Source organism: Actinocrinis puniceicyclus (genome assembly GCF_018283645.1).
Lineage (GTDB): Bacteria > Actinomycetota > Actinomycetes > Streptomycetales > Catenulisporaceae > Actinocrinis > Actinocrinis puniceicyclus.
On record NZ_JAGSXH010000017.1, the window covers coordinates 1 to 57,671 of the forward strand.

The following is a 57,671-nucleotide window of genomic DNA, read 5'->3' on the forward strand; positions in this document are numbered from 1 at the left end:
GCCCTCCCCACCCGATCGGGCCGACCCACACCCTGCAGCCCTTCACCCAACGTTAGCGGCTCTCGGCCGCGGCCGCTTGGAATCGCGCACAATCACCTACACACGGTGATCGCGGCAGCACCCCCCCGCGGTGCTGCCGCGATCAAGGGAACTGATCCGAGCCCACAAGAGCTCTGATCAGGGCACGTCGGGGAGATGATCCGGGTCCTTACTACGCGTCCCGCGGGAACTCATAGGCGAGGTAGGCGAGGCCGTCGCCGACTGTGCGGGAATCGACCAGGCGCATGCGGCCCGAGGTGCTGGTCTCGGCCAACAGCCGCCTGCCGCCGACGCCCACCACCACCGGGTAGACCATCAGCCGCAGCTCGTCGACGAGGTCTTGCTCAACCAGCGCCTTCACCAGCCGTCCGCTGCCGTACACGACGATTTCCCCGGTCACGTCCTGCTTCAGCTTCGCCACCTCCTTCGCCATGTCGCCCTTGAGCAACGTCGTGTTCTCCCAGTCGAGGACTTCGAGGGTCGAGGACACGACGTACTTGGGCAGGCTTCTGAGCCGCTGCGCCCACTCGTCGCCCCGAGTCACCCACCGTTCGGCGAACCACGTGTAGCTGCGCCCGCCCATCAGCAGCGCCTCGCATCGCCGCGCCTCCTCGAACTGCACCTGCGCCCACGCCTGCCGGTCCTTCTCCCCGATCCGGCTGAGCCAGCCGCCGAAGCGGGAGTCGGTGGGGTCCTCGAAGGCTCCGTCGAGCGAGACGTTCTCACTGACGACGATCTTGCCCATGTCTGTTCTCCTGGCATCGGTGTTCTGCGGTCACCGATATCGACACCGCGCCGGGACGAAAGTCGGCGCCGCGCGGCCGCCCAGTTCGGCACGCAGCCGGTGTCTGTACGACGATGGGGACACGACGAGACGATGGAGAACCGGGATGGTGACGGTGACGGCGGCGGTGACGGAGGCTTCGTCCGAACTGATCGCGAGGGCGCGCGCCGGGGACGACGAGGCGTTCCAGGCGCTGACCGAGCCGTACCGCCGCGAGCTGCACGTGTACTGCTACCGCATGCTCGGGTCAGTCCAGGATGCCGAGGACGCGCTGCAGGAGACGATGCTCGCCGCGTGGCAGGGGCTGGCGGCCTTCGAGCAACGTGCCTCGCTGCGGACCTGGCTCTACCGGATCGCCACCAACCGCTGCCTCAACACCCGCCGCACCGCGGCCCGGCGACCCGCCACGCAGTGGAGCGTGCCCGGGGTCGAGCCGCCCGAGCCGACGCGGCTGGGCGAGGTCGCGTGGCTTGAGCCGTATCCGGACAGCCTCCTCGACGAGGCCGCCGACGCGCCGCCGGGCCCGGAGGCGCGCTATGAGCAAAGCGAATCCGTCAGCCTGGCCTTCGTGACCGCGCTGCAACTGCTGCCGCCGCGCCAGGTCGCCGTCCTGGTCCTGCGCGACGTGCTCGGTTTCCCCGCCCGCGAGGTCGCCGCGATGCTGGACGCGACCGTCGAGTCCGTCAACAGTGCTCTGAAGCGGGCGCGCGCGGCGCTGCGCCGCCGGCCGCCGCGCGCGCAACACGAACCGGCGCCCCCTGCCGGCTCGGCTGCCGAGGACGCGATCGTGGCGAAGTTCGTCAACGCCTACGAGTCCGCCGACCTCGACGCCTTGGTGGCCCTGCTCACGGACGACGTGTTCATCTCGATGCCGCCGATGCCGTTCGAGTACGAGGGGCTCTCGGCCGCGCGCGACTTCTGCGCCTTGTTCCTCGGCACGGGCCGCGAGTACGTCCTGGTACCCACGCGCGCGAACGGCCAGCCGGCGTTCGGGCTCTACCTGCGTGCCGACGGCGTCTGCCGGGCGACCAGCCTGCTTGCGATCACGCTCGCCGGGAATCGGGTCTGCGCGCTCTCCCGCTTCGACGGCAGCGTTCTGCCACGGTTCGGGCTGCCTCAATCGCTGCCGGACGGCCCTTGAAGCTGCCCGGACGGGCAGGAGGTGAACCGGCATCCCCGGCCCGGCCCGGCCCGGCACGGCCCGGACCGGAACCTCGCCGGAGCAACTACGAGACACCTGCGCGCGATGCTTGATTAAAGCCGACAACCTTCCGCCACGATGTCTACATGAATTCGGCATCATGTACTCGGCATCGCAACAGCCAGTGCTGTACACGACTCCGCCGCTGACCAGCGAGGATCAAGCCGTTCTCGTCGAGATCCACTAGTGTCCCGCGGTGTGCGCCGGGGCCGGGCCGGTGGATCCGCGCACGACGAGTTCGGGTTCGAACAACAGCTCGTCCGCGGTGACGGCGGCGCCCTCGATCTGACCGACCAGCATCGCGACCGCCGCGCGGCCCATCGCCTCGATCGGCTGGCGCACCGTGCTCAGCGGCGGGTCGGTGCAGCTCATGAGCGAGGAGTCGTCGTACCCGACCACCGAGAGCTGATCCGGAACGCGCCGACCCGCGCGCCGGGCCGCGCGTACCGCACCGAGCGCGATCAGGTCGCTGCCGCAGACTATGCCGGTGATCCCCCGCGCTATCAGCCGGGAGGCCGCCGCTTGACCGCCCTCCAGCGAGAACATGGCCCGCTCGATCCACTCCGGCTGCCACGCCAGGCCGCTGGACGCCGCCGCCACCTCGAACGCGGCCTGCTTGCGCCGCGACGGCATGTGGTCCGCCGGGCCGAGGATCAAGCCGATCCGCTCGTGGCCGAGCGCGGACAGGTGCCCGAACGCCTGCTCGACCGCCACCGCGTCGTCCGTGGAGACACGCGGGAAGTCCAGGTGCTCGGCCGCCGCGTTGACGAGCACGACCGGCAGTCGCAGCTCAAGCAGCTTGAGATAGTGCTGATGCGGCGCGTCCGCCTCGGCGTAATGTCCCCCGGCGAAGACGACCCCTGAGACCTGCTGCTCCAGCAGCATCTCGACGTAGTCGGACTCGGACAGTCCACCGGCGGTGCGCGTACACAGCACCGGGGTGAAACCGCGCTGCGCGAGCGCGCCGCCGACGACCTCGGCCAGCGCCGGGAAGATCGGGTTCTGCAACTCCGGCAGCACGAGCCCGATCAGCCGGGCCCGCTCGCCGCGCAACTGGGTCGGGCGCTCGTAGCCGAGCACGTCCAGCGCCGTGAGGATCGAGGCGCGGGTGCTCTCCGCCACCCCGGGCTTGCCGTTGAGCACCCGGCTGACCGTGGCCTCGCTGACCCCGGCCTTCTTCGCCACTTCCGCAAGCCTCCGCGACATACCGCAAGAATAGCGCACGCCACTGCAAGCGCCTGCAAGAATTCCACGAAAACGTCAGGTTGATGAGCCGCAGTTGCGCCGGAGCGGGCCGCCGCACCCGCCGCTGATCACCCGCCTTGCCTCAACGCCATGGGTTCCATAAGCTGGGCGCAGCTATTGAAAACGATGTTCATCTTCATTGAAGGGCTGTCATGATCCGCACCGGCGCCGGATTCGCCGCGGCTCTCGCGGCGGGCGCCGCCGCGGTGCTCGCCTTGACCGCCGGCTGCGCGACCACCGCTCCGGCGGCCGACGTGGGCGCCGGTTCCGGCTCCGGCCGGACGCTCGAGGTCGCCGCCGCCGAGAACTTCTGGGGTTCGATCGCCGCGCAACTCGGCGGATCGCACGTGGTCGAGACCTCGATCATCGACAGTCCGGCCGCCGACCCGCACGACTACGAGCCAACGCCCGCGGACGCGCGCGCGGTCGCCTTCGCCCGGGTCTTCATCCAGAACGGGATCGGCTACGACTCGGCCTGGGCGCCGAAACTGGTCGCCGCCAACCCGAACTCCGGGCGCACCGTGTTGACCGTCGGCGATCTGCTCGGGCTCAAGCCGGGCGACAATCCGCACCAGTGGTACGTGAAAGCCAGCGTGTACAAGGTGATCGACGCGATCACCGCGGCCTACCAGCAGGCCGATCCGGCGGACTCGGCCTATTTCGCCGCGCGCAGGAGCAGCTTCGAACTGACCGCGCTGGCTCCCTACAACCGGCTGATCAGCGACATCCGAGCGAGGTACGCGGGCACGCCGATCGGCGCCTCCGAGTCGATCGCCGCGGGGCTGGCCGGCACCCTCGGGCTGAACCTGATCACGCCGCAGACCTTCCTGCGCGCGGTCAGCCAGGGCAACGACCCCACCGCGGCCGACAAGAGCCTGATCGACCGCCAGATCACGCAAAAGGCGATCAAGGTGTACATCTACAACTCGCAGAATGCGACGCCGGACGTGGCGGCGCAGATCGCGCAGGCTAAGGCCGCGGGCATCCCGGTGACCGCGATCACCGAGACGCTCACGCCGGCCGGCGAGACCTTCCAGCAGTGGCAGGTGAGCCAACTCGAGGAACTCGCGAACGCGCTCGCGCGGGCCACGGGCCGGTGAGGCGGCCGTGACCAGAAATCAGGCCGGCAGGAGCACGACGATGGACGTGACCGCGATGAACGTGACCGCGATGAGCGTGGACCCGGGCGAGATCGGCGGCGCAGACGACCTCGGTCGCGCGCGCGGCGGTCCGGGAGCGGAACCCGCGCCCGGTCCCATTCCCGCGCCCGGTCCCATTCCCGCGCCCGGTCCCGCGCCCACTCCCACTCCCGGGACCGGGACCGGATGCGGAACCGGACCGGGCGCGCAGCCGGTGGTGGCGCTTCGCGGCGCGGCGGTGTCGGCCGGAGGGCGCACACTGTGGAGCGAGGTGGACCTGTCGGTGCACAGCGGGGAGTTCGTCGCGGTGCTCGGGCCGAACGGAGTCGGCAAATCCACCCTCATCAAGGTATTGCTGGGCACCCTGCCCAGCGCGGCGGGAAGCGTGTCCGTGCTCGGCCGGAAGCCGGGCGGCGCCGGCGAACGGATCGGGTATCTGCCGCAGCGGCGCAGCTTCGACGCCTCGCTGCGCATCCGCGGGATCGACATCGTGCGTCTCGGCCTCGACGGCGACCGCTGGGGTCTGCCGCTGCCCGGCGCGGCCCGGTTCAGCGCCCGGCGGCGTGCGGCCGAGACGCGGGTGCGCGAGGTGATCGACCTGGTCGGCGCGGGCGCGTACGCGTACCGGCCGATCGGCGCGCTGTCCGGCGGTGAGCAGCAGCGGCTGCTGATCGCTCAGGCCCTCGTCCGCCGCCCGGGGCTGCTCCTGCTCGACGAGCCGCTGGACTCGCTCGACCTGCCGAACCAGGCCGCCGTCGCGGCGCTGATCCACCGGATCTGCCGGCAGGCGAACGTCGCGGTGATCATGGTAGCGCACGACGTGAACCCGATCCTGCCCTACCTCGACCGGGTCGTGTACATAGCCGGGGGCCGCGCGGCGTGCGGCACGCCGGAGCAGGTCATCACCACGGAGACGCTGACCCGGCTGTACAGCACTCCGGTCGAGGTGCTGCGTACGTCGGACGGCCGCCTTGTCGTCGTCGGCGGACCGGAGGCGCCCGCGTTGCACACGGACCGGCACGCTCATGCCCATACGTCCGAGCCCGGCCACCGACGCCACCACGGCCACGTATTGGGGCGAGGCCGGGCAGAGCATTCCGGCAGCGAGCGGTCTGGTGGCGAGCGTCATGCCCGGTAATCCCGCCTGGTCGCCGTCGTGGGACCTGGTGCGCGACATCCAGATCATGTGGTCGCTGCCGTCGATGGTCAACGCATACCGCGCCGGCACGATCATCGCGGTGACCGCCGGCGTGGTCGGCTGGTTCATGGTGCTGCGGCGGCAGAGCTTCGCAGGGCACACGATCTCGGTCGCCGGGTTCCCGGGCGCGGCCGCGGCGGTCCTGCTCGGGGTCGCGTCAGGGTACGGATACTTCGGGTTCTGCGTCGCGGCGGCGCTCGTCATCGCCTACGGCACCCGGCCCGGCGCCCGCGACGCGGCGCACGAATCCGCGCTCACCGGGGTCGTGCAGGCGTTCGCCCTCGCCTGCGGGATGCTGTTCGTCTCGCTCTACGGCGGGTTCCTCAACCAGGTGGACACCCTCCTGTTCGGCACCATCCTCGGCATCACGAGCGGCGACGTGCTCGTGCTCGCCGCGGTGGCCGTGGCGGTCCTGGCGGTCCTGGCGGTGATCGGGCGAGCGCTGCTGTTCGCCTCGGTGGATCCCGGCGTCGCGCGGGCGCGCGGCGTGCCGGTGCGGTTGCTCGGCGCGGTGTTCCTGGTGCTGCTCGGCGCGGCGACCGCGGAGGTCTCCCAGATCACCGGCTCACTCCTGGTGTTCGCGCTGCTGGTGATGCCGGCGGCGACAGCGCAGCTGATCACGGCGCGCCCGGCGACGAGCCTGCTGCTGACCGTGCTGATCGGGTTCGCGGTCACCTGGGCCGGTTTCGGATTCGCCTTCTTCACGGCGTACCCGATCGGGTTCTACATCACGACGTTCGCGTTCGGGACGTACGTGCTGGCGTACCTGGTGCGCCTCGCCGGTCCGACGGTCGCGGCCCGGTTCCCGCGGCCGTCCGGCGAATCACAGGGTACTGCGAAGATTGTGGGAGCGTCGTGAGCCTGTTCGACCACCCGTTCATGGTCGGCGCGCTTCTGGCCGGCACCGGTATCGCGCTCTCCTGCGGCCTGGTCGGGTATTTCCTGGTGATGCGGGCGCAGGTCTTCACCGGCGACGCGCTCTCCCACGTCGCCTTCACCGGCGCGCTCGGCGCCCTCGCCTTCGGCGCGAACCTGCGGCTGGGGCTGTTCACGGCGACCGTGCTGGTGGCGTTGCTGCTCGGCGCGCTCGGCCGGCGCGGGCGCGCGGACGACGTGGTGATCGGCAACGTCTTCGCGTGGATCCTCGGCCTCGGGGTGTTCTTCCTGACCGTGTACACGACGAACCGATCGGGCGCCGGCGCGGGCGACGCGACCAGGAGCGTGCTGTTCGGCTCGATCTTCGGGCTCTCCTCCGGGCAGGCGCGCGCGGCGTGGTGGATCGGGCTGGGCGTGTGCGCGGCGCTGGCCGCGATCGGCCGGCCGCTGCTGTTCGCGAGCCTCGACGAGACCGTGGCCGCGGCCCGCGGGGTACCGGTGCGGGTGCTCGGATTCGGTTTCCTGGCGCTGGTCGGGGTGACCACCGCGGAGGCGACACAGGCGGTCGGCGCCCTGCTGCTGCTGGGTCTGCTCGCCGGTCCGGCCGGCGCCGCGCTCGCGCTGACCGACCGGCCGTATCTGGGCATGGCCGTCTCGGCGGCGCTCGCGGTGGGTTCGGTGTGGGCCGGGCTGGCGCTGGCCTATTACGTTCCGACGCTGCCGCCGAGTTTTTCGATCACGGCCGTGGTCACCGCCGTGTATGCGGCGGCTGCCGCACGCGGCCGCCTGCTCGGGACGCGAAATCACGAGGCCGTGCCCGCCGCGTGAGCCTGCCCGCACCGGCGGCTTGAGCGTTCCTCCGGCGAGGCGGGTCCCGTGCCGGGGACGAAGATCAGGCGGTGTGTGTGGACGCGGCGGCGGACACCGCCACCGGTAGTGGCACGGGCAGCGGCACGGAGGGAACCAGGCCGGGCCGCGTGGGCCGCCCCGCGTTTTCCGGACAGTCGATAATGAGCTGATTTACGCTGCGGACTGCCGTTTCTGGAACTCTTGCCGGACCCAGGGCCGCTGCGTAGTCGCGCTCTGACCCGGTTTGCCTGATCTTCCCGCTCTGCGTGCCCCGGGTTGCGCGCAGGCACGGCCTCTGACGATCATTCAGGTTCCTACACCGCTGATCATCGGAGGGTCCGTGCCTGCCACGGCATTCTCGCCTATCGACGCGCCTGCGGGTCAAACCCCGGCGGGCGTACGCCCCGACCTGCTTGAACGCTTCGCTTCCGTACCCGACCCGCGCTCAGCGCGCATGTATTCACCGAAAAGGTACAACTCTTGTAAATCGTCGCAACGCACTTCCTTCAGCCAACCGACATGAAGCGCACCTTCAGTTTCCGGATGTATGGACACACCGTTGCCGAGTTCGCCTCGCACCGCTCGGGTCGTGACGCATTCGAAATCCGCGACCAGAGCGCGCAGGGTCGCCAGCTCACCCGCCCTGGCGAAATGCGTCAGCGGACTCGCGTCGAACACCAGGACCGTTCCCATGCTCAGGCGATGCTCTCGAAATCCGGCTTCAGTGCCTCGAGCGGAGTCTCGTTGGCGACGGGCAGGTCCTCCGCGGTCACCGTGTTGCGCAGCAGCTCGATGGTTCGGTCCGCGCTGATCACGCCCCTGCGATACGCTCGTACCGCCGCCTGGGCGTATCCGGGTGCCAGCGCCACCGGCTTCAGCTCCTCCTCGAACCGGATCCCGATTTCGAAATAGTCGGCGGGGGTCGGGCGCCGTGCCTGGAGCAGGTCGAAATCCGCGCGGGTGATCAGTCCCAGCGTGAGCGCCTGCGAAACCGCCGCCGACCAGCTCACGCGATACTCCGCGGCAAGCACGATGAGCCGGGTGCGGAAATCCTCACACCCCGCCGAAAGCTGCGTCCACCGCGCGCGCAGCGACGGTCCAGGCATCAGCAGGTGGGCCGCGAAAGCGTTGATCAGCGACTCCCGGTCATCGCGCGCCGTTCCCACGCCGAAGTCGGCCGTGTACTCATCGGCGAGCAAGTGATGGCCAAGCTCGTGCGCCAGGTTGAAACGGCGTCGGCCGGGGTCGGCGGTGCCGTTCACCAGGGCCACCCCTATGTCGCCGACCCTCACGTATCCGCCATCGATGACGCTCGGCCCCAGATCGAACGAGAAAGCGAGCAGTCCGACTTTCTCGACCGCACCTTGCAGGTCGAGCAGTGGGCCCGAGTCCACGCCGAGCAGGCCGCGAGCGGCTGCGGCACCAGCCGCCGCTTCGTCGAGATCCGAGACGCCTGAGGGGAGCAGCGAAACCGGCAGGCAGAGTGTGCGCACTTCGTGCAGAAGCTCGACATCCCGGCTCACCCGCTCGAGTTCGTCTTCGAGTCTCAGCACGTCGTGATCCCGCGAAAGCCCGTCCCGACGGCTCGCGATCACCGAGGCCGGCTGGGTCAGGAACCAGTCCACCGACCGGCCGAAGACCTCGGCGACGCGGGCCAGTTCCAGGGCGTCGAGTGGCCGCTGGCCCGCCTCGACGCGGCTGACCGCGCTACGGTGCAGGCCGAGTCGATCGCCCAACTGGAACTGGGTGAAGCCCGCACGCTCCCGAGCCAACGCGACTCTTGCGCCGATCTGTGCCCAGCTCGACAATCGCACACGTTCCATGATTGATCTCCCTGGTTGTGTGCTCACTTCACACATAAGAATTGTACTAGATGTCTGCTCGCGTGCAGCGAGCGGCGCGGATACGTCCGCTTCGCCGGCTACTCACTGCGGCTTCACGACTCACTGCGGCTTCACGACTCGCTGCGGCGCACCGGCGCCGCACAGGCCGCGCTGGGCGGAGCGGCGATCGCCGACTCGATGTCGCCGCAGGCTCTCCACGGCGCCAGGCGGCGGACGGATCCTCTCCTCGCGCGCGTCAGTGCCGCCAGCGGGTACGCTCGACGACGTCCTGCGGGCTCGCGTCGGCGAACAGCGCGATCTCGGCGCGGCGCACCGTGGCGATGGTGTCGATGAACTCGATCCCGAAGGCTTCGGCGAGCACCTCGTCCGCCTCAAAGGCGGCGACCGCGCCCTCCAGCGATGACGGCAGCGCCCTGACGTCGCGCCGGGTGGCCTCGTCCGCTGGCAGGGTGGCCGGGTCGACATCCACCGGCTCCGGCAGCTTCGCCCCGGCGGCCAGGCCCGCGCGACCGGCCGCGAGCAGCCCGGCGATCAGCAGATACGGGTTCGCGGCCGCGTCGAAACACTTGAGTTCCAGATTCGCCGCACGCGCCCCGTCCCCGGTCGAGCCGGTGACGAAACGCAGCGCCGCCTCACGGTTCTCCAAGCCCCAGCAGGCGTACGCCCCGGCCCAATGCGACGGGATCAGGCGCAGGTAGCTGGCGACGGCCGGGGCCCCCAGGGCGAGCAGCGCGGGCAGGTGCGCCAGCAGGCCCCCGGCGAACGCCTCGCCCTGCCCGGTCAGCCCGAACCGGCCGGAACCGCCGGACATCAGGTTCCTGACCCCGTCGCCCCGCGCCGGCTGCGCGCCCTCGCCTTCGCCCTCGCCCGCACCCGCGCTCCACAGGCTCAGGTGCACGTGCCCGCCGTTGCCCACTCCCCCGGCCAGCACCTTCGGCGAGAAGGTCGCGCGCAGGCCGTTGCGGTGGCTGACCGCGCGGATCGTCTCGCGCACCAAGACCAGCGTGTCGGCCGCCCCCACCGGGTCCTGCGCGGCGACGGACACCTCGTACTGGCCGGCCGCGTACTCGGGGTGGATCTGGTCGACGGTCAGGCCCTGCGCGGCGAGCGCGTCCATCACGTCCCTGACATAGTCGGACTGTTCGATCAGCCGCGCCATGCCGTACGCAGGGCCCGCACATGCGGGTTCGAATTCATCGCCGTGGCCGAGCGAGACGCACCATTCGACCTCGAACGCGGCACGCACGGCGTAACCGTCGGCGGCCAGCCGCTCGACCTCCCGCCTGGCCAGGCTGCGCTGGTCGATCGGGTGCACCGAGCCGTCCTGGCGGAACCGGTCGGCCGGGGCCCAGGCCCAGCCGGGCTGCCCCGCCAACGGGGTCAGGCGGTCCAGATCCGGCATCAGCCGCAGGTCGCCGACCGGACCGCCGGCATAACGGGCGACCGCCGCGGAATCGTCGAGCAGGAAGGTGTCGAAGCAGGGTGACACTCCGATGCCCCAGGCCGCCGCGCGCGCCAGCTTCTCCACCGGTACCGCCTTGACCCGGGTGATCCCGCTGTTGTCGACCCAGGTCACGGCCACCCCGTGCACGCCGCGTGCGGCCAGTTCGGCGGCGATCCCCTCGGCCCGCGCGGCGCTCTCCTCGCGCCACGACTGTTCCAAGGTCCCCCAACGGCTCATCGCTGATCCCTTCGCCGAACGCTCGCACGGAAGCCACGGCTGCGCGGGAACCGGTGTGCCTGCCCGACCGCGCGGGCGGCCGGGCGCCCGGAAGAATTGTTGGTTACCGATGGCCTGAACCATTTCCCAATCGATACAACACGCGTCACACTGACCGCAAGTGGACCCGAAGGGAATGAGGAGTCGCATATGCCGACGCAGATCCAACAGCCGGCACCCACAGCCGGCCTGCGGCGCAGCCTCAACGTGTGGCAGGCAGTCGGCCTGTCCGTCGCGCTCATGGCACCGAGCATGGCCTCGAATATCAACCCACAGGCCAGTGTTCCCTCGGTCGGCCGAGCGGTGCCGCTGGCGTTCCTGCTGGCGGCGGTGGGCGTGCTGCTGGTCGCCTACGTGTTCGTACGCCTGTGCCAGTACTTCAACCACTCCGGCTCGGTGTACGCCTTCGTCGGGGCGACCCTCGGGCCGCGCACCGGGGTGGTGGCCGGCTGGGGCCTGCTGGGCACGTACATCTTCTACGGCGTGACCACCTCCTCGGTGGTCGGCATCTTCGGCACGAACTTCCTGCAGAATATCCACGTCTGGTCCAACCCGCCGACCCGCGCCCCTTACATACTCACCGCCGTCGCGCTCGTGCTCTGCTGGCTGCTGACCGCCGTCCCGGTGCGGCGCGGAACGAACGTCCTGCTGGTGGTCGAGGGCGCCACCGTCGCGCTGATCCTGCTCGTGTCCGCGGTGGTGGCCGTCAAGCTGCTCTCGCACAGCGCGCCGGGCGGGCACCAGTTCACCATGAGCGTGTTCACCGTTCCGCACGGCACCGGCGTCTCCGCGGTGTTCCTCGGGATCGTGTTCGGCTTCCTGTCCTTCGCCGGCTTCGAGGCGGCCTCCACCCTCGGCGAGGAGGCGGCCGACCCGCACCGGGACATTCCGCGCGCGATCCTGGGCACCGCGATCTTCGGCGGCATCTTCTTCGTCGTGGTCACCGCGATCGAGTCGATGGGCTTCGGGACCGACGACAAGGGCGTGGCCGCCTTCGGGGCGTCGCAGTCGCTGATCGGCGACCTCGGCACCAGCTACGTCGGTTCCTGGGTCGGCAACGCGATCACCCTCGGCGCGATGATCAGCGCCTTCGGCTGCTGCCTCGCCTGCACCGTCGGCAGCGCGCGGCTGCTGTTCGCGCTGAACCGCGACGGCTTCGGCGAGCGCGGCCTCGGCAGGCTCTCGCGTATCGGCACACCCGCCCGCTCCGGCGGCGTCGTGGTGACGATCATGGCCGCGACGATCGCGATCAGCATCCTCGGGTTCTCGGCCGTCCCGGAGAACACCTTCGCCTGGGGAGGCACCATCGGCACCCTGATCCTGCTGGTGGCGTACATCCTGACCACGGTCGGGGCGATCCGGCTGTTCTTCGTGCAGCGCCGGATGCAGGTGCCGGCCTGGCAGGTGGTGATCCCGCTCGCGGCGATCGTGCTGCTGGGCTACACGCTGTACCGCAACGTGATTCCTTACCCGGCCTGGGGTTCGTCCACGTTCTGGCTGCCGGTGGTCTCGGGTGGCTGGCTGCTGATCGGGATCCTCGCGGTCGTGGCCGCGCCGACGACGGCTCGGCGGATGGGTGAGAAGCTGACCGAGGTGGAAGGCATCGCGGCGGCGAAGGCGTCCGGGACCGCTCAGCCCCTGGTCGACAGCGTCGTGTTGGAGGGTGGAACGGGCTGAGCACCGGGAGCACCGGGAGCACCGGAGGCACCGGAGGCACCGGCACAGGCCACCACGGACGGACGGAGGAACCAGCGCCGTGCCAGTGCATCCTTCGGCGCAGTCACCCGAGGCCGGGCCGGCCGGTCTTGTCGATCACCACTGCCACGGTGTCGTGCGCCGCGACCTGGACCGGACCGGCTTCGAGCTGCTGCTGACCGAGGCCGGTCCGCTCGGGCCGGCCAGCGGCAGCGTGTTCGACTCGCAGATCGGCTTCGCGGTGCGCCGCTGGTGCGCTCCCCTGCTCGATCTGGAGCCGCACGCCGCGCCGGACGACTACCTGGCACGCCGGGCCGAACTCGGGCACGCCGCGGTCACCGCGCGGTTCCTGCGGGCCGCGGGACTGAGCGCCCTGTGCGTCGACACCGGGTTCGAGCCCGAACCGCTGCTCTCGCCACGGCGGCTGGGTGAGGAGGCGGGCGCGGCGGCTTACGAGATCGTCCGGCTGGAGCACGTCGCCGAGCAGACCGCGCCGGGCGCGACGGCCGCGGGCTTCGCCGACGCGGTGCGCGCGCGGCTCGCCGAGCACGCGCGCACCGCGGTCGGCTTCAAGTCGATCGCGGCCTACCGTCACGGCCTCGCTCTGGCGCCCGAGCGCCCGAGCGCGGCGCAGGTGTCGGCGGCCGCCGGACGGTGGCTCGCGCGCGAATCAGGGCGCGGTGACGTGGACGGCCGCGTGCCGCGCCTGAGCGACGAAACCCTGCACAGGTTCCTCGTGTGGTGCGCGGTGGATCTGGCGCTGCCGGTGCAGTTCCACGTCGGTTACGGCGACGCGGACGTCAACCTGGACCGGTGCGATCCGCTTCTGCTCACCCCGCTGCTGCGCGCGATCGAGCCGACCGGGGTGCCGGTGCTGCTGCTGCACAACTATCCCTTCCACCGGCACGCGGGCTTCCTGGCCCAGGTGTTCTCCAACGTCTTCCTCGACGTCGGGCTGGCCACGCACAACCTGGGCCGCGCCTCGCGCACGCTGGTCGCGGAGGCGCTCGAACTCGCGCCGTTCGGCAAGTTCCTGTACTCGTCCGACGCGTTCGGCCTGCCGGAGCTGTACTACCTCGGCGCGGCCCTGTTCCGGCGCGCGCTCGCCGCGTTTCTCGACGCGGGTGTCGAGGACGACGCGTGGAGCGCCGCGGACGCCGCGCGGGTCGCCCGGCTGATCGCCTCGCAGAACGCCCACCGGGTCTACCGGCTGGAGCCGCAGCGGCTCGCGGCGCGCTGATTAGGGCCCTGCGACATGTGTGGCAGTATGCGTACAGCGAGATCGACTCAGTAGGGACGGCACACTGATCGGATCTCGTGAAGCGCCGACCACGCGGCGGCCGGATCGCTACAGTGTGCGCGTGACAGATCTGGGAATCGTTTACGAGCACGATCCGGCCGACCCATACGCCGATTCGCCGGGACGTTTCGGTGCCACCGCGACCGCCGAGGTCGAGCCCGAGCGGATCGGCAAGGTCCACACCACGTACGCGCCGAACCACGACGGGGATCCCGACCCGGGCGAGATCGTGTGGACCTGGGTGCCGTTCGAGGAGCACGACGGGCGCGGCAAGGACCGGCCCGTGCTCATCGTCGCGCGCGAACACACCGGCACCCTGCTCGCGGTGCAGCTGACCAGCAAGCGCCACGACGGCACGAGCGATTTCGTCGACGTCGGCGCGGGGCCGTGGGACCGCGAGGGCCGCGAGTCCTGGGTGAACCTCGACCGGGTCGTGCGGGTGCACGAGCAGGGCATGCGGCGCGAAGCCTGCGCGATGCAGCGCCGCCACTTCGACGCGGTGGTCGAGCGGCTGCGCACGCGCTACGGCTGGAGCTGAGCGGCGCCGAGCCGAACCGGCCTTCGCTGGCGCGAGGTCAACGCGGATAGGCGCGCACGACCTGGCCCTTGAAGTCCGCGAGCAGGTACGCACTGCCGTAGTCGTCGCCGAGATACACCCCGATGCCAGGGCTCTGACCGATCCAGCCGCCCTGGATGACCAGATATTCGGAGGTCGGGTGCGCGATGCCGAGGCGCTTGCGGGCCTCGGCCAGCAGGGTCGGCAGCGCGTTCCAGTTCACGGCGGCCAGGTCGAGCGGCACCTGGTCGGTGACGGTGCCACCCCCGGAGCGCTGGATCACGCCACCGCGGTAGTAGTAGTCGTCGTAGAGGGTCGGGTCGCCGGCGGTGAGGATCTCCGCATCGGCATAGCCCGGGTAGAGCACGAGCTCGATGACCCGGCCGCCGGCTGACTTCTGGTCGAGCAACCGCACCAGCGAGCGGGCCGCGGCCGGAGCCAGCAGGCCGGCGCCCTGGCCGCCGGCAGCGGAACCCCGCGCCACGGCAGCGTTCGACGTGGCGCCCGTGACCGGAACCCGGCCGGGCGCCGTCGCGGTCACGCTCGACCCGGCGCCCCGGCCGTTCCCCGTGGCGGCCGCCGCCGGCGCCCCGTGAAAGCTCCAGACCAGCGCGCCCGAGAGGCCGAGCACCGTGACCGCGGTCAGCGCGGCGACGAACGCGCCGTTGCGGCGAGACCGAGGACCGGTCGGCGCGACATCGACCGGCCACGGCGGCCGGTGGTCCGCCACCGCCGAAGCGGGGCCACCATTCACAGCGCCCTGATATGAAGGCACCGGCCCGTGCGCCGGCGAATCGGGCGAAGGCGGCCCGGACCGCCGGACCGCCGACTCGGCCGGCTGTACCGGCAGTCCCGGTCCCGGCCGTCCCGGCTGGAAGGGCGCGAGGTGCGCCGTGACGAGCGCGGCGCGTTCGGCGGCCCCCAGCAGCTGATCCAGACGGACCGCATCGGGCCGCGCCGCCGGGTCGCGCACCAGCAGCGCCGAAAGCACCGCGGCCAGCGGACCGCCGCCACGCGGCTCGGGCAGCGGCGCGTCGAGCACCGCCGCGATCGTGGCCAGCGTGGTATCGCGCCGCAACGGATTGTGCCCCTCGGCGGCGACATACATCAGCATGCCGAGCGACCACAGATCCGAAGCCGGGTCGCCCTCCACGCCGCGGATACGCTCGGGCGCGAGATACTCCGGCGAACCGATCAGCGTCCCGGTCGTCGTCAGCGCCGCGGACTCCCGCAGCGCGGCGATACCGAAGTCGGTGAGCACCGGCGTGCCGTCCGGGCGCAGCAACACGTTGGCCGGCTTCACGTCGCGATGCTGGATACCCGCCTCGTGAGCCGCGCGCAGCGCCGCCAACACGCCGCGCCCGATGCGTGCCACCTCGCCCGGCGGCAGCGGCCCGCGCCCGAGCCGGTCCTCCAGCGAACCGCCGCGTATCAGCTCCATGACGAGCCACGGACAGCGCTGCTGTGGCGAATCAACGATGTGATAGATCGTCACCACGTTGGGATGGTGCAGCCGGGCCAGTGCGCGCGCCTCACGCAGCACCCGCTCGCGTTGTACGTGCGCCGCGACAGGGTCCTCGTCGCCGAGCGCGTCCGCGTGGGCGGACCGCACCTCCTTGAGCGCCACCTCGCGTTGCAGCACCACGTCGCGGGCGCGCCACACCAACCCCATGCCCCCACCGCCGAGCCGTTCCAGCAGCTCAAAGCGGCCGTCCACGATGTCGCGACCCGGGCCCCCAGCAGTCATGCCGGAACTATACGGGAGCGGCACCTGCGCCGAAGGTGATCAGGGCACGTTCACGGTGAAAGCGGCCTGGTGCAGCGTGCCACCGGTCTCGAACTGGACGAACAGCCGCCAGGTACCGCCCTCCGGGAACAGCGCCTCAGCCGTCAGCGGCCCGTTGCCGCCGGCCACGGCGGCTCGCCCGGTGGACAGCAGGTGCGCGAACGCGGTGTCGCCCAGCCGGAACGCGGTCAGGTGCGCGTATCCGTCCAAGTAGCGCTGGAAGTACTGGACCGGCTTGCCCTTCTGCGTCACGTCGAGCGTCAGCGGGACCACCGCTCCCGCCTTCGGCGCCACCGAAAGCTTGAGCGTGTAGCCGTCGACCACGACGGAGCTCGACGCCGCGGGCAACGTCGCGTTCGCGGCCGCCCCCGGCACGGTCAGCGGCGCGGACAGGGTGTAGACCAGCGGGGTTCCCGCACTCGAGTCCGGCGCGGCGAAGGTCACGTACGTGCGGTACGAACCGGGTTGGAGAGCCGGCAGGGAAACGGTCCAGGTTCCGTCCTGCCGCATCGTCGGATCGAGTTGCCGAAAACCGGTCAGGTCCGTACGGACGAGGTAGAACAGCACCAGCTCGCTCTCATACGGCTGGTAGCGCTTGAGCGCGTGGTCGTCGGGGCCGGTGATGTGGAAGTCGAACGGCGCCGGCGTATGGGCGGGAACCGACGCGGCCGCCGGGAGATAAATGTATCCGTTGTCGCTCGCGGCCAGTCCGGTGCCTTTCGGGGCGGCCTCGGCGATGGGCGCGGCGGTCGGCATGCTCATGTCGCCCATGTCCATGTCCGCAGCGCCGTGCGACGGGCCCGACCCGACGTGGACGGTGCTCGCCGAGCTGGTCGAACCGCAGGCGGCGACGGACAGCACCGCCGCGGCCAGCAGCGCGGCGGCGGTCCCGCGGTAGGCGGCGGATCGCTGTCCGCGCAGGTGTCGCAAAGGCACTGTGTGCGCTCCTCAATCTCATCCTGCGTGTGTCCGCGCCGGCGTTCGCGCGGCTGTGGGCGGCCGCACGGCGCGATGCCGCACGGCCGCCCACGGCCCTTCTCATTGCCCTGGCCCTCCGGCCGATCCAGAACCCTGTTAATCAGGCCCCTGAACCGGCTGGTGGGAACCCGGTCACGGGCTGCTGCACGAAACGGTCGGCACCGCGGGTGTCGAGCTGTAGTTCGCGGTGAAGCCGAACGAGGTGCTCGCCTTCGCCGCCAGTTGACCGTTCCAACTGGCGGATTTCATCGTGGCCAGCGTGCCGGCCTGGGACAGTGTCCCGTTCCAGGCGCTGCTGATGGTCTCGCCGTCCGGCAGGTCCCAGCTCGCCGTCCAGCTGTTGATGGCGGAGGTGTTCGGGTTGGTGATCGTGACCTGGGCCTGGAAACCACCCGGCCAGGTGCTGGTCACCGCGTAGGTCGCGCTGCACGAGGCGGCCGGAGGCGGCGGGGCGCCGGCACCGATGCCGGTGACCTGACCGCTGCCGCCGTCGAACATCACGTCGGAGCACCCGTAGAACGTCTCGGTGCTGTCCGAGCGCGCCCAGATCGAGTAAATGATGTGATACCCGGTCTTACCCGCCGGCAGTGTCGCGTTCCAGTAGTAGTAGCTGGAGACGCTGCCCGCGCTGCCCACGGACGGCGGCAAGGTCGCCGACGAGAACGGCGTGGACTCCAGATCCGCCCACGTCAGCGGCTTGGTGGGATCCCAGCCGTCCTTGGTGACGTAGAGGGAGAAGGTGCCCGGGTGCGCGGCCCACTTGTTGTACTGGATCTGGACCGTCGACCCGGCCGTCAGGTGGGTCACCGGCCAGTCGCTGCGCGCCTGGTCGAAACCGGAGAAATCGTAGTAGTTGCTGTCGCCGCTGCACAGCTTGCCGTCCGGGATCAGCGCGCTGGTCTCGCCGCTGGTGGCGCCGCTGCGGTTGCCGACCGCGAACCAGTTGTACAGCGGGGTGATGCCGCTGCTGGCGACCGCGGCCTGGCAGGCAGGGTTCTGCGGGACGATCTGCCCGGTCGAGGTGATGCCGTCCTCATAGCACAGGTAAGTTCGGCTGCCGGGCATCATCATCGCACCGTGCGCGGATGCCGGGGTCGCGCTCACGACGGTGGCGCCCACCGCCGCGGCGATCGCGCCCCACAGTCCCCATCTCGTTCTTTTCCTCACATGACCCACCCTTCATTGGGCTCGGCGAGGCTAGGTTGTGGCGGAGGCTACCTGCGGGGCGGGGAGCGGTGAACGCCGCGGTGATCAAGGCCGCGCGGCGCGGCGCACCGCGTTGGGGCGCCACCCGGGCGTGCGCACGTCAGCAGGGTCAGGAGGCTGACACAGTTTGGCGCAATCCGGACTAAGCGGATGTAACTTTCCGCCGCCGGAATGTAGCTTTCGCACGTCGCCGCGCGCAGCGGCTCCGCGCGGGGGCGGGCCGGGTCAGCTGCGCGCCTTCGCCACGGCCTTGCCGAAAGCGGCGTCGGCCATGTTCTTGGCCGGCTGCGCCAGTGCGACGATGTAGACCACGACGACCGAATTCCCGCTGCGCGCGGCCACGATGTAGCCCGAGGCGTCGACCCCGGTGGAGACCTTGATGTTCAGCGTGAACGAATAAGAGCCGTCGCCGTACGCGGGCAGCGAGGCGCGCGCGGTGGTGAACGTGCTCGAACCGCTCCCGCCGCCGTGGGTGTAAGTAGTGCACTGAGACAGACTGCCGACCAGCTTCTGCCAGGCCGAGGCGACCTGCGCCGAGGTCCCGGCGGCCAGTTCCTCCACCAGGAACGGCCCGGTCAGCCCGGCGCTCAGGTCCGCCTCGGCGCGTCCGGCCAGCGAGCCGTTCCAGACCGCGGGGTTCCACAGACCGCAACCGCTCTGCATGGGCGGGTTCGTGGCGGTCGCATCGATGCCCCAGCCGGCGGGCAGGTCCGCGGGGGTGAGCAGCTTGGCGGCCAGGCCCGAGGGGCTCGCCCCGGACGGCGGCGCGGAGCCGAGCCCCGGGGACGCGGTCGCGCTCGAGCTCGGCGCCGGCTGCGCCCCGGCGGTGTCGGTCGAGGCATTGGACGACGAGCAGCCGCCCGCGCCGAGAGCGACCAGAGCGGCTGAGCTTACAGTGGCGATACACGTGTGGATGCTCAAGGCGCGCATGCAAGTCCCTCGCGATCAGGTGGCGGATGGCACAGACTAGCGGCCACCGAATCCTCACTACGAGCAAAAGTGCCGAAACGTTACCGAGCGGCGCACGCTTGGTAACCGCCACGGAACCGGCCCGTGCGCGCGACCGGCACCGGGAGCGAGAGCACAAATCCGGCGCCGGGGAAGTCCCATGCTTCACTTTGGCGAATTGATGCCACACTGATCGGTCTGCACCATGGCCCCCGGGTCGTCAGGTGAGACACTGGCACACAGATCAGGCATCCCCCCAGTCTGATCTCGCGCCCGGGGAACGCGATTACGCGGCTCGGGCGCACCCCCCGGCGTCGCCTTCCCCCAGAGACGCCGGGGGCTCTCCTTCCCGGCAGGCCACTTGGCCGCTCGGCGGGCCGTGCGGCCGTCACCGATCCCAGCGCACGTACAAGCTCTCCGGTTTGCGGAACACCAGTCCGCGCACGACGGGAGCGGGCCGGTCCGGGTCCAGCCGCAGCCCGGGCAACTCCCGCAGCAGGGCGCCGAGCGCGGCGCGGGCCTCCAGCCGGGCCGCGTGCGCACCCAGGCAGAAGTGCGGGCCCTGCGCGAAGGCGAGGTGAGACCTGGCGTTCGGGCGGCTCGGATCGAACCGGTCGGGGTCCGCGAACAGCGCCGGATCGCGGTTCGCGCCCGCGAGGGACACGATCACCAGGTCCCCGGCGCGGATTGGCGCGCCGGCCAGTTCGACGTCCCGGGTCGCGTATCGGTCGACCACCGCGGCCGCGGGCTCCAGGCGCAGCGATTCCTCAAGGGCGTCGTCCAGCCGGGCGGGCTCGGCGCGCGCGAGCGCCGGCTGTTCGGGATCGCCGAGCAGATGCAGGGCGGCGTTGGTGATCATCGCCTCCGTGGTCTCGATCCCGCCGAACAGCATGACCGCCGCGTTCGAGACCACCTCGGGAAGTTCGAGCCCTGACCAGTCGTCGCCGCCGCGCGCGGCGGCCACCAGCATCGAGTCCGGCTCGCCGGCCCGGACCGTGGCCCGCACGCTCTCGCCCAGGCGCGCGAACGCCGCCGCGCCGCTCGAGCGCGGCTCGCGGCCCGCCGAGATGTCCGAGACCGCGCCGACGATCGCGTCGTACCAGCCGAGTACCGTCTCCGGCCGGGCGTCGCGCAGGCCGAGCGACTCGGCGACGACCGCGACCGCCAGCGGACCGGCCAGGCCGCGGCGCAACTCGGCGGCGCCGTGCGGGCGCAGCGCGGCCACCCGCCGGGCTGCCTCCCGCTCGATGAACGCGGCCAGCCGCGCATGCGTGTCACGCGGCCGGAACCCGTCGGCGAACGGCGCGCGGTGCCGGGCGTGCCGCGGGCCGTCGAGGGAGAGCATGCTCGGCCCGACCACCCGCGCGGTGGAGAAACGCGGGTCGTCGACCGTGAACGCCTCGGCGTCGCGCATCACGGCGAGCGCCAGGTCCCGGCGGGTCACCAGCCAGCCGCCGAGCGCCGGCAGGAAGGAGACCGGTTCGCTCCCGCGCAGCCGGGCGAGCAGCGGATGCGGATCGCGCTCCAGCTCGGCGATCGTGGCCGCGGCGCCGAGCGGGAACCGCTCGGCGTAGCGGAACCGGTCGGCGGTTTGTGCGGTCACCCGGCCACGCTAGGCGGTGTTGGGGAATGTATCAAGGCAACGATTCGACCGCCGCTTTGTCGGATTCGCCCCTTGAGGCATTCCCCAACACCGCCTAGCAGCGGGCGGCGACAAGGCCGGGCCGGCCGGGTGCGACGCCGCCTGTGCGCCGCGTCCGGCCGGCCCGTCGCCGGACAGTCTGCCCGCTCAGCAGCCGATGCGCGAGGTGCTGAGCACCACGTCGTCGAACCACAGCGTGTCGTTGCCGTTGCTGTAGTTCTCCCAGCCGAGCTTGAGGTCGGTCAGGTTCGGCCGCCAGGTCGCCCCCGAGCCGCTGAGCCACTGCGCGTCGATGTCCTGCGTCGGCACGCCGTCCTCCGTCATACCGGGCACGGGGCTGCCGTTGTACCAGGTGTAGATCTGACCGTTGGTCCGGCTGACCGAGAACTCGAGGCAGGCCCACACGCCGGTCGGCACCACGACGCTCTGCGCGACGCCCGCCGGGCTCTGCGCGGGAAGCGTGGCGTCGTCGGACTGCCGGTTCCACATCAGCGCGCCGTTCTGCGCGCCGAGCCGCAGGTCGGTGTTGCCGGCCGCGGAGTCGTTCATCGCCAGGAACGTGGTGTGGTTGGTCGGCAGCGGCGTGGTGTGCTTGAACCAGAACCGCACGTACCAGGTCGGCGCGGCGGCGGGCATGTCGGTCGTGTCGTCGGCGAACACGTGGTTGCAGTACGTGCCGACGCCGTCGATCTCCAGGGACTTCACGCCGGCGTGCGCCTGCGCGCCGGTGATCGAGGCGGTGCCGCTGCCCGAGCAGTTCTGCGCGCTGATGCTCCACCGCCCGGAGGGAACGGTGCCGGCCTGGTTCTCGAAGCCGTCGCAGAACACTGCCGCGCTCGGGCAGGGGCCGCCGCCCTGGGAGCCGCTGGGGCTGGCCGAGGGGCTGCTCGACGGGCTCGAACTCGGGCTTGAACTCGGGCTTGAACTCGGGCTGGCGCTGGCCGAGGCGCTGGGGCTGGAACTGGCGCTCGGGCTCGCGCTCGCGCTCGGCGAGGAGGAGGATCCGCCCGCGCAGGAAACGCCGTTGAGCGCGAAGTCGGTCGGCGTCGCGTCGCTGCCGGAGAAGGTCCCCTGGAAGCCGAAGGTCGCGGTTCCACCGGTCGCGATCGAGCCGTTGTAGGACTCGTTGACGGCCTTGACCGACTGCCCGCTCTGGGTGATCTGGGCGTTCCAGCCGGAGGTGATCTGCTGGCCGCCGGTGAAGGTCCAGCTCAGCGTCCAGCTGGTGACCGGGGCGCCGGTGTCGGTCAGGGTGACGTTCGCGGTGAACCCGCCGCTCCACTGGTTGACCTGGTACGCGACGCTGCACGGACCGGAGGCGGCGTTCACGCTCGGCGCCACGGCGACCACGCTGGCCGCGATGGCGGCGGTCGCCGCGGCCAGGGCGGCATCACGCAGGCGGCGGGGCCGGCGCAGGAGGTAGGCCATTCGGACTCCAGAGGCTGGTTGCAGAAGCTGTCCCGCGGTTTGGGCGCAGTATTCGGGCGCGGGACGAAGCGGGGCAACCGGCCGCCGCGCGGCGCGCCACGAATGCGGCGATGTCCTGCGCCGGTAGCCGAAATCACCGTGATCGACAAGGAAAGTTACATATCAGACGGCTGAGGGAGCTCCGGCGGGCGGGCTGATTCGGCGGGCTGATTCGGCGGGGTCAGCCGGAACACGAAGTACTCCACCCGCACCCCGTCCCTGACCAGTTCGCGCCGCGCGACCACCTCGGTGCGCAGGCGCTGGCGCTCGACCAGGCCACGCAGATAGCCGAGGTCTCCCGAGGTGCCGAACGCGATCAGCATCCTGCCGCCCGGCGCCAGGCGCCCGGGCGCCTCGGCGAAGAACGCGGTCAGCGCCCGGTAGTCCTCGTCCGTGCTCGCCGCCTCCAGCGGGTCGTGCGGCGCGAACCAGCGGTACGGCGGATCGAACACGATCAGATCGAACTCGCCCTCGACCGCGCTGAACACATCGCTCTCGCGCACCTCGACCCGGTCCGCGACCCCGTTCGCCTTCGTGTTCGCGCGGGCGGCGGCGACGGCCGCCGCGCTGACGTCCACCGCGAGCACCCGGCGCGAGGTGCCGGCCGCGAGGATCGCGTTCACCCCGCTGCCGGTGCCCATGTCCAGCACCCGGTCGCTCTCGCGCACCTCGGCCAGCACCGCCTCGCCGAGCAGGTCGTGCATCCGGGTGATCGGCATCACCCCGGGCGGCACCGTGATCGTGCGGCCGAGGTACGCGAAGCTCTGCGTCTCCCGGCCCTCGGCCTTCATGGCCTGATAAGCGGCCAGGTGCCAGCGCCGGATGCGCTCGGCCTCCTCGGCGGACACAGTCGGGGTGAAACCGTCCACCGGCGCAGCTTAGGGTGGTACCGGACGATGCGCGACGGATTTCCGCCGCGTCGCGCCCCGGACGCGAGCAGGCAAGTGCGGAAGGAACAAGGAACACCGTGTCACAGGCGCACGACGGCCGGCCGGATCGGGGCCGCGAGGACCGGCTGGCGGAGGCGGTCGACGAGCTCTCGCAGACCTGCGACGAACTGGTCGGGCTGTCCACCGCGCTCTCGGCGATCGACCGGCAGGACCGGCTGAGCGACGCGGGCCGTTCCGTGGGGCGGCACGTGCTCGACGTGCTGACCAAGACCCGCCGGGAGCTTTCGAAGCTGCGCTGCGTCGTGGAGGCCCGTGCGCTGGAGAACCTCGTGGTGCTCGCCCGCCTGGAAGTGCGCCGCCTGCACGAGATCACCCGGGGTGCGCGGCTGGAGTACAGCGACTTCAAGACCCTCAGCGCGCAGGGCGCCAGCCGCGAGGCGATCGAGGACCTGATCCACCGGCCGGAGGCGATCACGCATGCCCAGAGCTACGTGGATTACGGGCACCGGGTGATCGAGCCGATGCTGCAACGGCTGCTCGACGAGACCAGCGCCAAGTACGAGGACCTGGCGGTCGCGACGGCCGAGGGCGACGCGATGCCCGACCCATCGCTGCTGTTCGAGCTGCGCGAGTACATCGTCGGACTGCGCGACGCCCAGGAGCCCGACCACCTGAACCAGCTGCTGTGACCGGCCGCGCCCGGTTTTGCGCCCCCGGCACGTTTGGCTCCTCCTGAGCGGGTAGAGCGGGGCGGACCTGGAGACCGACGTAAGGAGAGACCCAGTGCTCGCTCTGACCGATACGGCCGTGGGTGTCATCCACGACCTGACCACCCAGCCCGGGCTGCCCGACGGCACCGGCCTGCGCATCGCCCCGCAGGCCGGCGACAACGGCGTCGGCCCGGCGTTCGCGCTCTCGCTCTCGCAGGCCCCGCAGGCCGCCGACGAGGTCATCGAGACCGCGGACACCCGCGTCTACCTTGAACCCGGTGTCGCTCAGCAACTCGACGACAAGGTGCTCGACGCACACATCGACGAGCAGGGCGAGATCGCGTTCCTCATCTCGCAGCAGCAGCCGCCGCACACGCCGTGGCAGGGTGAGTAACCGCAGAACCTTAGAACCACAGGCGACCGCACGCGGCATTCGCACAACCGTGGACGCGCTGTCGGTCTCCGCAGCCGGGCTCTACTTGGCGCCGGCCGCGGAGACCGACAGCGCGTCCGTGCTCAGCGCCTGCTGGTCCGCCAGTGCGATCGTCAGCTCCCCGGCGGCCGTGGGGTGGAACGGCGCGGCGGCCTTGAGGCCCTGAACGTAAGGCTGGCTGCTGCACAGCTCGTGGCCCGCGAAGCTCGGGCGCACCGTGGTGAACCCGAAGGTCTGCGCGCCGTCCGCGAGTACGGTGTTCAGCGTGGCGAGCCGCGCGGAGAGCACCTTGGTCTTCGCCGGCGTGAACCCGTCGCCGACCAGGCACTTCACATCCGGCCCGAACGGGTCGAAGTACGTGTTGATCAGCACTTTCGGATGCTGTGGCAAGCCGGCGAGATCGTGCAGCATGTCGTAGAAGCCGCGGGCGAAGTCGTTCAGGTTGCTCTGGAAGTACGCCGTGGACGCCTGATCGTCGCAGGCCGCGGCCATCACGCACAGCGCGGCCGTCGCCACCCAGCGCAGATCGTTCGCACCGATGCTCACGACGACCACCGAGGCGTGCGGCGCCTGCTCCAGCACGCCGAACTGCGGCGGCACCGTCACCCCGCCGGTGTCCTGCGGTCCGAGGATGCCGGCCGTCACGGTCGCGCCGCTGCACGCCAGATTCAGCACCTTCCAGCCGTTGACCTGCGCCAGGTCCGCGGCGTATGAATCGGCGCTGCGGCCACAGGCCGTGTCCTGCGCGGAGGGGTGCGCGACCGGCGGGTTGCCGATCGCGGCCGCCGTCGAGTCCCCGATCACCACGGCCTGGACACCGGGCAGGCTCACGCCGACCGGCGCTGGCGCGGTCGGGCCCGCCGCGCTGTCCCCGACCAGGTCGCTGAGCGACTTGACCTGGCGCAGCGTGCCGGGCGTCCCGGCCGCGAAGAGCGCGACGGCGCCGATGTTCGCGGCCACCGCGACCAGCGTCCCGATCGCCACGACCTTGAACATCCTGCGGTGGGTGTAGTGGCGCAGACCCGAGAACGCGAGCAGCAGCAGCACCGCGAACCCGGCCGTGACCAGCGTCTGCCACAGGAAGTACCGCTCCCAGCCGCCGACGAGGCTCGCGGCCAGCCGGTTCTGTGCCCCGGCGCCGCCGTGGTCGGCGGAGGTCTGCACGAACTGGGTCAGCTGGCTGTCGATGGTGATGTGCGTCAACACCAGCTTCGGCCGGATCAACCCGCTGAACTGGAGCGTCGTGGGCACCGACTGGCCGAACAGGTCCAGTTCGCCGGATCCGGCCAGGGACAGGTGCGGCGAGGCCGCACCCACCTTGAGGGTCTGGCCCGCGGCCGAGACGGACTGCGCCGGTGTGACCAACAGGGCCAGCCACGCGGCGATCGCGCCGATGAGGAGGAGGACGCAGAACAAGGCGGCGGCGCGGCGTGCACGCGGCCACAGGCCGACACGCGAGTCGGCGCCCGAGCCGGCGGCGGGCGCACGCCGACCCGATCGCGGCTGAAGGTCGCTCAGGTTCAAGTGGCTTCGTTCCCTGGAGTGCGGTTCGCGGCGGCGGGGTGTGGCGCGGTCCGACGGCATCGCCACCCCGGTTCCACAGTCATCGTGCGCTGTCCGCGGCGCGGGCGGGTGATGCTGAACGATGCACAGTTCCGGTCCTACATCTCACGAAAACGGCACAGGACGCTCATCATCTCATAGGTCCTCATAAATGCGGATGGTCCGATGAACGCCGTTATCGCCCGGACTGCCGAGCGCCGCGGCCGCCGCCCAAGAGGCCACAATGGACCAATGCCGATCTCCTCCGAGGCGTCCGGAACCAACGGTGCGAACCCCGTGCGCTCGTCCTTCGCCCAGGCGGGCACCGTGCGCCGCGGCGAGGGCTCGCCTTATGTCGATCTCGACCGGGCCGCTTGGAGCGCGCTGCGCGAACGCACGCCCCTTCCGCTCACGGCCGACGAGGTCGAGCGGCTGCGCGGACTCGGCGACATGATTGACCTGAACGAGGTACGGGAGATGTACCTGCCGATCTCCCGGCTGCTGAACCTTTACGTCGCCGCGGTGCACGGCCTGCGCGGTGCGCTGGAGACGTTCCTCGGCGCCGGGTCGCAGGCGAAGAACGGGCCGGACGACGGCGGACGCACCCCGTTCGTGATCGGGGTCGCCGGCAGCGTCGCGGTCGGCAAGTCCACCACGGCCCGGCTGCTGCGCGCGCTGCTGGCGCGCTGGCCGGAGCATCCGCGTGTCGAACTGGTGACCACGGACGGCTTCCTGATGCCCAACGCGGAACTGGAGCGGCGCGGCCTGATGGCGCGCAAGGGCTTCCCGGAATCGTACGACCGGCGGGCGCTGACCCGGTTCGTCGCGGACGTCAAGTCGGGGCGCCCGGAGGTGAGCGCACCGGTCTACTCGCACCTGGTGTACGACATCGTGCCCGGGGAGAAGCTGACGGTACGCCGCCCGGACATCCTCATCGTCGAGGGCCTGAACGTGCTTCAGCCCGCCGCGCCGGGCACGGACGGCCGGATCCGCATCGGGCTGTCCGACTACTTCGACTTCAGCATCTACGTCGATGCGCGCACGGACGACATCGAACGCTGGTATCTGGACCGGTTCAAGCAGTTGCGCGCCACGGCGTTCGTGGATCCGGACTCGTACTTCCGGCGCTTCGCGGCTCTTTCCGAGCGCGCGGCGCTGGAGCAGGCCCGCTCCTTCTGGCAGCAGATCAACCTGCCGAACCTGCTGGAGAACGTGCTGCCGACGCGGCGGCGCGCGACGCTGGTGCTGCGCAAGGGCCCGGACCACAGCATCGAGCGGGTCTGGCTGCGCAAGCTGTGACGGCGGTCCGGCGCGCCGGGGCCGCGATGATGCGCGACGCGAACGTCGGCAACGTGCTCGTGGTGGAGCGGGGCACGCCGGTCGGCGTCGTGTCCCTCGGGGATCTCGCGCTCGACCGTGACGAGACCTCCGCGCTCGCCGCGATCAGCGGGCAGCCGCCGACGACCTGACGCCGCCGGCGCTACGTCACGATCCCCGCGGCGGCCTGGTCAGCCCGCGAGAGCGGCGGCCAGGTCGTCGCGCATGGCGAGGTGGCCGGCCGCGCCGGCCAGGTCGAGCACCCGCTGCACCGCCTGCTGCGGAGCCACCACGCGGAACAGGGCGCCGTCCGCCTGCGCGCGCTTGTGCGCCTGGAGCAGCACCCGCAGGCCACTGGAGTCGAGGAACGTCATCTCGGTACCGTCGAGCACGACCAGCGCGTCCGGGGCGAGCAGCGGTTCGATCGTCTCCCACAGCTGGTCCGCGGCGGCCAGGTCCAGTTCGCCGCGCACGGTCACCACGCGTCCGTTCCCCTCGGCGGGCCCGACGCCGACCTCGAAACGCTCCATGGAAGCTCCACTATATCGCTGTAAGAGTTCTGTCTACTCTTCCTTACACCCTATCGCCGATCGGCCCTCGTGCGAAGCGCGGGCGTGTGCGGGAGCCCGGGCGGCGACCCGGGCTCCCGCACACGCTGCCGCCTGCTCGGCCCTACTGGGCCGTCCCCGCCGACCGGACGCCGGGCGAACGCGGGGAGATCGCACTGGAGGCGGCCGCGGTGGCCTGCCGCACCACCGACAGCGGCCGGGCGATCGACTCCAGCGACCGGCGTTCCGCCGCGATGCCGAGCGCGATCTCGATCAGACCTCCGGCGATCATCACCCCGGCGCCGATGAGATAGCCGACGAACAGCAGGTTCCGGTTCGTGCCGTCGCCGATCAGGTGGCCGTAGAGCACCGGGCCGAGCGCCCCGAAGCACTGCGCGATCGCGAAGAACACCGCGATGGCCTGCGCGCGCACCTCCAGCGGGAAGATCTCGCTGACCGTCAGATAGGCCGCGCTCGCTCCGCTTGAGGCGAAGAAGAAGATCACGCACCAGGCGATCGTCTGGGTCGCGGCGGTGAGCATCCCGGCCCGGAAAAGCTGCGCGGTGATGGCCAGCAGGACGCCGGAAAGCAGGTAGGTGCCCGCGATCATCTGCTTGCGCCCGATCGTGTCGAACAGCCGGCCGATGGTGAGCGGACCGGCCAGGTTGCCGACGGCGAAGGCGATCAGGAACCACGGCGCCGCGTTCGCCGCGACCCCGTAGAACTTGGTCAGCACGAGCGTGTAGGTGAAGAAGATCGCGTTGTACAGGAACGACTGGCTGATCATCAGGCCGGCGCCCAGCACCGAGCGCTTCGGGTACTGGGAGAACAGCACCCGCACCAGCGCAAGGTACCCGGTCCGCTCCACGGGCCGGACGTCCATCGCACGGTCCTGCGGGACCGGTTCCAGCCTCCCGCCGCCGACCTCGACCTGTTCCTCGATCTCCCGCAGCGTGGTCTCGGCCTCGGCCTGCCGGCCGTGCATGATCAGCCAGCGCGGGCTCTCCGGCAGGTTGCGCCGCACGAACACCACCACGATCGCGAGCACCGGTCCGAGCAGGAAGCCGAGCCTCCAGCCGATGTTCTCCGGCAGCACGTTGAGCAGCAGCAGCGAGCCGAGCGTGCCGAGGATCGCTCCACCCCAGTACGTGCCGTTGACCGCGATGTCGACGCGGCCGCGGTGCCGCGCCGGGATCATCTCGTCGATCGCCGAGTTGATCGCGGCGTACTCGCCGCCGATGCCGGTACCCGCGACGAACCGGGTCAGATACAGGTAGGCGACCCACACCCCGCCGGCACCCATCGTCACCGCGGTCAGTCCGCTGCCGACCAGGTAAACCCCGAGCGTGACCATGAACAGGTTGCGCCGGCCCAGTTTGTCCGACAGCCTCCCGAAGAACAGTGCGCCGACCACCTCGCCGGCCAGGTAGACCGACGCGATGGCGCCGACCGCGGTGGACGACATGCCGAGCGTCTGCTTCGTACCGAGAACCCCGGCGACCGCGCTGGCCACGGTGATTTCCAGGCCGTCCAGGACCCAGGCCACACCGAGCGCCATCACCAGCCGGGTGTGGAACCGGGACCAGGGCAGCCGGTCGACCCTCGCTGGGATCAGCGTGCGTATTGGCGCATCCGCGATATCAGCGACTGACATTGGAACCTCCAGCCGATCAGTCCCCTCAGGCGCACTGGTAACCGGGACGGCCGCGGACAAACGACTACTCGCGAGCGCTCGTCACCACTGGCCCGCGTGAGAAGCCGCACGGCGGGTATCCGCTGTCACCGGCCGCTTGAGCGACCGGCCGAAGCGCGCAGAACCTGAGAGGGAGCCATGTCGATCGGAGCGAACCTCACCGTGATCGCGACCGGCGCGATCCTTTCCTTCGCCACCCACATCCACAGCTCCGGTTTCAGCGTGGTCGCGATGGGCGCCGTACTGATCGCGGTCGGCGTCGTCGGGCTGTGCCTCCAGATCGCCGCGCTGCGCCGGCGGCAGGAGATGACCGCGACCGAGATCGTCAGCCCGGAACGCGCGGTACTGGTACGGCCGCCATCCGAGCACTGAGCCGAACGCATTTTCCGGCGCAGCGAGGGTACAAGGCGGCAACGGAAGCGCACGATGCGGTCAGTGCGGAGGCGGAGTATGGACGCAAGAGGGCTCTCGCTGCGGGAACAGCGCATTCTCGCGGAGATCGAGTCGGCGCTGCGGCTCGATCGCAGGCTGGACGAGAGGTTGCGCGATCTGCGCGCACCCGCCGGAGCAAGGCTGCTCTCACTCCAGCGCAGACTGCGCGCGGCCGAACTGAGCCTACTGATCCCCACGACGCTGCTGCTCTCGCTCGCCGCGGGACGTACCGGCTCGCTTCCCATCGCGATCGCAGCCTGCTGCGTCGGCGTGCTGAGCATCGCGCTGTTGTGCACGGTCCTGATCGGCCGAGCCGAGCGGCGCCGCGGCCGGCAGTGGCGCGACGCGCCCTCGCGCCTCTCCTTTCCGGAGACCTGACCCAGCCCGCCTGGAAACCGGCCCAGCCCGCCTGGAGGCTCGAGGCGATCCGCCCGCAGAGCTGACGCCGCGGCACGATGCGTCTTCTTATATGAGCCTGCGTATTCGTCGCCTCCGGCAACTTTCAGTCCATTTCACAACCACCACGCACGGTCGTCGCCCGCGGCCTGCGGCGACTTTGAGTCACCACGCGACTACGCAAACCGACCGGTGGCGGCGGGTACCTTCCTGACTCGATCGAACAGGCTTCGAATCGACGAAAGGATCCGGCTGATGTTCTCCGGCAGACGGGCTCGACTGCTCGCACCGGCGCTCGCCGTCTCGACGGCGCTGGCCGCGGCCGCGAGTCTGACCCTCCTGTCCACCGACGCCGCCCAGGCGGCCACCACGACGCTGTGCGGGGCCACCCAGACCGCGTCCGTCGCCGGCGGTCAGTACATGGTCCAGAACAACGAATGGGGCTCCTCCGCCTCGGAATGCATCACCACCGACGGAAACGCGGACTTCACCGTCGCGAACTCCGCCATCTCCACCGGCACCAGCGGCGCCCCCGGCGGCTATCCCTCGATCTACAAGGGCTGCCACTGGGGTCTTTGCACCTCGGGCAGCGGCCTGCCGATCCAGGTCTCGACCATGTCCCCGGGCAAGGTGACCACGAGCTGGAGCACCACACAGCCCGGCAACGGCATCTACGACGTCGCGTACGACATCTGGTACAACCAGTCGTCGTCGACCAGCGGCCAGCCCAACGCCGAAGAGATGATGATCTGGCTCAACCACACCGGCAGCGTGCAGCCTTCCGGATCGGTCGTGGCCAGCAACGTCAGCATCGGCGGCCACACCTACAACGTCTGGCTCGGCCGCGAGAGCACCTGGAACGACGTCTCCTACGTCATGACCAGCCCGACGACGTCGGTCAGCAACCTCGACATCGACCTGCTGGCGGCGGACTCGGTCAGCCGCGGCTACATGACGAACTCGGACTACCTGATCGACCTGGAAGCCGGATTCGAGCTCTGGCAGGGCGGCGCCGGACTGGCGACGAACAGCTACTCGGTGAACATCGGCGGCGGCGGGTACACCCCTGCGCCGACCACCGCGCCGCCCACGACTCAGCCTCCGACGACTCAGCCGCCCTCGACGCCTGCGGGCGGCCGGGGCTGTCGCGCCGCCTACTCGGTGACCGGCACCTGGCCGGGCGGTTTCCAGGGCCAGGTGGTGGTGACCAACACCGGCGGCTCCACCAGCGGCTGGACTCTGAACTGGACCTATCCGGGCGACCAGAAGATAAGCAGCCTCTGGAACGGCACGTACAGCCAGTCCGGCGAGCAGATCACGGTGCGCAACGCCGCCTACAACGGCACGCTCGCCCCCGGCGGCACGACGAGCGTGGGCTTCACCGGGACGTATTCGAGCAGCGACGCGGCTCCGTCCTCGGTGACCTGCACGGCCAGCTGACAGCGGGCCGGACGCGCGGAAACACCGCGAGAGCACGACGGTTCGCCGGCCCGGCGCGGGCCGGCGAACCACTGCACGGGGGTCCTGGACGCGGGTGCGGCCGACGGGTCGGCGGGACGGCCGCACCCGCCCGCGAATCCGCCGGGGTCGCTCAGTCGGTGACGCTTCCGGAGAGCCGCTGGACCTCCGCGGTCAGCTGGCTGGCGGCGGGGCGGGAGATGCGCTCCTTGCCGACCAGCTGGTCCAGCCGCCCGTCGAAGCGGGCGATCTTGTCGCGGATCTCCTGAAGGTGAGCCGGACCGCCGTTGCGCTGCGCCGAGACCACCGAGTTCTCGATGTCGACGATCGAGTTCTGCAGATCGCCGCCGGTGGTCGGGTCGAGCGTGGCCGGGCCGTCCGCGACGAAGACGCGGATCTGGGCCCGCACCGCCTCCAGGTAGCGGATCGGATCCGCGGCCGCGGCCGCCGAGATCGGCGGCGCGCTGCCCCCGGACATCCGCGGCGCGACGGCACCGTTCGAGGGTGCCGGACCGGCCGGCGGCGAGCCGGGAGGCGCGGCCAACCGTGGCGGCTGCGCGGCGGTGGCGCCCGGATGGCCGCTCGGGAGCAGCAACACCAGCGCCGCGGCACCCGAAAGGCCGACGACGGCCCCGACGAGCAGCGGCCGCGCGCTGCGCCGCCGCCTTCCCCTGCCGCCGGCTTCGCCCGGGCCGGGTACGTCCGCGCCGGGTACGTCCGGCTTGGGCGCGGGGGCTGCCCGGGTCCTTCCGTCGAACGCGGCTCCCGCCCGCGCCCGCCGGCTCGGCGCGGCGCCGGCCGACTCGGCCGCCGAGCCGTCCGCCCGCCCCGGGTACGCCGCCTCGGGTGCGACCGGGTCCTGCCCAGGGCGTTGTGCGGGGCGCTGCTCGATGTACTGCTCAGGGTGTTGTGCAGGGTGTTGTGCAGGGTGCTGCGGCTCGTCGAACGCCTCCGCCAGCATCGTGCTCTCGCCCGGGTAGTGCTCGGCCACGGGACGGAACTGCGCGAGCGACCTGCGCGGGGTATGGCCGAGGGGCTCGCCCACCGGGAAACCCGCCGCGGAGGCGATGCCCGACAGCGTCGTGAGCGCCTGCGTCGCATCGGGCCGGAACGCAGGATTCTTCGAAAGACAGGCATGACAGAACTCGACCACGCGCGCGGGCAGGCCGGGCACCTCGATCGGCGGAGGCGGGTCGTACAGCTGCGCCTCGAAGATCTCAGTGATGTCGTTGCTCTGATACGGGGGGCGACCGGTCAGGCACCAGTACAGCACGCAGCCGAGGGCGTAGATGTCCGAAGCCGGTTTCGCCCGCTGCCCGCGCACCTGTTCCGGGGCCATGCACAGCGGTGTGCCGACGGTCAGGTTGCCGGTCAGGTCGCCGTCGCCGGCCGCGCGGGCGATGCCGAAGTCGAGCAGCTTCGCGCCGTCCGGGACCAACATGACGTTGGCTGGTTTCACGTCTCTGTGCACGACTCCCGCGCGATGCGCGGCGCGCAGCGCGTCGGCGACCTGCGCGGCGACGGCGACCGCCTCGGCCCAGGGTAGCGCCGCTTCCTTCAGCCGCCGGGCCAGACTGGTCCCGGCGAGCATCTCGGTCACCAGAACGGGCTGGGTGCTGCCGTCGGCGTTGGGGATCTCCAGGTAGTCCCGGATGGCGCAGATGCGCGGATGCTCAAGCCGGGCCAGCACCCGCGCTTCGCGCCGCAGCCGCTCCCGCTCCGTCGGGTCGTCCACCGCGGCGCCGCGCAACAGCTTGACGGCGACCGGGCGGTCGCGGGCCACGTCGAGCGCCTCCCACACGGTCGCGCTCCCGCCCGCGCCGAGCGGCTGGACCAACTGGTAGCGCTCGGCGAGCAGCGTGCCGGGTATCGCGGGCTCCATGACGCGGATTATTCCGCCGTACCCGGCCGCACGGGTGAAACCAGGAAAGAACTGACGGCACGTTAAGCAGATCGTAAGATCCCGATCCCGTCGCCGCATGGGCACGAGCCTGCGTCGCGCCGGCTCCGGGCCGCGCCGTTCGCCCGCCGGATCCCGCGTTGAGACCAATGCCGCTCGTCCCGGCCATTGAGCCGCCCGGACCTAGAGCTTACCATCGAGTAAGGTGAGGCTTACCTATTGAGGTTCGGGAGGTTCGATGGACGGGCGGCGGCGCGCGACATCGGGGTTCGAGCGCGCGGACACCCCGAGTACCGCTCTGCCCTTCCGGCCGCACCACCTCGCCGCCACCGCCCGCGGCGCTCACGACACCGAACCGGCCGCGGCGCCCGCCCCGGCACGGTTCCGCGAGGTGCTCGGCAATTTCGCCACCGGTGTGACGGTCATCACAGCGCTGGACGGCCCGGCACCCGTCGGGTTCACCTGCCAGGCGTTCACCTCGCTCTCGCTCGATCCGCCGATGGTCTCCTTCTCGGTCTCGCGCGATTCGAGCACCCGGCCCCGGATCCTGGCAGCCGGCCGATTCTGCGTGAACGTGCTGGCCTTCGACCAGCACGGCCTCTGCGCGCGCTTCGCCGCTCGCGGCGCGGACCGCTTCGCCGGCGTCGACTGGTGGCGCTCCCCCGGCGGCTGCCCGGTGCTCGACGGGTCGCTGGCCTGGATCGACTGCACCGTCGAGGCCGGGTACCCGGCGGGCGACCACATGATCGTGGTCGGCAACGTGCGCGCGCTGTCGGTTCAGCGCGAGGCCGCGCCGCTGGTGTATCACCGCGGTGCGTTCGCGAACTGCTTCCCACTCGCCAACACCGGAGCGCTTCCGCGCGTGTGCTGACGGAGTCGCTGGCCAACGCCACTGCATCCGGTCAAGCCGCGCACGCGTCTCTAACGCCGGATGGTTGTGGCCGGGGTTGCGCCCGGCCACCGAGGCAACAAAGAACGACGGCCCGTCCGTGCCGCGGATGGTCATCCGCGGCACGGACGGCGTCCTTCGACTTCGACCGCCCGGTCCCCGAGCACGGCCCCGGCCGCGGCGCCGCCTTGACGACGAACCCGCCCGGTCTTCGAACCCCGCCCGATCACTGAACCCCCACGCACCCGGTCACGTGTTGCGAAGGGACTGTGACGGGCGGTGCGATCGTGATCAAGTTCGGACAGCCGGCTGCTCATCCCGGCGCGGGAACGCAGGGGCCGGCGCGGGTGGTGACCGCGGCAGGTCTGGCGGTCGACGCCTACGTGCACGCCGATCTCGCCTCGGTCTACGACCCGGTGCGCGCGGGCATCAGCCAGGGCGACCTCTTCCGCGTCGAGGCGGCCGCCTCCGCGCTCGCCGCCCTGCTGGTGTTGCTGAGCGCGCGACCGCTTGTCTGGGCCTTCGCGTTCCTCGTCGCGGCGAGCGGTCTCGGCGCGCTGCTGCTGTACCGGTACGTCGACGTCGGCGCGCTGGGCCCGCTGCCGAACATGTACGAGCCGCTGTGGTTCACGAAGAAGACCGCCACGGCCGTCGCCGAAGCCCTCGCGGCGGTCACCGCGCTCGCCGGCCTCGTCGGCAGCTTCGCACGCGCCCGCGCGCCGGCCGGCGCGAGCGCGGGTCAGTACTCCCCGTGACGCTCGGTCAGATGGTAGGCCTGGGCGTGGCGTCCGGCCTCGTGGAAGGCCGCGCGAAGCTGCGTGAAGTCGTCGCGGCGCGCGGCCCGGGTCAGGATCAGATCCGCCTCCGCGTCGCAGCCGCGCGTCGCCAGGTTCGAGGCGAGCACCACCAGGTCGGCCGGCGGCATGCTGGCGCCGAGGTGCTCCAGGTACCGGTCGGTCTGGTCGGATGCGCGCACCCGCCGCAGCGTGCCGAGGATCATGCTCGGGTCCGGCCGGGTGGCCAGCGCGGAGATCAGCAGCTCCCCGGCAGCCTGGGCGCCCTGCCTGCTCTCCGCGAGCAGCGCCATCGCCTCCACCGCCTCGATCGGCGGGGCCTGCGCGGCGAAGCTGTCGAGCAGGCTGGCGGCGTCCTGGTGCCGGCCCGCCTGGGTCAGCGCGAGCACCGCGGCACACACCTGCTGCGGCGCGCCGCGGCCCAGGGCGGCGAACAGCAGGTCGGCTTCCTCGTCCCGCCTTGCCGTGCGCAGCACGCTGACCGCGTCGATGTACTCCTGCGGGGAACGGGCACGCAACTGCGCGTCCAGCAGCGCCGCGGTCGAGCCGGAAACCGCCAGCGCCACCAGCGCCGAGGCCAGCTCCACGAGCGGCCGGCCGGCCAAGACGTCGAGCACGCGCGCGGCGTCCTGCTCGGCCCCGGACTCCCACAGCTCGCGAGCCACCGCCGCGGCGACGCCCACGGGCGCCTGGGTCGCCAGGCGCACCACGCGCTCCGCGTCCTCGACGCGTTCCGCCGAGCGCAGGGCTTGCAGCAGCCCGACGATATGGCCGGGCCTGCCGTTGAGCACCCCGAGGACGAGCTTGTCCGCGTGCGCGGCCTCACGGTGCCGCCGCAACACGTCGATGTAGCCGACGGTCGCCGACGGGGGCCGGCTGAGCGCGGCCGTGGCGTAGGCGTGCACGGCCAGATCCCGCTGCCGCCCGGCTTCCAGGTACGAGGACAGCGCCACGAGTTCGACGTCCGAATAGGCCGGGACGGCATGGCTGAGCAGCCGGTAGGCCAGGGCTGACAGGTCGGCCGACGCGAGATCGGTGGCCAGATAAGCGGTCAGCGACGGGAACGGGCCGACCGCCTTCTCGGCGGCGCCGAGCAGCGTGTCGATCTCGTCCTGCGCGCCGTGCGCGGACATGCGGCGCAGCAGCGCGGCGAAGCGGTCCGGCGGCCAGTTGCCGGCGGCGAGCTGCGCGGCTCGGGCGTAGAGAGCGTACGAGCAGCGTTCCACTCCCCCGGCCTCGAGCTGCTCGGCAAGCGTCAGCACCCTGCCTTCCTGCCAGTGCGTCGTGGCCTCGGCCAGGATCGGGCCCACCTCGTGCGCGGCGCCCAGATCCGGCAGCAGTTCCAGGAGCGGTTCGAGCGCGGCCGCGTCCGGGGCGTGCCCGGTGGCCTCGGCGAACAGCAGGGCGGCCTGCGGTTTGCCGCCGCGGGCGGTCAGCGCCCGCGCCAGCCGCCTGATCTGGTCGACCGGTCGGCGGGCGGCCTGGGCCAGCAGCCGGGCGCACTCCTCCCGGTAGCCGGACTGGACGAGGGAAAGGGCGATCTCGGCGAAATGGTCCGGCGCGCGCATGAGGACGATGGCCTCGGCCTGGTCCGCCTCGGCGGTACGCCCGGCCATGCGCAGGACGACCAGCAGCAGCGCGACGTTCGGGGGCACGCCGCGCGCGGCCACGCCGGCGAGCACTTCATCGGCCACCTGCGGCCAGCCGGAGGTGCGCAGTTGCGCGGTCCAGTCGGCCAGCGCGGCGGGGGCCATCGTCAGCGCCGCGTCCTGGCCTTCGGGAACCTTGGGCAGGTTGTCGTTGTAGGTGCGGTCGGACGCATCGGACTCGGCGGCGGCGCGCTCGCGCTCCGGTCCTTGGCCCGCTCGCTCGGCGGATGCGGCGCCGGGCGCCGTGCCGGTCTGGGCGCCCGCCTGGCCGTCGGCCCGGCCGCCATCGCCGCGCGCGGCGGCGGGCCGCGCGGCCCGCGTGTTGCGCAGCAGCACGATCCGCCGCTCCCCCTGGCCCGGCCACAAGCGCGGCGCGGGAAGCTGGCGGGAGGCCAGGTCACGACCGAGGTGGTGGTGCAGCGCGGCCAGGTCGAGGTCGTCGCCGGAGTCCGGCACACCGCTGCGGGCGGTGCGCACGAGCGCGCCGGTGAGCGCGGTCATGCGCTGGCCCGACGGCCCCCAGGACTTCGCGTCCTTCGCGCTCGCGGCCAGCACGCTCGCGCCCGCCACGGCCTCCAGCGCGGCCGGTCCGGTGGAGTGCGGCGCGGGCACCTCCCCGTCGTAGCAGTAGTCCAGGATGATGATCCGGTCGGCGGCGCGGCCGGTGTCGCGGACCAGCGCCGCCACGTCCGGGTAGCGCAGCGCGCGGTAGAGGCGGGACTCGGACGAACCGGGCAGCGCGAAGTAGAGGTCGGGGTGGCGCGGCGCGGCGAGGGTGTAGCCGACGATGTAGAGGATGAACGCACCGGTCGCGGCCGCGGCCGCCTCGTAGACGGTGTCGAGCACCGCGGCCGCGTCGGGCGGGTTGCGCAGCACGGTGCAGTGTTCGGGCGTCAGCCCCAGCAGAGCGGGATCGGTCAGCAGGGCGGACATCTCTTCGACGTCGCCGGCCACGCCGGGGGTCGGTCCAGGCGCCTCGGCAGGCACGTAGTCGTCCACGGCGATGAGGACCGCACGCGACGTGGCCGGATCGTGCACTGGCAAAGCCGCCCCCTCCCACTGAGCCTTGCGGGGTTCCTCCAGAGATCCTGCAACGCGACAGTAAAATCCGATGTGTATTCGAGCCGCTGTAACCGACCCGTTACCGCGGACGCGGCCGGGATCGATGCCACAGTGTATTCACAGTTGAGACCGGGAATGTAGTGCGCTGGAGAATAAGCCTTGGCGTGCTGAAAGCCGAGAATGGCCCGAGTACGGAACGATTTTCACCGCACCGCGCCCTATTAGGTGAATTGCGCGTTATGTCGCTTTACCTACCGCCGGATCCGATCACGCGGCCGTTGGACCCTTGCCCGCGCGCCCGCCGGCCGGCCGCTCGCGGCGCCGGCCGACGGGCCGACGGGCCGACGGGCCGACGGGCCGACGGGCCGACGGGCCGAAAACGGTCGGTGCGGGTGTCGACCAGGTCGAGCGCCGAAGCCCGCCGAAGGGCGGGCCCGGGCCCGGTCGGCCCGATCCAGCGAACCCGCATGAGCACACTGCGACGGGTCACCGCGGCCCCGCCGCCCCGATGAAGGACTCTGCGACAAAATCCCACCCGATCAAGGTCCTGCAAGGACCTGACAGCCCATCGAGACCCTTGACGTTGGTTGTCCGCGACCACATACTCCCAACCACTACCCCCGATGCCGCGAGCTTGAACGGTCCGCAACGGCTCGGAAACGTTTCCACGCCAGCGGGCCGGCACGCGGCGCACGCACCGCAGTACCCACGAGACAGCACCCGCGAATACCCACGTCACCCAAACCGCTCCTCCCGTTCCGGCTCGGCGCGGCCGCGACGGGCGCAGGCGTCCAACGCGAGAGGTCGCATGCCCATGATCGAAAACACGCGAGGTCGCGCCGCTCCCAGCGAGCCCGCCGCACCCGCTCGCCCGCCCCGCAACCGCCGGTTCCGGCTCTTCGCCGCCGCCGCGGCGACGGCTCTGGCCGGGCTGTTCACCGTCGCGGTCAGCCCGGCGAACGCCGCGCTGCCCGGCCCGCCGTCCGGCTGGACGCAGGTCTTCGCCGACGACTTCAACGGCTCGTCCGGCAGCGGCATCGACGGGCAGTGGATGTACGACACCGGCCCGGGCTCGAACTTCGGCACCGGTGAGATCGAGACCATGACCAACTCCACCTCCAACGTGCACCTGGACGGCGGCGGCAACCTCGACATCACCGCGCTCGGCTCCGGAGGCAACTGGACCTCCGGGCGGGTGCAGACCACCAGCGCGAACGTCGGCGCGCCGGCCGGCGGCAAGCTGGAGGTCACCGCGTCGATCCAGCAGCCCACCGGCGGGCTGGGCTACTGGCCGGCGTTCTGGATGCTCGGGCCGGGTCAGTGGCCTGAGAACGGCGAGATCGACATCATGGAGGACGTCAACGCCCTGTCGCAGGTCGCCGGCACCATCCACTGCGGCACCTACCCGGGCGGCCCGTGCAACGAGGGCAACGGCATCGGCAGCGGGCTGCGCTCGTGCAGCGGCTGCCAGTCCGGCTTCCACACCTACACCATGATCCTCGACCGCACGAACACCTCGGCCGAGTCGATCACGTTCTACCTCGACGGCGCCTCGTACTTCACCGTCACCGAGTCCCAGGTCGGCACCACGACCTGGCAGGCGGCCTTCGACCACAACCTGTCGATCATCCTCGACCTGGCGATGGGCGGCGGCTTCCCGAACGGGGTGTGCGGATGCACCACGCCGACCGGTTCGACCGCGTCCGGCGGCACGATGCGGGTCGACTACGTGGCCGCGTACACCACGTCCGGCAGCGGTGGCCCGCCCCCGCCCCGCCGCCCGGGTCCGGTCCGGTGACCCTCGCCTACAACGGCCTGTGCCTCGACGTACGCGGCGCCAACAGCGCGAACTTCACCCCGGTCCAGGTCTACACCTGCAACGGCACCAGCGCGCAGCAGTGGAGCTTCGTGCAGGCGGGAACCACGCTGCACGCCCTGGGTAAGTGCCTGGACATCAACGGAGGCGGCACCGCCGACGGCACGACCGTGGACCTCTACGACTGCAACAACACGGCCGCGCAGGTGTTCATCCCGGAAGCCAACGGGGCTCTGTACAACCCGCAGTCCAACAAGTGTCTTGACGACACGGGCTGGGGCGGCTCCGGCACCCAGGCGGAGATCTGGGACTGCACCGGCAACTCCAACCAGAATTGGACCATTCCCTGATGTTCTCCCGCGTCGCTGATCGCAGCCGCTCCCGCGCGCGGCGGGCACCCGTCCTGACCGTGGTGCTCGCCCTGCTCGCGGGCCTGCTCGGGCCCGGCTTCCAGCGGGCCGCGCTGGCCGGCACGGCGCCGGACGCGAACATCGCGCTCGGCGCCGAGGCCACCGCCTCCTCGGCGCAGGGAGCCGACACCCCGGCTTCCGCCGCCGTCGACGGCGATCCCGCCACGCGGTGGTCTTCCGCGTGGAGCGACCCGCAGTGGCTGCAAGTGGATCTCGGTGCGAACGCGGCGATCAGCGGCTTCTCCACACAGTGGGAAGCCGCGTTCGCCACCGCGTACCACATCGAGGTCTCCAGCGACGCGACGACGTGGTCGCAGGTCTATGCGACCACGTCGGGCGCCGGCGGCACCGAGTCAGTCTCGGTGCCGTCCGGCACCACCGGCCGCTACGTGCGGCTGACCGGAACCGCGCGCACGAGCATCAACGGCGCGCAGTACGGATATTCGATCTATGAATTCCAGGTGCTCGGGCACTTCACGCAGCAGGCCGTGAGCACCGGCGCCGACACGGCCAGCCTTCAGCAGGGCACGTCGATCGACCTGCCGGTCAGGCTGAACATGACCTCCACCGCACCGGTCACCGTCGACTACGCGACCTCGGACGGCAGCGCGGTGTCAGGCACCGATTACATCGCGGCCGCCGGGACGCTGACCTTCGCGCCCGGCCAGAGCGCCGCCGCCATCCACCTGACCGCGCTGCCGAACGCGCTGCACGCGCCGACCAGGACGTTCAGCGTCACGCTGGCGAACGCGGGCCCGCCCGGGACCGCGATCGGCCCCCGCGCGAGCACGACCGTCAGCATCCTGAACAACAACCCGGTGCCGACCGACGGCGCCGTGTCCGCCATCGATGACTTCGAGGGCTCCGTCCCGTTCGGCACCGGCGGCACCGGCATCTTCACCTTCTCCTCCGACGCCGCCTCGACGCCGACGCTCACCCAGGTCGCCGCCGCGGACCGGCCCGGCGCCGCGGCCGGGAACCACGCGTTGCAGGTCTCTTACAACATCGGCGGCTGGGGCGGGTTCTCGCACGACCTGGCCGCCGCGCAGGACTGGAGCGGGTACGACGGCTTCGGTTTCTGGGTCAAGGGCACCGGCTCGGGGCAGAAGGTCGAGTTCGAAGTGAAGATGGGCGGCGCGGACGGCGAGCACGCCGAACTGTGGCAGTCCTTCTTCACCGACGACGTCAACGGCTGGAAGCAGGTGCGGGTCGGCTTCGCAAACCTGAAGAAGCGGGCCGACTACCAGCCCTCCGGCGCGCCGAACGCCGCGCAGATCACGCTGACCAGCATGTGGGGCTACGCGGTCAACCTGCCCGGCGACTCCACCAACACGCTGCTGTTCGACGATTTCCAGGTCTACCAGTCGCTCCACGTCATCCAGGACTTCGAGGGCGCGAACCCGATCACGGACATCAGCGGCGCGCTCGCGAACACCGGCGCGTTCCCCTGGGGCGGCGACGCGAACAGCACCCCGGCGCTGAGCGTCGCGCAACTCGACCGGCCGGGCGTGACCGGCAACCACGCGCTGCGCGGCACCTGGGTCTCCGACACCAGCTACGGCGGCTTCAGCTATGACCTGGCCACGGCCGCGCCGCAGGACTGGAGCCCGTACGCCGGCATCGAGTTCTGGTTCTACGGCCACAACCCGAGCAACGACGCGGTGCCGGGCTCCGGCGCCGAGTACGAGTTCGAAGTGAAGATGGGCGGCGCCGACGGCGAGCACGCCGAACTGTGGCAGAGCTTCTTCACCGACGACTGGCAGGGCTGGCACCTGATCCAGATCCCGTTCTCCTCGCTCAAGCGGCGCACCGACTACCAGCCCTCCGGCGCGCCCGGCGACAGCACCATCGACCTGACCACGATGCGCGGCTTCGCGCTGACCGAGCCGCCGGGCTCGGCGAACGGCGAGTTCGACGTCGACCGGTTCGCGGTCTACGGAATCAATACCGGAACGCTCGGCGCGCATGTGAGCACCGCGCAGGCGGTCTACGCCGTCAATCCGGGCGGCACGGCCACGGTCGGCATCACGCTGACGACCGACGGCGGCAAGGCGCTGGACCACGACGTGACCGTGGCGTACTCGCTCGGCGGTGGCAGCGCCGTCGCAGGGACCGACTATACCGACGCCAGCGGCGCGCTCACCTTCGCGGCCGGTTCGGCCTCGGGCAGCACGCAGTCGTTCACGGTGCAGACGCTGGCGAACACGACCGCCTCGACGGCGAGGACGATCCCGATCCAGTTGACGCCCACAGGCGCGGACGTGACCGCGGACCGTCCCGTCGTGGTGATCAACGCACACGGACTGCCGTATCTGGACTCTTCGTTGCCGGTCGCGACCCGGGTGCGGGACCTGCTCTCCCGGATGACGCTGGAGGAGAAGATCGGCCAGATGACCCAGGCGGAGCGGGGCGATCTGGCACACCAGTCGGACATCACGAGCGCCGCGCTCGGCTCGCTGCTCAGCGGCGGCGGCTCGACCCCGACCCCGAACACCCCGCAGGGCTGGGCCGACATGATCGACGCGTTCCAGGCCCGGGCACAGGCCACCGCGCTGCAGATCCCGCTGATCTACGGCGAGGACTCGGTGCACGGCGACAACAACCTGGTCGGCGCCACGCTCTTCCCGCAGAACATCGGCATGGGCGCGACCCGGGATCCGGCGCTGGTGAAGCAGGACGGGCAGATCACCGCGACGGAGACCCGCGCCACCGGCGTCACCTGGGCGTTCTCCCCGTGCCTGTGCGTGGCGCGCGACGAACGCTGGGGCCGCACATACGAGTCCTTCGGCGAGGACCCTGCGCTGGTGAGCCAGATGGAGACCATCATCGACGGGCTTCAGGGCAGCGCGGACGCCAGCACCCTGAACAAGAACACCAGCGTGCTGGCGACCGCGAAGCACTTCGCCGGCGACGGCGGCACGACCTACGGTTCCTCGACCACGGGCTCTTACAAGATCGACCAGGGTGTCACCACCGTGACACGGTCCCAGCTGCAGGCGCTCTACCTTCAGCCGTTCCAGACGGCCGTGGCACAGCACTCGGTCGGCGCGGTGATGCCCTCGTATTCGAGCCTTCAGATCGTCGGTGCGGACGCCGCGCCGATCAAGATGCACGCCCGCGCGGACATGATCACCGGTGTGCTCAAGCAGCAGTACGGCTTCTCCGGCTTCGTGATCAGCGACTGGCAGGGTATCAACCAGATCGGGCCGGACTACGAGAGCGACATCGAGACGGCCGTGAACGCCGGCATCGACATGGTGATGGTGCCGGACCAGTACACGAACTTCGAGAGCGATCTCAAGGACCTGGTGGGCAAGGGCCTGGTGTCCGGCGCGCGCATCGACGACGCGGTCGGCAGGATCCTGACGCAGAAGTTCAGGCTCGGCCTGTTCGAGCGGCCGTTCGCGGACCGGGCCAACGCCGCCACGATCGGCGCCGCGGCGCACCGGGCCGTCGCGCGGCGGGCCGCGGCCGAGTCGCAGGTGCTGCTGAAGAACGCGGTCGACGCGAGCGGGTCCGCCGTGCTCCCGCTGTCCCCGACCGCGAACGTCTACGTGGCCGGCGGCAACGCCGACGACCTCGGCGACCAGCTCGGCGGCTGGAGCGTGACCTGGCAGGGCGCCTCGGGCCAGACCGACACGGGCACCACGATCTACCAGGGCATGCGGGCCGACGCGCCGAACGCGCACTTCACCTACTCGAAGGACGCCTCGGCGCCGATGACGGGCTCTGACGTCGGTGTGGTCGTGGTCGGCGAGACCCCGTACGCCGAGGGCGTCGGCGACGTCGGCAACGGCCACACGCTCGATCTCACGGCGGCGGACCGGGCGGCCGTGGACAAGGTGTGCGCGGCGATGAAATGCGTCGTGCTGGTCGTCTCCGGCCGGCCGATGAACATCGCCCCGATCCAGGCCGAGGCCGGCGCGATCGTGGCCTCGTGGCTGCCGGGTTCGCAGGGCGAGGGCGTGGCGGACACGCTGTTCGGCAAGGCCCCGTTCACCGGCCGCCTTCCCGACACCTGGGCCAAGCACGTGGACGCCACGACCACGCCGGTGGACGTCGGCATTCCGAGCACCACCGGCGCCTACGACCCGCTGTATCCGTATGGTTGGGGTCTGCGGACGGACTCGGAGAAGGCCCGCATCGCCGCGGTGCGGGACGCGCTGGCCGGGCAACCGGGCATCGTCGCGCAGTTCGGGGCGCTCATGCTCAGCGCGCTGCTGGCCGGCAAGGGCAACTGGAACGCGGACGGCTCGGTACGCAACCAGACCCTCGCGCTGGTGTTGATCGGATTGGCCGCCCCGGCGGTCTCGGGCACCACGAGCGCCGCGGAACAGAACGCGAACCTGCTGGTGTCGGTCGTGCGCGACTTCGCCCAGCAGGCGATCGCGGCGGGCGGCGCGGCGGCGATGACCAAGAGCGCCGCGGCGACCGCGGACGCGGAGCACCGTCTGATGAGCGGCGACCCCGCGGCGGCCATCGCCGGGCTCGCGAAAGCGTGGTTCGCGGTGCGCGCCGGATAGCGGGCGGGTCGGGCAGTACCGGAGACGGTGTGCGGGCGGTGTCCTCGGGCACCGCCCGTACTATTTGATCTGTGACCTTCCGCCTCACCGCCCGCTGCGTGCGCGGCCTGGAATGGCTGCTCGCGGCGCAGGTGGCCGAACTCGCGGCGGCGGTCGGATCGAGCGTGCACGTACAGGCTCTCGCCGAGCGGCAGGTGACTTTCACGGCGGCGGAAGCGGACGCGCGGTGGCTCTCCCTGAGCACGGCCGACGACGTGCTGCTCGACCTGGGGACGCTGTACGGGATCGATCACACGCGCGCCGCCGTGCCCGAGCTGGCGCGGCAACTGGCGCGCGTCGACTTCGGTCCGGGGCTGCGCACGGTCCGGCGGGTGCAGCAGCGACCGCAGGTGCCGCCCGGGGCGCGCTTCGATGTGGTGGCCGCGTTGCTGGGCCGGCGCAACTACAACCGGTTCGCGGTCGAAGACGCCGCCGGGGAAGTCATCGCGCGGGCCGTCGGCGCGCGGTATGTGTCGCGCAATCCGGCGGCCGGGCGCGGGGAGCGTGCCGAGACGGCGGAGAGCGAGTTCACCGTGCGGCTCGCCCTGAGCGGCGAGACGGTCGAGGTCGCGTTGCGGGTGCCGCGCAGGCCGCTGCATCGGCGGCCGTGGAAGCTGGACACCGGTCCCGGGACGCTGCATCCGCCGCTGGCCGCCGCGCTCGCGCTGATCGGCGGGGGCGCGGCGAGCCCGCCCGCCGCCATCCTCGACCCGTTCTGCGGGGACGGAACGGTCGCGATCGAGGCGGCGCTCGCGTATCCCGGCGCGGCGGTCACGGCCGCGGACCTCGACGCGCGGCGCGTGGCTAACGCGCGCGCCAACGCCGAGCGCGCCGGAGTCGCGGCGCGGACGCGTCTGATCCGGGCGGACGCCGGGCGGCCGGTGTGGCGGGAGCGCGGTTTCGAGCTGCTGGTCACCAATCCGCCGTGGAACCGGGCCGTGGGAGCGGCCGGGGCGCTCGCGGACGGCCTCGACGCGTTCTGGCGGACCACGCCGGACGCGCTGGCGGCGTGCGGCCGGATCTGCACGGTGGCGGACGCGGATCTCGACGTGCCGGCCCGGCTTCGGCGCCGCGGTTATTCGGTGGCGCTCGCGCAGAGCATCCGCCTGGCCGGCCGGGTGTCGCACCTCATCCTGGCGGCGCCGCCGCACGCCGCAGAGGTCGCGCTGCCCGCAGCGCTCGGGCAGTGGCGCGAGCGCGCCGCGAAAGCCGCGATCGTGACGGAAAGCGGTTTCTGAACGGAGCATCAGGTCTCTGTTCCAGACGCCCCTGGCGCGCGCCCTGCCTGCGCGCACGGTTGCTGATCGTGCCGGGCGGTACCGGCGGTACCGGGCGGCGCGCGCGCAGTGGACACTGTAGGCGTGGGAATCTCCGAGGTTGAGTTCCTCGGCTCGGACGACGACGCCGAGCCAGACGAGCCGGGTGCGACCGGGACCGTGCCGGACCGCCGCGACGCGGGCACGGCGCCGGCCGGGACGACGGATACCCCAACGGCGCACGCCGAAGCCGCCGGCAGCCCGCGGACGCGAGTGGAGACGCTCGGCTCCGAGCCGCCGCGCCGCCGGTTGCGCTTCCTGGACCCGGTGTCGCAGCAACGCATCGCGGCAAGCCGGTGGGTCACGCCGGTCACCGCGCTGCTCGCGGCGCTGATCCTCGCGGTCGGGGGCGGTGTATTCGCGGTGATGCGGCATCAGAGCCAGAGCACCGACGAGTTCTCCATCACGATGGTCTCCGCGCAGTACACGCTGCGTCAGGACGCCTCGGGCATCGATCTGATGATGGCGGTGCAGAACACCGGCGCGACGATGGTCGAGCTGACCGGCGTCTCGATCTACCAGCCGGGCCTGATCCGGTTCGCGCAGAGCGGGCAGGCGCCGGGCACGGCCGAGTACGAGGCCGGTGCGCCGGGCGTCTCACCGCTGGGTGTCGGCACCGGGATCACGCCGGTGGCGCTCGCGCCCAAGGACGTCGAGGTGGTCGCGGTCCCGTTCCGGTACGACTGTTCCCGCTCCGGTGAGCCGCCGGTGACCCGCACGGTCAGCCTCGGGGGATTCAGCTCGCGCGGCGCCTTCCACGCGCTCAAGGTGGCGCTGCCGTTGACCGACGCGACGCCGTGGCAGGGCAGCGACGTGCTGCGCACCGCGCTGTGCGACAGGCCCTCGCCTCAGGCCGATCTCAAGATCACCTACAACGGTATCGGCGACGTTCTGGCGGAGCTGACCCCGGTTCGTTTCAACTACAGCGTCACGCTCACCGCGCCGGCGGACACTTCCGTCACCGTCAGCAGCCTCTCGCAGGACAACCCGGGTATCAGCGCCTCGACCGACCCGGGGCTGCCGGTCACCGTGCTCGACGGCCAGAGCGTGCGGCTGACGATCTCCTGGCGGGTGATGAGCTGCGTCATCGCCACGTCGGTGCACTCCGTGAACGGGGTGCAGATCACCGCCACCGCGAATCAGAGCGTGCAGACCTGGGACGCGAGACTCGGCCCGCAGTTCACCAAGGACCTCGACGCCGAGATCAGCACGGTCTGCTCGGGTGGATAGCGCTCGGGCCGTTGGCCGCCGGCGGATCCGTGCGACCCCCCGGGGTGAACCGCCGCGGTCCGCCCGACGTGCCGCCGTGCGCATGCCTCGGCCGAACGCGGGCATGTTCGAACCCGCCCACGCACCACAGGACGGAGAGTCACGATCGTGACCAGGACGATGTACGACGGTGTAGATGCGAGTCTGCTGCCGACGAGCGCGGAACTCGTCGGCGGCTATGTGGACGGCCTGTACCGGTGGTCCGCCGCGAACTGGACCCGGTTCCCGGACGCGGTCAAGGTGCGCATCGCGGTGTTTCCGACCACGAACGACGGCCATGTGCTCGACGTGGAACCGGGCAACGCCACCCCGGCCGAATCGGTGGACTGGGTTCTGATGCGCCGGCACGCCGGGGTCGACCCGACCGTCTACATGAGCTACTCCACCTGGCCGCAGCTGCGCTCCGCGTTCCAGGCGCGGGGTGTGGCCGAGCCGCACTACTGGGTGGCGCTGTACGACGGGGTGGCCACGATCCCGGCCGGCGCCGTCGCCAAGCAGTACTACAACAACAATCAACTGGGCTACGACCTGTCAGTGGTCGCCGACCACTGGCCTGGCGTCGACCCGTCGCCGATCGCGGTTCCCACCGCCAGGGTCCGGAGGAACGACATGCACGTCGATCTGAAGCTGAACACGCCGGTGGTCTTCACCAACCCGGCAGCCGCGCTCGGCGGGCAGGCGATCATGCTGCTGGCCAGCGACTTCGGCACGGCGAACGTGCGGGTGGCGACCTACAGCTTCAAGACCGAAGGCTGGTCGGTCAGCGAGCACGAGATCACCTCGACCGGCGCCGCACTGAGCCTGCCGCTGCCGGCCGACACGAACAAGGTCTCGGTCGTCGTGACGGCGGGCGACTTCCCGGTCGGCCTCGACGTGCTCGCCTGAGCCGCGGTCGCGGGCGGCCGGCCGGCAACCGGCGGATCCGGCCGACCCGACCCGACCCGGACCGGGCGCCGCGCCTCAGTCCGGCGAGCGGGTCATGCCGAGCACGTCGAGCAGTTCGTCCAACTGCCGCTCGCTGATCGCGCCGGACTCCACGTGTCCACGGTCGGTCACCGCCTGCCGGATCGTCGTGCCCTGAACCAGGGACTGCTTGGCGATCTTCGCCGCCTCCTCGTAGCCGACGACCCGGTTCAGCGGCGTGACGATCGCCGGCGAGGACTGGGCGTACTCGCGCAGCCGGTCCACGTTCGCTTCGAGCCCTGATACGCAGCGGTCGGCCAGCAGCCGGGCCGCGGCCGCCGGCAGCCTGATCGACTCCAGCAGGTTGCGCGCGAGCACCGGCAGCGTGACGTTGAGCTCGAATTCGCCCGAGGCGCAGCCGAAGGCGACCGCCGCGTCGTTGCCGACGACCTGAATGCACACCATGCGCACCGCCTCGGGAATCACCGGGTTGACCTTCCCCGGCATGATCGAGGAACCGGGCTGCAGGTCAGGCAGCGCGAGCTCGCCGAGCCCGGCGCGCGGCCCGGAACCCATCCAGCGCAGGTCGCCGCAGATCTTGAACAGGGCCAGCGCGAGGGCGCGCAACTGCCCGGAGGTCTCGGCCAGCGCGTCGCGGGCGCCCTGGGCCTCGAAGTGGTTGCGCGCCGCGGTGAACGGCAGGCCGGTGTCCTCGGCCAGTCGCGCGACGACGGCCGCGGCGAAGCCGGGCGGGGCGTTCAGGCCCGTGCCGACCGCGGTGCCGCCGAGCGGCAGTTCGGCCAGCCGGGGCAGCGCGGACTCCAGCCGCTGCACGGCCCGGCGCACCTGCGCGGCGTAGCCGCCGAACTCCTGGCCGAGGGTGACCGGCGTGGCGTCCATCAGGTGCGTGCGCCCGGCCTTGACCACCTCGGCCCACAGCCCCGCCTTGGTCGCCAGCGCCTGCTCCAGCAGGTCCAGGGCCGGCAGCAGGTCGCGCACCAGCAGTTCGGTCGCGGCGACGTGGATCGACGCCGGGAAGACGTCGTTAGAACTCTGCGACGCGTTCACCTGGTCGTTCGGGTGCACCGGCCGGCCCAGCCGCTCGGCCGCGAGGGTTGCGATCACCTCGTTGGCGTTCATGTTCGACGAGGTCCCGGAGCCGGTCTGGAAGACGTCGACCGGGAACTGCGCGTCCCAGCGGCCCTCGGCCACCTCGGTGGCGGCCGCGCGGATCGCCGCGGCCAGATCGGGTTCGAGCACCCCGAGCGCCGCGTTCGCACCGGCCGCCGCCGCCTTGATCCGGCCGAGCGCGGCGATGTGCGCGCGTTCGAGGCGCAGCCCGGAGATCGGAAAGTTCTCCACCGCGCGCTGGGTCTGGGCCCGCCACTTGGCGTGCGCGGGGACCAGGACCTCCCCCATCGAGTCGTGTTCCACCCGCGTGCCCTCGTGCGGCGTGGCGCTGTCCATGGCGCTCACCTCCTCCTACCATCCTCGCTTATGACCGCTTCCGATACCCCCGCATCGGCCCGCGTACCTCAGCCGGCACCCAAGGACTGGTCCGCGTTCCAGTACGAGATCTACCTCAACGGCGTGGCGGGCACGGTTCCGCGGCTGCCGACGGACCTTTCCCGGCTGGAGCAGGTCGCCGAGCAGCGCCTCGGCCCGGGACCGGTGGGTTATGTGGCCGGGGCGGCAGGCGACGGCAAGAGCGCGCGGGCGAACCGCGCGGCGCTGGATCGGTGGCGGATCGTGCCGCGGATGCTGCGGGACGTGCAGCGGCGCGACCTCTCGGTGGAACTGCTCGGCACGCGGCTGCCGGCTCCGGTGGCGCTCGCGCCGGTGGGCGTCCTGTCGATCATGCACCCCGACGCGGAGCCCGCGGCGGCCCGCGCCGCCGCCGCGCAGGACCTGCCGTTCACCCTGTCCACCGCGTCGAGCACGACGCTGGAGCAGGTGGCCGAGGCGATGGACGCGGTGCGCCCGGGATCCGAGCGCTGGTTCCAGCTGTACTGGCCCAGGGACCGCGAGGTGACGATCAGCCTGCTGACACGGGCGGCGCGGGCGGGCTACCGGGTGCTGGTGGTGACGCTGGACACCTGGCTGCTGGCGTGGCGGCCGCGCGACCTGGACCAGGCGTATCTTCCGTTCCTGCGCGGCGTCGGCACGGCGAACTACTTCAGCGACCCGGCGTTCCTGGCGGGGCTGGCCAAGCCGGTGCACGAGGACCTGAACGCCGCGGTGCTGCACTTCGCCCAGATGTTCGCGGACCCGTCGAAGACCTGGGCCGACCTGGAGTTCCTGCGCGAGCACTGGGACGGCCCGATCGTGCTTAAGGGTGTGCTGCATCCCGATGACGCGCGTCGCGCGGCGGACGCTGGGATGGACGGCGTCGTGGTGTCCAACCACGGCGGGCGGCAGGTGAACGGAGCGATCGGCGCGGCGGACGCGCTGCCGGGTGTCGTGCGGGCCGTCGGCGAGCGCATGACCGTGCTCTTCGACAGCGGGGTGCGCGGCGGTGACGACGTGTTCAAGGCCCTGGCGCTCGGCGCGCGAGCCGTGCTGCTCGGCCGCCCGTACGCGTACGGGCTCGGGCTCGATGGACAGGCGGGGGTCGAGCACGTGCTGCGGTGCCTGCTGGCCGAGTTCGAACTCACTCTCGCCCTGTCCGGGTATACCGAACCCGGCCAGCTGACACCTGGGGCGCTCACCCGCGAACCCTGATCCCAAGTAGGGGCCTGCGATGCTCAGTGCGTAGCCGAGGACCCGGTGCGATTCTGCTTGCGGCCGCCCTTCTTCGCCGCCGTGGCGTTCTGCCGCTTGCCGCGCGCGGCTCCGGCGCCGTCGTGCGGTACGGACCCGTTCCCGTTGCCATTGCCGTTGTTCGCAACACCATTATTTGCGGCACCGTTGTTCGCGGCACCGTTGTTCGGCTTGGTGAAGCCCGCGGCGTAGCCCTTGCCCGAACCGTTCATCGCGCGGTCCCCGGCCACGACCGGCAGCGGACCGAAGATCCGGGTGCCCGGCAGCTGCTGGTCGTCGCCGGTGTAGAAATCGCGGACCGCCTTGTGCACCTGGTGCAGGTCCAGCAGGCCGTCGCCGTTGCGGTCGCAGGCCTCGAAGGCGTGCTCGGCGTCGTCGGCGCACACGCCGTAGGCGTTGAACCAGGTGGTCAACTGCTCGATGCCGAGCTCACCGCGCGCGTCGGTGTCGGAGAGGTCGAAGACCGCCGTCACGATCGGCGCGATGAGCCGCTCGTAGCCCTCCTCGGCCCCGACGATCAGCCGCTCGCACGCCGAGAGGAACTGATCCCGCGAGATCCGCTCGCCGTGCTGGCGGCCCGCGACGCCGCACAGCGCCGCCCAGAGCCGCTGATACATCGCGTGCACCTGTTCGTACTGCGGCGAGCCGGGGCCGAACCCGATGGCCTGGCACACGTTCACCGCGGCCATGTCGTAGTCCTCCGCCGTGATGTGGCCGTCGCCGTCCGCGTCGAGCAGTTCGAAGCGGCGGTCGAGCTTGGCCCGCTGGAAGTCGCTGAGCATCACGAACTCCTTGCCTGGTTGGCTGAGTGCGGAGCAGGCGCACGGCCCGGTCCGCACCTGTCGCCCTCCAGTCATCCGGGCGCCCGGGCGGGCCGCATCCCCGCGCGGCCACACAGGTGACCGCGAAGTCAGCCGCGTGGCGGACCGGTCACCCACCCGGCGCTGCCGGATTGCCAGGGGCGTCGCTCGGCGGGCCTGAGCCGGGCCTGAGCCGGGCCTCAGCCGAGCCGAGGCTGCGCGCGGTCCAGAATCGTCTTGGTGTCCGTACCGCCCGGCAGCGTGCCGAAGGTGTGCCCGCCCTCGCCGGCCAGCCGGGTCGCGCAGTAGGCGTCGGCGACCGCGTGCGGTGCGTGGCGGATCAGCAGCGCGGCCTGGAAGACGGTGGCGAGGCGTTCGACCAGGCGGCGCGCGTGGAACTCGGCCTCTTCCGGCGCCGCCAGGTCGGCGCGCAACGCGGACAGCGCCGCGTCGAACCGGGAATCGCCGCCGGACGCCGCGCCGACCTCGCCGAGAAACGCCTCGGCGCTGTGTGGTTCGCGGGTCAGCGCCCGCAGCACGTCGAGGGCGTTGACGTTCCCCGAGCCCTCCCAGATCGAGTTGACCGGGGCCTCGCGCAGCAGCCTCGGCATGACTGACTCCTCGACATAACCGTTGCCGCCGAGGCATTCGAGGGCCTCTGCGGCCACACCGATGGCGCGCTTGGTGACCCAGTACTTGCCGACGGCGACGCCGAGCCGGCGCAGCGCCCGCTCGGCCGGGTCGTCGCTGTCGAAGGCCGCCGCGAGCCGGATGCCGAGCGCGGTGGCGGCCTGGGACTCGACCGCGAGGTCGCAGAGCACGTTGCGCATCAGGGGTTTGTCGAGCAGTGCGGAGCCGAAGGCGTGCCGGTGTGCGGCGTGATGGGTGGCTTCGGTGACCGCGCGGCGCATGATGGCGGCGGAGCCGAGCACGCAGTCCAGCCGGGTCAGCGAGACCATCTCGATGATGGTGGGAACCCCGCGGCCCTCCGCGCCGAGCCGGCGCGCCCATGCCCCGGCGAACTCGATCTCGGCGGAGGCGTTGGAGCGGTTGCCCAGCTTGTCCTTGAGCCGTTGCAGCAGGATCCGGTTGCGGGCGCCGTCCGCCAGGACCCGCGGCACCAGGAAACAGGTCAGGCCGCCGGGTGCCTGCGCGAGCACGAGGAAGAGGTCGCTCATCGGCGCCGAGCAGAACCACTTGTGCCCGGTGAGCAGGTATTCGCCTTCCGCGTCGAGCGGCGCGGCGGCCGTGGTGTTCGCGCGCACGTCCGAGCCGCCCTGTTTCTCGGTCATCGCCATGCCGCACAGCAGTCCGGCCTTGCCGGCCGGCGCGCGCAGCCCGTAGTCGTAGATCAGCGACTTGAGTCCGGGTTCCCAGGCCGCGGCCACCTGGGGGTCGGCGCGCAACGCGGCGACGCTCGCGTAGGTCATGGACACCGGGCAGCCGTGCCCCGATTCCGCGGTGCTCCACACCATGAACCCGGCCGCGCGCGTCGTGTGCGCCGCCGGGCCGCCCGACCAGGCCGCGCCGGCCAGACCGTGCGAGACCGCGACCTCCATGAGGTGGTGCCAGGCCGGATGGAATTCGACCTCGTCGATACGGTTGCCGTAACGGTCATGTGTGCGCAGTACCGGCGTATAAACGTTCGCCTGCTGTGCCCATTCCAGCGTCCGATGCGAGCCGGCGAGCCTGCCGAGGGCGGACAGCCCGTCGAGCGGGGCGCGGCCCGCGTGCCGTACCACGGCTTCGACCAGCGCGTCGTCGATGCTGAATACGTCGTAGTCCTGGAGCGGGGGCGCCTGGTTCGGGGCGATGCGGGCGTCATTGACCGTCATGGCGCCAGTCTGTCACGACGTGGCCGCACATTCGATCGACGGCGTTGTCGCGGGCGTACATAGGCCGATAATCCGATCCCGACGATTCGGTTCCGCGCTGTCGGAGCGAGGGTCTATGGTCTATCTGGATTGCTCGGGCGAGCAGGGGATCCGCAGCCGAACCGGGGAGGCAGCACGGTGGGAAGTTTTTTCCAGGTCGATCTCGAGGTGTTACAGCGCATGACCAAGACGCTGTCCGACGCGGGCGACCAGATGGACAGCGCGCTCAAGGCGATGAGTTCCGCGCAGGCCGGGCAGATCGGCACGGACGCGCTGGACAAGGCGGCCGACGAGTTCCAGAGCACCTGGCATTACGGCCTCGGCAAGCTCAAGGACGCGATCAAGGAGACCTCCGAGGGCGTGAAGAAGGCGCACGACGCATATAAGCAGTGCGACGACGCCATTGAGCAGGCCATGTCGAAGATCAACGGCGAGGCCATGGGGACGATCGAGTCGATGGTGCAGGCGGCGACGGTGCACGGGGGTGCCAAGTGAGCATGGTTCAGGATGAGACGGCGACCTACCCGAACCTCGGTTTCAACCCGGTGCCGGGCGTACCGGCCGACGTCGAGTCGATGAGCGCGGGCCTGGCGCAGGCGGTGGCCTCGATGCAGGAGTCCGGTTCGCTGCTGGACCAGATGCGCGACGCGGACAGCGGGGTGTGGCAAGGCGACGCGGGCGACGCGTTCCGCGAGCACTTCAACAGCAAACTGGTCACCGACCTGCAGCACGCGCACACCTCGCTGAGCAACGCGGTGGGCGTGCTCAAGAGCTGGGGCGGCGACCTGCTGGGCTTCAAGGACACCGCGGCCAAACTCGACCAGGAGGCGGCCGAGGCCAAGGCGGCCGCGCAGAAGGCCGAGGCCGCGGTCAAGCAGGCCGAGGCGAACCCGGACCTTCAGTTGGTCGGGCAGTACTTCGACTCCCCGCAGGCCCTCCAGGCCGCGCAGACGCGAATAGACCAGGCCGAGTCGGCACTGCGGGAAGCGGGTTCGGCGGCGCAGAACGCGGGCGAGCAACTGGACTCGATCATGAAGCGCGCCCACGAACTCGCCGCGCAACACGAGGCCGCCGCACGCAAGCACGCGCAGGAACTGGAGCACGCCACCAAGGGCCTGGCCCCGCACAAGCCGGGCTTCTTCAGCAGCATGTGGAACGACTTCACCAAGGGCCTGAGCGCGATCGGCAACTGGGTCGAGCAGCACATCAACGTCATCCACTCGGTGCTTTCCACGATTTCCGCGGTCGCCGGGCTGGTCGCGCTGTGCACCCCGCCGCCGATCGACGCGATCGCCGGCGCGGTGGCCCTCGGCGCCGGAGTCGGCGCACTGGCCTGCGACCTGGCCAACCCCAAGGTGCGCGACGCGGTCGGCGGGCTGCTCACCGGCCACTTCACCATGGCGAACCTGAAGAACGCCTCGACGATGGGCCTGGACGCGCTCAGCCTGATCCCGGGCGGCAAGCTGGCGAAGGCGGCATTCAAGCCGAGCGACGCCGTCATCCACGGAGCGGAATCCATACCGACTCTGGCCTCGAAGATACCCGGGCTGGCGCGGTTCGGCGCGGACACGGACACAGCATTCGCCAACGTGCTCAAAGACGGCGGCAGTGTCTATCGCGAGGGCGTGAGCATCGCCCATTCAGTCAGCAGGCCGGTCGAGATCGGCGTGGGCGCGGCGAACAAGATATTCAAGTTCGCCGACACGACCACCGTCGAAGGGGCCAAGTCGCTCGCCCAGCTCTCGCGGAACCTTGAGCTCGGCTGGCGGGCCAAGTCCGTGGCCAGCAGCCTGTACAAAGACGTCAAGCAGGCGGTCGCATGAACGCCGTCGCCGACAGCCACGACTTCTCAGCCGCGGACCCAGACGAAGCCGACATCCCGCATGGCCCGCAATTCCGGGCCGTGATGGTGCGCATGATCCTCGGAGGGCCCACCCCGTGACCGGCACGCTCCCGCCGTGGTCGCCGCTCAACGACCCGCGACTATCCGCGCAGGTCGACAAAGACCTGCACAACAAGCGAAGCGCGATCCGGAACAGAGCCGAACTTTATGCTTATCTCCTGCAGCGCTACGCCTGGCAGGAATACCCGGTCAAGTGCGGCCGCTGGCGCATCACCGACGACCCCATGGCGCTCACCGGCGGCGCTATCTACTCGGGGCCGTGGACGAAAAAGGCGTGGACACCGGACGTCACCCGGATGCTGTTGCTCGACCCTGCGACTCGGCAACCCATCGCGGCGCACGTCGTGCCGTGGAATTTCGCTCTCGACGTACGTAAGGGCTGGCCGGTCGACACAAAGACCACGAGCATCTGGTTCGCCGGTGATCCGAGAGTCTGCGGCATGTTCACCCCGGTCGGCGATGGACACCGGGTCGCGCTGGGGTGCCGGTCCGGCCGTGAGGGAATCGAAGTCTGGGAGGGCCCCGAGCACTTCGAGCGGCTTGCCGCCCGCATCGCGGCTGAGCCCTACGTCGACGCAACCCCGCCGGGTTATGGTCCGTGGATCGCCGACACCCCGAAGCCGCCGCCGCGTCCCAAGCGTTTCGCCAAGTACACCTGAGCTCGGCGCCGACGCGCCGCCATCGGCGCCCGGATCAGCGAGTTGAGTCCCGGCTCCCACGCCACGGCCGCCAGCGGATCTGTGCGCAACGCGGCGATGTTCGCGTAGGCCATGAGACCAGGCCCAGGCAAGCGTGGGCGAACAGGGGCTCAGGCCGATAATCCGATGCTTCCGATTCGGCTTCGTGCCATCGGAGCGAGGGTCTATGGTCTACGTGGACTGCCACACAATCAGGGTCCGCAGTCGAATCGGGGAGGCAGCACAATGCGAAGTTTTTTCCAGGTCGATCTCGACGTGATCAACGGCGAGGCCATGGGGACGATCGAGTCGATGGTGCAGGCGGCGACCGGGCACGGGGGTGCCAAGTGAACGTGGTGCTGGACGAGACGGCGACCTACCCGAACCTCGGTTTCAACCCGGTGCCGGGAGTCAAGCAGGCGGTCGCGTGAACGCCGTCGCCGACATCCTCGACTTCTCAGGCGCGGACCCAGACGAAGCCGACCGACTGCGGTTGTGGGTCGAACTGCCACCAGGGTACTTCCCGCTGCCGCTGGACGACATCGACAACGCGTTGGCGACCGCCGAAGCAAACCTGCGCGAACTGGCGCCCGCGGAGCAGCAGCCGCTGCTCGCGGCGGTCGTGGGCACGTTCATGGTGCTGCTTGAGCAGTTGCAGGCGCGCAATGCCGCGTATTGCGGCCTCGGCTGGCACACGACCGAGGAAGGCGCGATCGTCCCGTCCAGCCTCGTGGTCTCCATCCAGCCGTTCCCGAAGAAGCGCAATCCGTGCCTGGTCATCAAGGATCTGATCGAGAAGCGCGCGGAGGCGGGCGAGCACGGCCAGGTGGACGTGGTCGACCTGACGCGCGGTCCGGCGGCGTTCGTCGAGAGCGTGCTGACCCTGCCTCGTCCGCATCTGCCCGGAACGCCGCCCAACGAGCAGCCGGACGCCGAGGTCTATCAACTCCAGGCCCTGATTCCGAGCGAGGACGGCACCATACTCGCCGCGATCGACTTCTCCACCCCCGACCTCCCGCATGGCCCGCAATTCCGGGCCATGATGGTGCTCATGGCCGACTCCGTCTCCTTCACGCCGCCGCCGGGAAGAGAGGAGGCCGGGGAGACGGCCAGATCGATCAACCAGATCCTCGGAGGGCTCACCCCGTGACCGCCACCCTCCCGCCGTAGTCGCCGCTCAACGATCCGCGGCCTT

Annotated in this window: 49 protein-coding genes; 29 read left to right on the forward strand and 20 right to left on the reverse strand. The window is 71.1% G+C overall.

Translation table 11 applies throughout. From position 1 onward, the window contains the following. Positions 1-211: 211 nt before the first annotated feature. Positions 212-784, reverse strand: coding sequence for a dihydrofolate reductase family protein (locus tag KGA66_RS07445; RefSeq protein ID WP_211466019.1), 573 nt, complete (start codon positions 782-784; stop codon positions 212-214). A gap of 145 nt (positions 785-929) precedes the next feature. Here KGA66_RS07445 and KGA66_RS07450 point away from each other — a divergent pair, with 145 nt between their 5' ends. After that, positions 930-1,964: an RNA polymerase subunit sigma-70 gene (locus KGA66_RS07450; RefSeq protein ID WP_211466021.1), complete on the forward strand. Its 1,035-nt coding sequence runs from the start codon at positions 930-932 to the stop codon at positions 1,962-1,964. A gap of 243 nt (positions 1,965-2,207) precedes the next feature. On the opposite strand, the gene KGA66_RS07455 is transcribed toward KGA66_RS07450, so the two are convergent. Then, complete coding sequence (locus tag KGA66_RS07455; RefSeq protein ID WP_211466023.1) at positions 2,208-3,230, reverse strand: LacI family DNA-binding transcriptional regulator; 1,023 nt, start codon at positions 3,228-3,230, stop codon at positions 2,208-2,210. Between the two features lie 191 nt (positions 3,231-3,421). On the opposite strand from KGA66_RS07455, the gene KGA66_RS07460 reads away from it, so the two are divergent. Genes KGA66_RS07460 through KGA66_RS07475 form a run of 4 tightly spaced genes read left to right on the forward strand, consistent with a single transcriptional unit; the run spans position 3,422 to position 7,310 of the window. Continuing rightward, on the forward strand, positions 3,422-4,369 hold the full coding sequence (locus KGA66_RS07460; RefSeq protein ID WP_211466025.1) for a metal ABC transporter solute-binding protein, Zn/Mn family: 948 nt from the start codon (positions 3,422-3,424) through the stop codon (positions 4,367-4,369). 40 nt (positions 4,370-4,409) lie between these two features. Continuing rightward, positions 4,410-5,546 (forward strand): metal ABC transporter ATP-binding protein, encoded by a 1,137-nt coding sequence (locus KGA66_RS07465; protein ID WP_246507182.1) that lies wholly within the window; start codon positions 4,410-4,412, stop codon positions 5,544-5,546. Continuing rightward, complete coding sequence (locus tag KGA66_RS07470) at positions 5,536-6,465, forward strand: metal ABC transporter permease (protein WP_211466027.1); 930 nt, start codon at positions 5,536-5,538, stop codon at positions 6,463-6,465. The genes KGA66_RS07465 and KGA66_RS07470 overlap by 11 nt, the downstream gene beginning before the upstream one ends. Continuing rightward, the gene (locus KGA66_RS07475; RefSeq protein WP_211466029.1) at positions 6,462-7,310 is read left to right on the forward strand and encodes a metal ABC transporter permease; all 849 of its coding nucleotides are present in this window, start codon (positions 6,462-6,464) and stop codon (positions 7,308-7,310) included. The genes KGA66_RS07470 and KGA66_RS07475 overlap by 4 nt, the downstream gene beginning before the upstream one ends. 402 nt (positions 7,311-7,712) lie before the next feature. Here the strand turns inward: KGA66_RS07475 and KGA66_RS07480 are convergent, their stop codons facing one another. The 3 genes from KGA66_RS07480 to KGA66_RS07490 form a co-directional block, all read right to left on the reverse strand. Next, positions 7,713-8,024 carry a hypothetical protein gene (locus KGA66_RS07480; protein WP_211466031.1) on the reverse strand — a complete coding sequence of 104 codons (312 nt, stop codon included), beginning with the start codon at positions 8,022-8,024 and terminating at the stop codon, positions 7,713-7,715. Between the two features lie 2 nt (positions 8,025-8,026). Next, positions 8,027-9,190 carry a helix-turn-helix domain-containing protein gene (locus tag KGA66_RS07485; RefSeq protein WP_211466033.1) on the reverse strand — a complete coding sequence of 388 codons (1,164 nt, stop codon included), beginning with the start codon at positions 9,188-9,190 and terminating at the stop codon, positions 8,027-8,029. A gap of 220 nt (positions 9,191-9,410) precedes the next feature. After that, positions 9,411-10,856, reverse strand: a complete 1,446-nt coding sequence (locus KGA66_RS07490; protein ID WP_211466035.1) for a type I glutamate--ammonia ligase — start codon at positions 10,854-10,856, stop codon at positions 9,411-9,413. 189 nt (positions 10,857-11,045) lie between these two features. Here KGA66_RS07490 and KGA66_RS07495 point away from each other — a divergent pair, with 189 nt between their 5' ends. The 3 genes from KGA66_RS07495 to KGA66_RS07505 all read left to right on the forward strand — a co-directional run bounded on the left by KGA66_RS07495 (position 11,046) and on the right by KGA66_RS07505 (position 14,428). Beyond that, positions 11,046-12,572 carry an APC family permease gene (locus tag KGA66_RS07495; protein WP_211466037.1) on the forward strand — a complete coding sequence of 509 codons (1,527 nt, stop codon included), beginning with the start codon at positions 11,046-11,048 and terminating at the stop codon, positions 12,570-12,572. Positions 12,573-12,651: 79 nt separating this feature from the next. Next, the gene (locus KGA66_RS07500; RefSeq protein WP_211466039.1) at positions 12,652-13,830 is read left to right on the forward strand and encodes an amidohydrolase family protein; all 1,179 of its coding nucleotides are present in this window, start codon (positions 12,652-12,654) and stop codon (positions 13,828-13,830) included. A 121-nt stretch (positions 13,831-13,951) separates the two neighbouring features. Beyond that, positions 13,952-14,428 carry a type II toxin-antitoxin system PemK/MazF family toxin gene (locus KGA66_RS07505; RefSeq protein WP_312886804.1) on the forward strand — a complete coding sequence of 159 codons (477 nt, stop codon included), beginning with the start codon at positions 13,952-13,954 and terminating at the stop codon, positions 14,426-14,428. Between the two features lie 37 nt (positions 14,429-14,465). On the opposite strand, the gene KGA66_RS07510 is transcribed toward KGA66_RS07505, so the two are convergent. The 7 genes from KGA66_RS07510 to KGA66_RS07540 all read right to left on the reverse strand — a co-directional run bounded on the left by KGA66_RS07510 (position 14,466) and on the right by KGA66_RS07540 (position 23,342). After that, on the reverse strand, positions 14,466-16,193 hold the full coding sequence (locus KGA66_RS07510) for a serine/threonine-protein kinase (protein WP_211466041.1): 1,728 nt from the start codon (positions 16,191-16,193) through the stop codon (positions 14,466-14,468). Between the two features lie 39 nt (positions 16,194-16,232). Beyond that, entirely contained in the window at positions 16,233-17,168 is a 936-nt protein-coding gene (locus KGA66_RS07515; protein WP_211466043.1) for a DUF8832 domain-containing protein, read from the reverse strand. A 174-nt stretch (positions 17,169-17,342) separates the two neighbouring features. Further along, complete coding sequence (locus tag KGA66_RS07520; protein WP_312886805.1) at positions 17,343-18,377, reverse strand: lytic polysaccharide monooxygenase auxiliary activity family 9 protein; 1,035 nt, start codon at positions 18,375-18,377, stop codon at positions 17,343-17,345. Between the two features lie 264 nt (positions 18,378-18,641). Continuing rightward, positions 18,642-19,346, reverse strand: coding sequence for a hypothetical protein (locus KGA66_RS07525; RefSeq protein WP_211466045.1), 705 nt, complete (start codon positions 19,344-19,346; stop codon positions 18,642-18,644). Between the two features lie 406 nt (positions 19,347-19,752). After that, positions 19,753-20,967 carry a cytochrome P450 gene (locus KGA66_RS31460; protein WP_211466047.1) on the reverse strand — a complete coding sequence of 405 codons (1,215 nt, stop codon included), beginning with the start codon at positions 20,965-20,967 and terminating at the stop codon, positions 19,753-19,755. A gap of 186 nt (positions 20,968-21,153) precedes the next feature. Beyond that, entirely contained in the window at positions 21,154-22,434 is a 1,281-nt protein-coding gene (locus tag KGA66_RS07535) for a cellulose-binding domain-containing protein (RefSeq protein ID WP_211466049.1), read from the reverse strand. Positions 22,435-22,589: 155 nt separating this feature from the next. Next, on the reverse strand, positions 22,590-23,342 hold the full coding sequence (locus KGA66_RS07540; RefSeq protein ID WP_211466051.1) for a methyltransferase: 753 nt from the start codon (positions 23,340-23,342) through the stop codon (positions 22,590-22,592). A 98-nt stretch (positions 23,343-23,440) separates the two neighbouring features. Here KGA66_RS07540 and KGA66_RS07545 point away from each other — a divergent pair, with 98 nt between their 5' ends. Both KGA66_RS07545 and KGA66_RS07550 read left to right on the forward strand, forming a co-directional pair. Beyond that, positions 23,441-24,052: a hypothetical protein gene (locus KGA66_RS07545; protein WP_211466053.1), complete on the forward strand. Its 612-nt coding sequence runs from the start codon at positions 23,441-23,443 to the stop codon at positions 24,050-24,052. A 94-nt stretch (positions 24,053-24,146) separates the two neighbouring features. Continuing rightward, positions 24,147-24,467, forward strand: a complete 321-nt coding sequence (locus tag KGA66_RS07550; RefSeq protein ID WP_211466055.1) for an adhesin — start codon at positions 24,147-24,149, stop codon at positions 24,465-24,467. 81 nt (positions 24,468-24,548) lie between these two features. Here KGA66_RS07550 and KGA66_RS07555 read toward each other — a convergent pair whose 3' ends face one another. Further along, positions 24,549-26,030: a GDSL-type esterase/lipase family protein gene (locus tag KGA66_RS07555; RefSeq protein ID WP_211466057.1), complete on the reverse strand. Its 1,482-nt coding sequence runs from the start codon at positions 26,028-26,030 to the stop codon at positions 24,549-24,551. Positions 26,031-26,300: 270 nt separating this feature from the next. On the opposite strand from KGA66_RS07555, the gene coaA reads away from it, so the two are divergent. Together coaA and KGA66_RS07565 are read left to right on the forward strand one after the other, a co-directional pair. Then, entirely contained in the window at positions 26,301-27,347 is a 1,047-nt protein-coding gene (gene coaA, locus KGA66_RS07560; RefSeq protein ID WP_211466059.1) for a type I pantothenate kinase, read from the forward strand. Then, positions 27,344-27,517, forward strand: coding sequence for a hypothetical protein (locus KGA66_RS07565; protein WP_211466061.1), 174 nt, complete (start codon positions 27,344-27,346; stop codon positions 27,515-27,517). Before coaA ends, KGA66_RS07565 begins: the two co-directional genes overlap by 4 nt. A 39-nt stretch (positions 27,518-27,556) precedes the next feature. Here KGA66_RS07565 and KGA66_RS07570 read toward each other — a convergent pair whose 3' ends face one another. Next, the gene (locus KGA66_RS07570) at positions 27,557-27,895 is read right to left on the reverse strand and encodes an STAS domain-containing protein (RefSeq protein WP_211466063.1); all 339 of its coding nucleotides are present in this window, start codon (positions 27,893-27,895) and stop codon (positions 27,557-27,559) included. A gap of 142 nt (positions 27,896-28,037) precedes the next feature. Next, positions 28,038-29,567, reverse strand: a complete 1,530-nt coding sequence (locus tag KGA66_RS07575) for an MFS transporter (protein ID WP_211466065.1) — start codon at positions 29,565-29,567, stop codon at positions 28,038-28,040. 177 nt (positions 29,568-29,744) lie between these two features. On the opposite strand from KGA66_RS07575, the gene KGA66_RS07580 reads away from it, so the two are divergent. The 3 genes from KGA66_RS07580 (at position 29,745) to KGA66_RS07590 (ending at position 31,874) form a co-directional block, all read left to right on the forward strand. After that, positions 29,745-29,978: a hypothetical protein gene (locus KGA66_RS07580; RefSeq protein WP_211466067.1), complete on the forward strand. Its 234-nt coding sequence runs from the start codon at positions 29,745-29,747 to the stop codon at positions 29,976-29,978. Between the two features lie 78 nt (positions 29,979-30,056). Continuing rightward, the gene (locus KGA66_RS07585) at positions 30,057-30,416 is read left to right on the forward strand and encodes a hypothetical protein (RefSeq protein WP_211466069.1); all 360 of its coding nucleotides are present in this window, start codon (positions 30,057-30,059) and stop codon (positions 30,414-30,416) included. A 273-nt stretch (positions 30,417-30,689) separates the two neighbouring features. Further along, positions 30,690-31,874, forward strand: coding sequence for a GH12 family glycosyl hydrolase domain-containing protein (locus KGA66_RS07590; protein ID WP_211466071.1), 1,185 nt, complete (start codon positions 30,690-30,692; stop codon positions 31,872-31,874). A gap of 151 nt (positions 31,875-32,025) precedes the next feature. On the opposite strand, the gene KGA66_RS07595 is transcribed toward KGA66_RS07590, so the two are convergent. After that, positions 32,026-33,774 carry a serine/threonine-protein kinase gene (locus KGA66_RS07595; protein WP_211466073.1) on the reverse strand — a complete coding sequence of 583 codons (1,749 nt, stop codon included), beginning with the start codon at positions 33,772-33,774 and terminating at the stop codon, positions 32,026-32,028. Positions 33,775-34,030: 256 nt separating this feature from the next. On the opposite strand from KGA66_RS07595, the gene KGA66_RS07600 reads away from it, so the two are divergent. Both KGA66_RS07600 and KGA66_RS07605 read left to right on the forward strand, forming a co-directional pair. Beyond that, a complete protein-coding gene (locus KGA66_RS07600; protein WP_211466075.1) occupies positions 34,031-34,663 on the forward strand; it encodes a flavin reductase family protein in 633 nt (210 codons plus the stop codon). Positions 34,664-34,968: 305 nt separating this feature from the next. Further along, entirely contained in the window at positions 34,969-35,436 is a 468-nt protein-coding gene (locus tag KGA66_RS07605) for a hypothetical protein (protein ID WP_211466077.1), read from the forward strand. Here the strand turns inward: KGA66_RS07605 and KGA66_RS07610 are convergent. Continuing rightward, on the reverse strand, positions 35,421-38,162 hold the full coding sequence (locus tag KGA66_RS07610) for a caspase, EACC1-associated type (protein WP_438822021.1): 2,742 nt from the start codon (positions 38,160-38,162) through the stop codon (positions 35,421-35,423). The two genes, KGA66_RS07605 and KGA66_RS07610, sit on opposite strands and share 16 nt — an antisense overlap. Positions 38,163-39,000: 838 nt before the next feature. Between KGA66_RS07610 and KGA66_RS29840 the strand changes: the two genes are divergently transcribed. From KGA66_RS29840 to KGA66_RS07635, 6 genes are all read left to right on the forward strand, one after another. Next, complete coding sequence (locus tag KGA66_RS29840; protein ID WP_246507183.1) at positions 39,001-39,984, forward strand: glycoside hydrolase family 16 protein; 984 nt, start codon at positions 39,001-39,003, stop codon at positions 39,982-39,984. After that, positions 39,981-40,352: a ricin-type beta-trefoil lectin domain protein gene (locus KGA66_RS07615; protein WP_312886806.1), complete on the forward strand. Its 372-nt coding sequence runs from the start codon at positions 39,981-39,983 to the stop codon at positions 40,350-40,352. Before KGA66_RS29840 ends, KGA66_RS07615 begins: the two co-directional genes overlap by 4 nt. Continuing rightward, positions 40,352-44,935 (forward strand): carbohydrate binding domain-containing protein, encoded by a 4,584-nt coding sequence (locus KGA66_RS07620; RefSeq protein WP_211466083.1) that lies wholly within the window; start codon positions 40,352-40,354, stop codon positions 44,933-44,935. The genes KGA66_RS07615 and KGA66_RS07620 overlap by 1 nt, the downstream gene beginning before the upstream one ends. 71 nt (positions 44,936-45,006) lie before the next feature. Beyond that, positions 45,007-46,212 carry a methyltransferase gene (locus tag KGA66_RS31465; protein ID WP_211466085.1) on the forward strand — a complete coding sequence of 402 codons (1,206 nt, stop codon included), beginning with the start codon at positions 45,007-45,009 and terminating at the stop codon, positions 46,210-46,212. 123 nt (positions 46,213-46,335) lie between these two features. Further along, on the forward strand, positions 46,336-47,520 hold the full coding sequence (locus tag KGA66_RS07630) for a hypothetical protein (protein WP_211466087.1): 1,185 nt from the start codon (positions 46,336-46,338) through the stop codon (positions 47,518-47,520). A 147-nt stretch (positions 47,521-47,667) separates the two neighbouring features. Beyond that, positions 47,668-48,444, forward strand: coding sequence for a hypothetical protein (locus KGA66_RS07635; protein WP_211466089.1), 777 nt, complete (start codon positions 47,668-47,670; stop codon positions 48,442-48,444). 75 nt (positions 48,445-48,519) lie between these two features. Here KGA66_RS07635 and KGA66_RS07640 read toward each other — a convergent pair whose 3' ends face one another. Beyond that, positions 48,520-49,929 (reverse strand): class II fumarate hydratase, encoded by a 1,410-nt coding sequence (locus KGA66_RS07640; RefSeq protein ID WP_211466091.1) that lies wholly within the window; start codon positions 49,927-49,929, stop codon positions 48,520-48,522. 30 nt (positions 49,930-49,959) lie between these two features. On the opposite strand from KGA66_RS07640, the gene KGA66_RS07645 reads away from it, so the two are divergent. Then, entirely contained in the window at positions 49,960-51,183 is a 1,224-nt protein-coding gene (locus KGA66_RS07645) for a lactate 2-monooxygenase (protein ID WP_211466093.1), read from the forward strand. Between the two features lie 23 nt (positions 51,184-51,206). Here KGA66_RS07645 and KGA66_RS07650 read toward each other — a convergent pair whose 3' ends face one another. Together KGA66_RS07650 and KGA66_RS07655 are read right to left on the reverse strand one after the other, a co-directional pair. Next, entirely contained in the window at positions 51,207-52,004 is a 798-nt protein-coding gene (locus KGA66_RS07650) for an EF-hand domain-containing protein (RefSeq protein ID WP_211466095.1), read from the reverse strand. 218 nt (positions 52,005-52,222) lie between these two features. Further along, a complete protein-coding gene (locus KGA66_RS07655; protein ID WP_211466097.1) occupies positions 52,223-53,857 on the reverse strand; it encodes an acyl-CoA dehydrogenase family protein in 1,635 nt (544 codons plus the stop codon). A 177-nt stretch (positions 53,858-54,034) separates the two neighbouring features. On the opposite strand from KGA66_RS07655, the gene KGA66_RS07660 reads away from it, so the two are divergent. From KGA66_RS07660 to KGA66_RS07675, 5 genes are all read left to right on the forward strand, one after another. Next, complete coding sequence (locus tag KGA66_RS07660; RefSeq protein WP_498066732.1) at positions 54,035-54,391, forward strand: DUF6317 family protein; 357 nt, start codon at positions 54,035-54,037, stop codon at positions 54,389-54,391. Between the two features lie 2 nt (positions 54,392-54,393). After that, positions 54,394-55,719 (forward strand): WXG100 family type VII secretion target, encoded by a 1,326-nt coding sequence (locus tag KGA66_RS07665; protein WP_211466101.1) that lies wholly within the window; start codon positions 54,394-54,396, stop codon positions 55,717-55,719. Next, positions 55,716-55,838, forward strand: a complete 123-nt coding sequence (locus KGA66_RS30855; protein WP_281416472.1) for a hypothetical protein — start codon at positions 55,716-55,718, stop codon at positions 55,836-55,838. The genes KGA66_RS07665 and KGA66_RS30855 overlap by 4 nt, the downstream gene beginning before the upstream one ends. Further along, positions 55,835-56,458, forward strand: a complete 624-nt coding sequence (locus KGA66_RS07670; RefSeq protein ID WP_211466103.1) for a hypothetical protein — start codon at positions 55,835-55,837, stop codon at positions 56,456-56,458. Before KGA66_RS30855 ends, KGA66_RS07670 begins: the two co-directional genes overlap by 4 nt. 445 nt (positions 56,459-56,903) lie before the next feature. Beyond that, positions 56,904-57,626 carry a hypothetical protein gene (locus KGA66_RS07675; protein WP_211466105.1) on the forward strand — a complete coding sequence of 241 codons (723 nt, stop codon included), beginning with the start codon at positions 56,904-56,906 and terminating at the stop codon, positions 57,624-57,626. The last annotated feature ends 45 nt before the right edge of the window (positions 57,627-57,671 follow it).

Excerpts from the sequence above, each read along its gene's own strand:
- KGA66_RS07445 (WP_211466019.1), bottom strand. The coding sequence starts at position 784 with ATGGGCAAGATCGTCGTCAGTGAGAACGTCTCGCTCGACGGAGCCTTC.
- KGA66_RS07450 (WP_211466021.1), top strand. The coding sequence starts at position 930 with ATGGTGACGGTGACGGCGGCGGTGACGGAGGCTTCGTCCGAACTGATC.
- KGA66_RS07455 (WP_211466023.1), bottom strand. The coding sequence starts at position 3,230 with ATGTCGCGGAGGCTTGCGGAAGTGGCGAAGAAGGCCGGGGTCAGCGAG.
- KGA66_RS07460 (WP_211466025.1), top strand. The coding sequence starts at position 3,422 with ATGATCCGCACCGGCGCCGGATTCGCCGCGGCTCTCGCGGCGGGCGCC.
- KGA66_RS07465 (WP_246507182.1), top strand. The coding sequence starts at position 4,410 with ATGGACGTGACCGCGATGAACGTGACCGCGATGAGCGTGGACCCGGGC.
- KGA66_RS07470 (WP_211466027.1), top strand. The coding sequence starts at position 5,536 with ATGCCCGGTAATCCCGCCTGGTCGCCGTCGTGGGACCTGGTGCGCGAC.
- KGA66_RS07480 (WP_211466031.1), bottom strand. The coding sequence starts at position 8,024 with ATGGGAACGGTCCTGGTGTTCGACGCGAGTCCGCTGACGCATTTCGCC.
- KGA66_RS07485 (WP_211466033.1), bottom strand. The coding sequence starts at position 9,190 with ATGTGTGAAGTGAGCACACAACCAGGGAGATCAATCATGGAACGTGTG.
- KGA66_RS07490 (WP_211466035.1), bottom strand. The coding sequence starts at position 10,856 with ATGAGCCGTTGGGGGACCTTGGAACAGTCGTGGCGCGAGGAGAGCGCC.
- KGA66_RS07495 (WP_211466037.1), top strand. The coding sequence starts at position 11,046 with ATGCCGACGCAGATCCAACAGCCGGCACCCACAGCCGGCCTGCGGCGC.
- KGA66_RS07510 (WP_211466041.1), bottom strand. The coding sequence starts at position 16,193 with ATGACTGCTGGGGGCCCGGGTCGCGACATCGTGGACGGCCGCTTTGAG.
- KGA66_RS07525 (WP_211466045.1), bottom strand. The coding sequence starts at position 19,346 with ATGCGCGCCTTGAGCATCCACACGTGTATCGCCACTGTAAGCTCAGCC.
- KGA66_RS07535 (WP_211466049.1), bottom strand. The coding sequence starts at position 22,434 with ATGGCCTACCTCCTGCGCCGGCCCCGCCGCCTGCGTGATGCCGCCCTG.
- coaA (WP_211466059.1), top strand. The coding sequence starts at position 26,301 with ATGCCGATCTCCTCCGAGGCGTCCGGAACCAACGGTGCGAACCCCGTG.
- KGA66_RS07570 (WP_211466063.1), bottom strand. The coding sequence starts at position 27,895 with ATGGAGCGTTTCGAGGTCGGCGTCGGGCCCGCCGAGGGGAACGGACGC.
- KGA66_RS07575 (WP_211466065.1), bottom strand. The coding sequence starts at position 29,567 with ATGTCAGTCGCTGATATCGCGGATGCGCCAATACGCACGCTGATCCCA.
- KGA66_RS07580 (WP_211466067.1), top strand. The coding sequence starts at position 29,745 with ATGTCGATCGGAGCGAACCTCACCGTGATCGCGACCGGCGCGATCCTT.
- KGA66_RS07585 (WP_211466069.1), top strand. The coding sequence starts at position 30,057 with ATGGACGCAAGAGGGCTCTCGCTGCGGGAACAGCGCATTCTCGCGGAG.
- KGA66_RS07590 (WP_211466071.1), top strand. The coding sequence starts at position 30,690 with ATGTTCTCCGGCAGACGGGCTCGACTGCTCGCACCGGCGCTCGCCGTC.
- KGA66_RS07595 (WP_211466073.1), bottom strand. The coding sequence starts at position 33,774 with ATGGAGCCCGCGATACCCGGCACGCTGCTCGCCGAGCGCTACCAGTTG.
- KGA66_RS07600 (WP_211466075.1), top strand. The coding sequence starts at position 34,031 with ATGGACGGGCGGCGGCGCGCGACATCGGGGTTCGAGCGCGCGGACACC.
- KGA66_RS29840 (WP_246507183.1), top strand. The coding sequence starts at position 39,001 with ATGATCGAAAACACGCGAGGTCGCGCCGCTCCCAGCGAGCCCGCCGCA.
- KGA66_RS07620 (WP_211466083.1), top strand. The coding sequence starts at position 40,352 with ATGTTCTCCCGCGTCGCTGATCGCAGCCGCTCCCGCGCGCGGCGGGCA.
- KGA66_RS07640 (WP_211466091.1), bottom strand. The coding sequence starts at position 49,929 with ATGGACAGCGCCACGCCGCACGAGGGCACGCGGGTGGAACACGACTCG.
- KGA66_RS07645 (WP_211466093.1), top strand. The coding sequence starts at position 49,960 with ATGACCGCTTCCGATACCCCCGCATCGGCCCGCGTACCTCAGCCGGCA.
- KGA66_RS07650 (WP_211466095.1), bottom strand. The coding sequence starts at position 52,004 with ATGCTCAGCGACTTCCAGCGGGCCAAGCTCGACCGCCGCTTCGAACTG.
- KGA66_RS07655 (WP_211466097.1), bottom strand. The coding sequence starts at position 53,857 with ATGACGGTCAATGACGCCCGCATCGCCCCGAACCAGGCGCCCCCGCTC.
- KGA66_RS07665 (WP_211466101.1), top strand. The coding sequence starts at position 54,394 with ATGGTTCAGGATGAGACGGCGACCTACCCGAACCTCGGTTTCAACCCG.
- KGA66_RS30855 (WP_281416472.1), top strand. The coding sequence starts at position 55,716 with ATGAACGCCGTCGCCGACAGCCACGACTTCTCAGCCGCGGACCCAGAC.